Source organism: Kitasatospora sp. NPDC034035, from assembly GCF_055575755.1.
In genome coordinates, this window is the sequence record NZ_JBVISA010000004.1 from 339,002 (window position 1) to 395,683 (window position 56,682).

Annotated in this window: 49 protein-coding genes and 1 pseudogene (2 of these 50 only partly in view); 33 read left to right on the top strand and 17 right to left on the bottom strand. The window is 72.4% G+C overall.

Annotated elements, in window-relative coordinates; translation table 11 throughout:
* Window positions 1-178, top strand: the final stretch of a protein-coding gene (locus ACZ52J_RS08325; protein WP_465616901.1) for a WhiB family transcriptional regulator. 206 nt of this gene lie to the left of the window's left edge; the window shows 178 of its 384 coding nt (coding positions 207-384); its start codon lies off the left edge, out of view; the stop codon is at window positions 176-178.
* A 148-nt stretch (window positions 179-326) separates the two neighbouring features.
* On the opposite strand, the gene glpX is transcribed toward ACZ52J_RS08325, so the two are convergent.
* Window positions 327-1,367 (bottom strand): class II fructose-bisphosphatase, encoded by a 1,041-nt coding sequence (gene glpX, locus ACZ52J_RS08330; protein ID WP_360506553.1) that lies wholly within the window; start codon window positions 1,365-1,367, stop codon window positions 327-329.
* A 214-nt stretch (window positions 1,368-1,581) separates the two neighbouring features.
* On the opposite strand from glpX, the gene ACZ52J_RS08335 reads away from it, so the two are divergent.
* Window positions 1,582-2,118 carry a DUF4245 domain-containing protein gene (locus tag ACZ52J_RS08335; protein ID WP_360506556.1) on the top strand — a complete coding sequence of 179 codons (537 nt, stop codon included), beginning with the start codon at window positions 1,582-1,584 and terminating at the stop codon, window positions 2,116-2,118.
* Between the two features lie 71 nt (window positions 2,119-2,189).
* Here the strand turns inward: ACZ52J_RS08335 and ACZ52J_RS08340 are convergent, their stop codons facing one another.
* From ACZ52J_RS08340 to ACZ52J_RS08355, 4 genes are all read right to left on the bottom strand, one after another.
* Complete coding sequence (locus ACZ52J_RS08340) at window positions 2,190-2,792, bottom strand: malonic semialdehyde reductase (protein WP_360506559.1); 603 nt, start codon at window positions 2,790-2,792, stop codon at window positions 2,190-2,192.
* 129 nt (window positions 2,793-2,921) lie between these two features.
* Window positions 2,922-3,188 carry an exodeoxyribonuclease VII small subunit gene (locus tag ACZ52J_RS08345; RefSeq protein WP_360506561.1) on the bottom strand — a complete coding sequence of 89 codons (267 nt, stop codon included), beginning with the start codon at window positions 3,186-3,188 and terminating at the stop codon, window positions 2,922-2,924.
* A 32-nt stretch (window positions 3,189-3,220) separates the two neighbouring features.
* A complete protein-coding gene (gene xseA / locus ACZ52J_RS08350) occupies window positions 3,221-4,450 on the bottom strand; it encodes an exodeoxyribonuclease VII large subunit (protein ID WP_465616807.1) in 1,230 nt (409 codons plus the stop codon).
* Between the two features lie 10 nt (window positions 4,451-4,460).
* Window positions 4,461-5,816 carry an APC family permease gene (locus ACZ52J_RS08355; RefSeq protein WP_465616809.1) on the bottom strand — a complete coding sequence of 452 codons (1,356 nt, stop codon included), beginning with the start codon at window positions 5,814-5,816 and terminating at the stop codon, window positions 4,461-4,463.
* Window positions 5,817-5,925: 109 nt separating this feature from the next.
* On the opposite strand from ACZ52J_RS08355, the gene ACZ52J_RS08360 reads away from it, so the two are divergent.
* Entirely contained in the window at window positions 5,926-6,900 is a 975-nt protein-coding gene (locus ACZ52J_RS08360) for a 4-hydroxy-3-methylbut-2-enyl diphosphate reductase (RefSeq protein ID WP_360506570.1), read from the top strand.
* Window positions 6,901-7,075: 175 nt separating this feature from the next.
* Window positions 7,076-7,822, top strand: coding sequence for a polyphosphate--glucose phosphotransferase (gene ppgK, locus ACZ52J_RS08365; protein ID WP_465616811.1), 747 nt, complete (start codon window positions 7,076-7,078; stop codon window positions 7,820-7,822).
* A 29-nt stretch (window positions 7,823-7,851) separates the two neighbouring features.
* Here the strand turns inward: ppgK and ACZ52J_RS08370 are convergent, their stop codons facing one another.
* Window positions 7,852-8,466, bottom strand: a complete 615-nt coding sequence (locus ACZ52J_RS08370; protein WP_360499747.1) for a DUF6542 domain-containing protein — start codon at window positions 8,464-8,466, stop codon at window positions 7,852-7,854.
* Between the two features lie 164 nt (window positions 8,467-8,630).
* On the opposite strand from ACZ52J_RS08370, the gene ACZ52J_RS08375 reads away from it, so the two are divergent.
* Window positions 8,631-9,020, top strand: coding sequence for a VOC family protein (locus ACZ52J_RS08375; protein ID WP_465616813.1), 390 nt, complete (start codon window positions 8,631-8,633; stop codon window positions 9,018-9,020).
* Window positions 9,021-9,104: 84 nt separating this feature from the next.
* Window positions 9,105-10,178 carry a redox-regulated ATPase YchF gene (gene ychF / locus ACZ52J_RS08380; protein WP_465616815.1) on the top strand — a complete coding sequence of 358 codons (1,074 nt, stop codon included), beginning with the start codon at window positions 9,105-9,107 and terminating at the stop codon, window positions 10,176-10,178.
* Between the two features lie 86 nt (window positions 10,179-10,264).
* On the opposite strand, the pseudogene ACZ52J_RS08385 reads toward ychF, so the two are convergent.
* Window positions 10,265-11,406: pseudogene (locus tag ACZ52J_RS08385) on the bottom strand (dihydrofolate reductase family protein).
* Window positions 11,407-11,573: 167 nt separating this feature from the next.
* On the opposite strand from ACZ52J_RS08385, the gene ACZ52J_RS08390 reads away from it, so the two are divergent.
* The 19 genes from ACZ52J_RS08390 (at window position 11,574) to ACZ52J_RS08480 (ending at window position 38,129) form a co-directional block, all read left to right on the top strand.
* The gene (locus ACZ52J_RS08390) at window positions 11,574-12,392 is read left to right on the top strand and encodes a methyltransferase domain-containing protein (RefSeq protein WP_465616817.1); all 819 of its coding nucleotides are present in this window, start codon (window positions 11,574-11,576) and stop codon (window positions 12,390-12,392) included.
* A gap of 148 nt (window positions 12,393-12,540) precedes the next feature.
* Complete coding sequence (locus ACZ52J_RS08395; RefSeq protein ID WP_465616819.1) at window positions 12,541-14,067, top strand: DUF4190 domain-containing protein; 1,527 nt, start codon at window positions 12,541-12,543, stop codon at window positions 14,065-14,067.
* 190 nt (window positions 14,068-14,257) lie between these two features.
* Window positions 14,258-14,470, top strand: a complete 213-nt coding sequence (locus ACZ52J_RS08400; RefSeq protein WP_465616821.1) for an SPOR domain-containing protein — start codon at window positions 14,258-14,260, stop codon at window positions 14,468-14,470.
* Window positions 14,471-14,488: 18 nt separating this feature from the next.
* Window positions 14,489-14,962, top strand: coding sequence for an NUDIX domain-containing protein (locus ACZ52J_RS08405; RefSeq protein WP_465616823.1), 474 nt, complete (start codon window positions 14,489-14,491; stop codon window positions 14,960-14,962).
* A gap of 139 nt (window positions 14,963-15,101) precedes the next feature.
* On the top strand, window positions 15,102-17,846 hold the full coding sequence (locus ACZ52J_RS08410; RefSeq protein WP_465616825.1) for a SpoIIE family protein phosphatase: 2,745 nt from the start codon (window positions 15,102-15,104) through the stop codon (window positions 17,844-17,846).
* Window positions 17,847-18,085: 239 nt separating this feature from the next.
* The gene (locus ACZ52J_RS08415) at window positions 18,086-20,695 is read left to right on the top strand and encodes a SpoIIE family protein phosphatase (RefSeq protein ID WP_396287767.1); all 2,610 of its coding nucleotides are present in this window, start codon (window positions 18,086-18,088) and stop codon (window positions 20,693-20,695) included.
* Window positions 20,696-20,845: 150 nt separating this feature from the next.
* Window positions 20,846-22,636 carry an ABC transporter family substrate-binding protein gene (locus ACZ52J_RS08420; RefSeq protein ID WP_465616827.1) on the top strand — a complete coding sequence of 597 codons (1,791 nt, stop codon included), beginning with the start codon at window positions 20,846-20,848 and terminating at the stop codon, window positions 22,634-22,636.
* A gap of 237 nt (window positions 22,637-22,873) precedes the next feature.
* Window positions 22,874-24,742: a translational GTPase TypA gene (gene typA, locus ACZ52J_RS08425; protein ID WP_465616829.1), complete on the top strand. Its 1,869-nt coding sequence runs from the start codon at window positions 22,874-22,876 to the stop codon at window positions 24,740-24,742.
* A 431-nt stretch (window positions 24,743-25,173) separates the two neighbouring features.
* Window positions 25,174-26,814, top strand: a complete 1,641-nt coding sequence (locus ACZ52J_RS08430) for a peptide ABC transporter substrate-binding protein (protein ID WP_465616831.1) — start codon at window positions 25,174-25,176, stop codon at window positions 26,812-26,814.
* 144 nt (window positions 26,815-26,958) lie between these two features.
* Complete coding sequence (locus tag ACZ52J_RS08435; RefSeq protein WP_465616833.1) at window positions 26,959-27,885, top strand: ABC transporter permease; 927 nt, start codon at window positions 26,959-26,961, stop codon at window positions 27,883-27,885.
* Window positions 27,878-28,822 (top strand): ABC transporter permease, encoded by a 945-nt coding sequence (locus ACZ52J_RS08440; RefSeq protein ID WP_465616835.1) that lies wholly within the window; start codon window positions 27,878-27,880, stop codon window positions 28,820-28,822. Before ACZ52J_RS08435 ends, ACZ52J_RS08440 begins: the two co-directional genes overlap by 8 nt.
* A 19-nt stretch (window positions 28,823-28,841) precedes the next feature.
* Window positions 28,842-29,891 (top strand): ABC transporter ATP-binding protein, encoded by a 1,050-nt coding sequence (locus ACZ52J_RS08445; protein ID WP_360499917.1) that lies wholly within the window; start codon window positions 28,842-28,844, stop codon window positions 29,889-29,891.
* A complete protein-coding gene (locus ACZ52J_RS08450) occupies window positions 29,884-30,900 on the top strand; it encodes an ABC transporter ATP-binding protein (protein WP_465616837.1) in 1,017 nt (338 codons plus the stop codon). Before ACZ52J_RS08445 ends, ACZ52J_RS08450 begins: the two co-directional genes overlap by 8 nt.
* 185 nt (window positions 30,901-31,085) lie before the next feature.
* Window positions 31,086-32,708: a peptide ABC transporter substrate-binding protein gene (locus ACZ52J_RS08455; RefSeq protein WP_465616839.1), complete on the top strand. Its 1,623-nt coding sequence runs from the start codon at window positions 31,086-31,088 to the stop codon at window positions 32,706-32,708.
* Window positions 32,709-32,818: 110 nt separating this feature from the next.
* The gene (locus tag ACZ52J_RS08460) at window positions 32,819-33,745 is read left to right on the top strand and encodes an ABC transporter permease (RefSeq protein ID WP_465616841.1); all 927 of its coding nucleotides are present in this window, start codon (window positions 32,819-32,821) and stop codon (window positions 33,743-33,745) included.
* A 76-nt stretch (window positions 33,746-33,821) separates the two neighbouring features.
* Window positions 33,822-34,736 carry an ABC transporter permease gene (locus ACZ52J_RS08465; RefSeq protein ID WP_360500082.1) on the top strand — a complete coding sequence of 305 codons (915 nt, stop codon included), beginning with the start codon at window positions 33,822-33,824 and terminating at the stop codon, window positions 34,734-34,736.
* A gap of 16 nt (window positions 34,737-34,752) precedes the next feature.
* A complete protein-coding gene (locus tag ACZ52J_RS08470) occupies window positions 34,753-35,805 on the top strand; it encodes an ABC transporter ATP-binding protein (protein WP_360499924.1) in 1,053 nt (350 codons plus the stop codon).
* A gap of 25 nt (window positions 35,806-35,830) precedes the next feature.
* On the top strand, window positions 35,831-36,916 hold the full coding sequence (locus ACZ52J_RS08475) for an ABC transporter ATP-binding protein (protein ID WP_465616903.1): 1,086 nt from the start codon (window positions 35,831-35,833) through the stop codon (window positions 36,914-36,916).
* Window positions 36,917-37,079: 163 nt separating this feature from the next.
* Window positions 37,080-38,129 carry an ABC transporter ATP-binding protein gene (locus ACZ52J_RS08480; RefSeq protein WP_465616843.1) on the top strand — a complete coding sequence of 350 codons (1,050 nt, stop codon included), beginning with the start codon at window positions 37,080-37,082 and terminating at the stop codon, window positions 38,127-38,129.
* Window positions 38,130-38,151: 22 nt separating this feature from the next.
* Here ACZ52J_RS08480 and ACZ52J_RS08485 read toward each other — a convergent pair whose 3' ends face one another.
* The 5 genes from ACZ52J_RS08485 to ACZ52J_RS08505 form a co-directional block, all read right to left on the bottom strand.
* Window positions 38,152-39,870, bottom strand: a complete 1,719-nt coding sequence (locus ACZ52J_RS08485; RefSeq protein WP_465616845.1) for an ABC transporter family substrate-binding protein — start codon at window positions 39,868-39,870, stop codon at window positions 38,152-38,154.
* A 121-nt stretch (window positions 39,871-39,991) separates the two neighbouring features.
* Window positions 39,992-42,307 (bottom strand): peptidoglycan binding domain-containing protein, encoded by a 2,316-nt coding sequence (locus ACZ52J_RS08490; RefSeq protein ID WP_465616847.1) that lies wholly within the window; start codon window positions 42,305-42,307, stop codon window positions 39,992-39,994.
* Between the two features lie 243 nt (window positions 42,308-42,550).
* Window positions 42,551-43,009 (bottom strand): DUF6113 family protein, encoded by a 459-nt coding sequence (locus tag ACZ52J_RS08495; RefSeq protein ID WP_465616849.1) that lies wholly within the window; start codon window positions 43,007-43,009, stop codon window positions 42,551-42,553.
* The gene (mshB, locus tag ACZ52J_RS08500) at window positions 43,009-43,914 is read right to left on the bottom strand and encodes an N-acetyl-1-D-myo-inositol-2-amino-2-deoxy-alpha-D-glucopyranoside deacetylase (protein WP_465616851.1); all 906 of its coding nucleotides are present in this window, start codon (window positions 43,912-43,914) and stop codon (window positions 43,009-43,011) included. The genes ACZ52J_RS08495 and mshB overlap by 1 nt, the downstream gene beginning before the upstream one ends.
* 31 nt (window positions 43,915-43,945) lie before the next feature.
* Window positions 43,946-44,140: a DUF2304 family protein gene (locus ACZ52J_RS08505; RefSeq protein ID WP_360499936.1), complete on the bottom strand. Its 195-nt coding sequence runs from the start codon at window positions 44,138-44,140 to the stop codon at window positions 43,946-43,948.
* Window positions 44,141-44,452: 312 nt separating this feature from the next.
* On the opposite strand from ACZ52J_RS08505, the gene ACZ52J_RS08510 reads away from it, so the two are divergent.
* The 4 genes from ACZ52J_RS08510 (at window position 44,453) to ACZ52J_RS08525 (ending at window position 49,773) form a co-directional block, all read left to right on the top strand.
* A complete protein-coding gene (locus tag ACZ52J_RS08510; RefSeq protein WP_465616853.1) occupies window positions 44,453-46,606 on the top strand; it encodes a S9 family peptidase in 2,154 nt (717 codons plus the stop codon).
* Window positions 46,607-46,793: 187 nt separating this feature from the next.
* Window positions 46,794-47,789, top strand: coding sequence for an ABC transporter ATP-binding protein (locus ACZ52J_RS08515; RefSeq protein ID WP_465616855.1), 996 nt, complete (start codon window positions 46,794-46,796; stop codon window positions 47,787-47,789).
* On the top strand, window positions 47,786-48,508 hold the full coding sequence (locus tag ACZ52J_RS08520) for an ABC transporter permease (RefSeq protein ID WP_465616857.1): 723 nt from the start codon (window positions 47,786-47,788) through the stop codon (window positions 48,506-48,508). The genes ACZ52J_RS08515 and ACZ52J_RS08520 overlap by 4 nt, the downstream gene beginning before the upstream one ends.
* A gap of 8 nt (window positions 48,509-48,516) precedes the next feature.
* Window positions 48,517-49,773 (top strand): sensor histidine kinase, encoded by a 1,257-nt coding sequence (locus ACZ52J_RS08525; protein ID WP_465616859.1) that lies wholly within the window; start codon window positions 48,517-48,519, stop codon window positions 49,771-49,773.
* Here ACZ52J_RS08525 and ACZ52J_RS08530 read toward each other — a convergent pair whose 3' ends face one another.
* A complete protein-coding gene (locus ACZ52J_RS08530) occupies window positions 49,774-51,183 on the bottom strand; it encodes a sensor histidine kinase (RefSeq protein ID WP_465616861.1) in 1,410 nt (469 codons plus the stop codon).
* Window positions 51,184-51,185: 2 nt separating this feature from the next.
* Window positions 51,186-51,851 (bottom strand): response regulator transcription factor, encoded by a 666-nt coding sequence (locus tag ACZ52J_RS08535; RefSeq protein ID WP_465616863.1) that lies wholly within the window; start codon window positions 51,849-51,851, stop codon window positions 51,186-51,188.
* Between the two features lie 142 nt (window positions 51,852-51,993).
* Here ACZ52J_RS08535 and murJ point away from each other — a divergent pair, with 142 nt between their 5' ends.
* Genes murJ through ACZ52J_RS08550 form a run of 3 tightly spaced genes read left to right on the top strand, consistent with a single transcriptional unit; the run spans window position 51,994 to window position 54,271 of the window.
* The gene (murJ, locus tag ACZ52J_RS08540; protein ID WP_465616865.1) at window positions 51,994-53,589 is read left to right on the top strand and encodes a murein biosynthesis integral membrane protein MurJ; all 1,596 of its coding nucleotides are present in this window, start codon (window positions 51,994-51,996) and stop codon (window positions 53,587-53,589) included.
* A complete protein-coding gene (locus ACZ52J_RS08545; protein WP_465616867.1) occupies window positions 53,586-53,906 on the top strand; it encodes a hypothetical protein in 321 nt (106 codons plus the stop codon). Before murJ ends, ACZ52J_RS08545 begins: the two co-directional genes overlap by 4 nt.
* Before the next feature lie 14 nt (window positions 53,907-53,920).
* The gene (locus ACZ52J_RS08550; protein ID WP_360499946.1) at window positions 53,921-54,271 is read left to right on the top strand and encodes a hypothetical protein; all 351 of its coding nucleotides are present in this window, start codon (window positions 53,921-53,923) and stop codon (window positions 54,269-54,271) included.
* 97 nt (window positions 54,272-54,368) lie between these two features.
* Here ACZ52J_RS08550 and ACZ52J_RS08555 read toward each other — a convergent pair whose 3' ends face one another.
* Window positions 54,369-54,869, bottom strand: a complete 501-nt coding sequence (locus ACZ52J_RS08555; protein WP_465616869.1) for a GNAT family N-acetyltransferase — start codon at window positions 54,867-54,869, stop codon at window positions 54,369-54,371.
* A 99-nt stretch (window positions 54,870-54,968) separates the two neighbouring features.
* Here ACZ52J_RS08555 and ACZ52J_RS08560 point away from each other — a divergent pair, with 99 nt between their 5' ends.
* The gene (locus ACZ52J_RS08560; protein ID WP_465616871.1) at window positions 54,969-55,598 is read left to right on the top strand and encodes a response regulator; all 630 of its coding nucleotides are present in this window, start codon (window positions 54,969-54,971) and stop codon (window positions 55,596-55,598) included.
* Between the two features lie 12 nt (window positions 55,599-55,610).
* On the opposite strand, the gene ACZ52J_RS08565 is transcribed toward ACZ52J_RS08560, so the two are convergent.
* Together ACZ52J_RS08565 and ACZ52J_RS08570 are read right to left on the bottom strand one after the other, a co-directional pair.
* Window positions 55,611-56,483: a transglutaminase family protein gene (locus ACZ52J_RS08565; protein ID WP_465616873.1), complete on the bottom strand. Its 873-nt coding sequence runs from the start codon at window positions 56,481-56,483 to the stop codon at window positions 55,611-55,613.
* Between the two features lie 112 nt (window positions 56,484-56,595).
* A protein-coding gene (locus ACZ52J_RS08570) for a GNAT family N-acetyltransferase (protein ID WP_465616875.1) crosses the window boundary here: on the bottom strand, window positions 56,596-56,682 show its end. The gene runs 927 nt beyond the window's last position; only the last 87 of its 1,014 coding nucleotides appear in the window; its start codon lies beyond the right edge, outside the window; its stop codon occupies window positions 56,596-56,598.

Below are 56,682 nucleotides of genomic sequence, written 5' to 3' on the forward strand. Positions count from 1 at the left end.
CCCGGTGCTGCTGGAGTGCCGCGAGCACGCGCTGGCCCAGCCGGAGCCGTACGGCGTCTGGGGCGGGCTGACGGCCGCCGAGCGGCGGGTGGTGCTGGCCCGGCGCCGCCGCCGGGACGCGGAGCTGATCGAGACGGGCCGGGTGACGGCGTCCGCGGGGCGCCGGATAGCCGGGTGACGGATGGCGGGGTGACGGCGGGTCGAAGACCCCGGGACCGGGCACCGGGGGCCCGGCGGCCCGGGGCCGGACGTGCCGCGGCCCCGGCGGAAGGGGATTCCGCCGGGGCCGCTGCCTGCTGTCCGCAGGATGCGCCGTTCGCCGGGCGTCAGTTGGCGCGGTCGAAGTCGATCGCGCTGTAGGCCCGCAGCTTCGAGAGCTTGTGGGTGGAGTGGATCTCGCGGATCGTGCCGCTCTTGGAGCGCATCACCAGCGAGCTGGTGGTGGCGGTCTCCGAGCGGTAGTGCACACCGCGCAGCAGCTCGCCGTCGGTGATGCCGGTGGCGACGAAGAACACGTTCTCGCCGCTGACCAGGTCGTCGGTGGTGAGCACGCGGTCCAGGTCGTGGCCGGCGTCCAGGGCCTTCTGCCGCTCGGCGTCGTCCTTGGGCCACAGCCGGCCCTGGATCACGCCGCCCATGCACTTCATCGCGCAGGCCGCGATGATGCCCTCCGGGGTGCCGCCGATGCCCATCAGCAGGTCGACGCCGGTGCCCTCGCGGGCGGCCATGATGGCCCCGGCCACGTCGCCGTCGGAGATGAACTTGATCCGGGCGCCCGCCTCGCGGATCTCCCGGACCAGGCCGTCGTGGCGCGGGCGGTCGAGTACGACGACGGTGACGTCCTCGACGGCGCTGCCCTTGGCCTTGGCGACCCGGCGGATGTTCACCGCCGCCGGGGCGGTGATGTCGACGAACTCGGCGGCCTCCGGGCCGGCCACCAGCTTGTCCATGTAGAACACGGCGCTGGGGTCGAACATGGTGCCGCGGTCGGCCACCGCCAGCACGGCCACGGCGTTGTTCATGCCCTTGGCGGTGAGGGTGGTGCCGTCCACCGGGTCCACGGCGACGTCGCACTCGGCGCCGGTGCCGTCGCCGACCCGCTCGCCGTTGTAGAGCATCGGGGCTTCGTCCTTCTCGCCCTCGCCGATGACGACGACGCCGTTCATCGAGACGGTCGAGACGAGGGTGCGCATGGCCTTGACGGCCGCGCCGTCCGCGCCGTTCTTGTCGCCACGGCCGACCCACCGGCCGGCGGCCATGGCGGCCGCCTCGGTGACCCGGACGAGCTCGAGCGCGAGGTTCCGGTCCGGAGCCTCGGGCGCGACCTCCAGGGCGCTGGGAAGGTGGTGCGGGTACTGCGCGGTCATCGTCGTTACCTCTCTGTACGCGACGGCCAGTAAGCGCCCGACTACTGCCTGGTCGAACGCCGTGGTGAGGGTCCTGCGATCGTATCTGCCCACGAGATGACTGTCTGTGGCGCGGGTCGCGCTGCCGGGGCGAAAGCTCCGGTTCGTCCTGGTTCACCCGTACGTGGGCACCCCGGGTGGCCGCACCGGAATGTGGATGAGTCACCATGTGGGGGTGGCTGCAGACAGCAAGGGCATGAGGGGCCGCCAGACCGTACGGGACATGGTCCTGTCGATGCTGGCGGTCGGTTTCGTCGTCTGGATCGGGTACCTGTTCCTCCCGCACGACGCCAACGGCGACGGGGTGCACGTGGTCGAGTACAAGGTGGCCGCGGCCACCGCCAAGCGCGCCGCTCCCTACCCGCTGCTCTCCCCGGACGGGCTGTCCGACAAGTGGCGGGCCACCTCGGTCAGCTACCGGCCGGCGGACCAGAACAACGGCAAGGGCAACGCCTGGCACCTGGGCTTCGTGACGCCCTCCGGCCAGTACGCGGCGGTCGAGCAGAGCGACGCGCCGCGCGACTCGCTGGTCGCCGACAAGGTCGCCGGCGGCAAGGCGGACGGCACCTCCGACGTGGCCGGCCGCACCTGGGACCGGGTCCAGGGCGAGAAGGCCCGCGCGCTGACCGCGCAGACCGGCTCCGGGACCACCCTGCTCACCGGCACCGCCTCCTACGAGGAACTGGCCGAGCTGGCGCAGGCGCTCAAGTAGCGCCGGCCCGCAGGAACGCCGAAGGGCCCCGCACCGGACGAACCGGTGCGGGGCCCTCGCGCATCGGCGCGTCAGACCGTGGTGACGACCTGGTCGTACTCCAGGCGCGGCGCACGCGGGAACCAGGCCTCGTCGCCCGGCTTGCCGATGTTGACCACGGCCAGCACCGAGTGCTCGCCGTCGGTGAAGAACTCCTTGTTGATGCCCTCGGCGTCGAAGCCGGTCATCGGGCCGGCGGCCAGGCCGGCGGCGCGCACGCCGATGATGAAGTAGGCGGCCTGCAGGGCGCCGTTCAGGCGGGCGGACTGCTCGCGGACCGGGCGCTCGGCGAAGAACACGTCCTTGGCCTGCGGGAAGTGCGGGAGCTGGGTCGGCAGCTCCTCGTGGAACTCGTTGTCCGCGGCCAGGATGGCGACCAGCGGGGCGGTCGAGGTCTTGGCCTTGTTGCCGTCGGCCATGTGCCGGACGAGGCGCTCGCGGCCCTCGGCCGAGCGGACCAGGACGACGCGCAGCGGCTGCCCGTTGAAGGCGGTCGGACCGTACTTGACCAGGTCGTGGATGGCCTGGACCTGCTCCTCGGAGACCGGCTCGTCGGTGAAGGTGTTCGCGGTGCGGGCGTCGCGGAACAGCAGGTCCTGAGCGGCGGCGTCGAGTACCAGGGCGTCGGTGGTCATGCTTCTGCACCTCATGCGGGAGGGGGTTCGTCGGGGTGACCGGCCGCGGCCGATCACTCCATCCAACATAGGTGAATATTCAACGATTCCCCAAGTGGATGTGACCCGCGTCACTCCCGGAGGTCCTCCTCACCGGTCGCCCGGGGCCCCGTCCTCCTCGGCGGCCAGCGCGGCGTCCAGCCGGGCGCGGGCGCCGTCCAGCCACCGCTGGCACACCTTGGCCAGCTGCTCGCCGCGCTCCCACAGGGCCAGCGACTCCTCCAGCGACGTCCCGCCGTTCTCCAGCTGCCGGACGACCTCCAGCAGCGCGTCCCGGGCGTGCTCGTAGCCCAGCGCGTCGTCCGGGTTCGGCGCCGCCGCGTCCTGCTGCTCCTGCTGTCCCTGCTGCTCTGCCATGCGTGCCAGCGTAGGCGGTGGGACGGACAGCGCTACCCTTCCTCGGCCCCGGCGGCCTCGGCCGCAACGACGTTCAAACCGCCGCCCGCCACCCGGGCGTGCAGCCCCTCACCGGGCGCGACCTGCGCCGGGTCGGTCACCACCGCGCCGTCCGCCCGCTGGAGCACCGCGTAGCCGCGCTCCAGGGTGGCCGCCGGGGAGAGCGCGACCACCCGGGCGAGGGTGTGCCCGAGGTCGCTCTGGGCGTGGTCCAGCCGGTGCCGCAGGGTGCGTCGGGCCCGCTCCAGCAGGCCCTCCACCTCCTGGCCGCGCCCGTCCAGCATCCGGTGCGGGGCGGCCAGCGACGGGCGGCTGCGCAGCCCGTCCAGCCCGTGCTGCTCGCGTTCGACCCGGGCCAGCACGTGCCGCCGGGCGCGGTCGCGCAGCTGGCGGACCTTGGCCAGCTCCTCGCCGACGTCCGGAACCACCCGTTTGGCGGCATCGGTCGGGGTGGAGGCGCGCAGGTCGGCGACGAAGTCCAGCAGCGGCTGGTCCGGCTCGTGCCCGATCGCGCTGACCACCGGTGTCCGGGCGGCCGCGACCAGCCGCACCAGCCCCTCGTCCGAGAACGGCAGCAGGTCCTCCACGCTGCCGCCGCCGCGGGCCACGATGATCACGTCGACCTCGGGGTGCTCGTCCAGCTCCCGCACCGCCGCGCTCACCCGCTCCACCGCGCTGACCCCCTGCACCGGGACGTTGCGGACCTCGAAGCGGACGGCCGGCCAGCGCCGCCGGGCGTTCTCCAGCACGTCCCGCTCGGCCGCCGAGCCGCGCCCGGTGACCAGCCCGACGCACTGCGGCAGGAACGGCAGCGGCTTCTTGCGCTCGGCCGCGAACAGCCCCTCCCCGGCGAGCCGCCGCTTCAGCTGCTCCAGCCGGGCCAGCAGCTCGCCCAGCCCGACCGGCCGGATCTCCGAGGCGCGCAGCGACAGCTGCCCGCGCGCCGCGTACCACTCCGGCTTGGCGTGCACGACGACCCGGGCGCCCTCCTGCACGACGTCCGCGACCTGGTCGAACACCGAGCGGAAGCAGGTCACGGTGAGTGACACGTCCGCCTGCGGGTCGCGCAGGGTGAGGAACACCACGCCCGCCCCGGGCCGGCGGCTGAGCTGGGTGATCTGCCCCTCCACCCACACCGCGCCGAGCCGGTCGATCCAGCCGCCGATCAGCGCGGAGACCTTGCCGACCGGGAGCGGGGTTTCGGGGGAGCTGGTGTTGGCCATGCGTACGAGGCTAGCGGCGTCCGCCGACAGGTCCCGGGGAACCCTGGACGCCCAGCACCACCAGGCCGGCCGCCAGCCAGATCAGTCCGACGAGCTGCGCGGTGGTCGAGGCTTCGTAGACCACCGCGCCGATCACCGCGATCCCGAGCAGCGGGACGACCAGGTGGCGCAGCCGGTCCCGCGAGCCGTGCCGCACCGTGTACCAGCCGATCACCGAGGCGTGCAGCAGCGCGAAGGCGGTCAGCGCGCCCATGTTCACCACGGAGGTCAGCTGGTCCAGCCCGTCGTCCCGGTTCGCCGCCCAGACCGCCGCCGCCATGGTGATCACGGCGGCCGCCAGCAGTGCCCGGCGCGGCACCGCGCTGGTCGGGTCGACCGAGCCGAGGACGCGCGGCAGCCGTCCCTCCCGGGCCATCGCGAAGACCAGCCGCCCGGCCGCGGCCTGCCCGGCCAGGGCCGCGAAGGCCGCGCCGATCGCCTTGCTGCTCGCCACCAGCACGTGCAGCCAGTGCCCGATGCCGCTCTCCACGGTGTCGTAGAAGGCCGAGCCCTGCGCCGCCGGGTCGGCGGCCAGCTGCTGGGGGCCCATCGGCTCCAGCACCGCCGCCAGGTAGGTCTGCGCGACGAACAGCACCCCGGCCAGTGCCAGGCACCAGAGCACCGCGCGGGCCACTGCCGCCGAGGCGCCGACCGCCTCCTCGACGAAGGTCGCGATCGCGTCGAAGCCCAGGTAGGAGAGCACCGCGACGGACACCGCCGAGATCACGGCCGTCAGCGAGAAGCCGCCGACGGCTGTGAACGGGGTGTCCCAGCCGCGCCGGGCGCCGTCCTGGACCAGTGCCACCACGGCCGCCGCCATGAACACCAGCAGCACCACGATCTCCATCGCGAGCACCGCGAAGCCGACCACCGCCGCCGTCCGCACCCCGACCAGGTTGAGCGCGGTGGTCACCACGACCGCGATCGCCGTCCACAGCCAGCGCGAGACGCCCGGCACCAGCGAGTGCAGCGCGATCCCGGAGAACAGGTAGGCCACCGCCGGGATCAGCAGGTAGTCGAGCATCGCCATCCACCCGGCGATGAACCCCGGCCCCTCGCCCAGCCCGGCCCGCGCGTAGGCGAACACCGAGCCGGTCTGCGGCACCGCGCGCACCATCTGGGCGTACGAGAAGGCGGTGAAGCCCATCGCCACCGTCGCGGCCAGGTAGACCGTGGCGACGGCCCCGTGGCTCTTGGCGTCCAGCACGCCGAACACGCCGACCGGGGCCATCGGGGCGATGAACAGCAGTCCGTAGACCATCAGATCGCGGACGCCCAGGCTGCGGCGCAGACCGCTTGGCGTCGCCTGATCGCTCACAGAGCTCATAAACACCACATTTGATCACTTATGAGCGGGTCGGTATGGAAAATGCCCGCCGTCGGCGCGGCTCGCGGCCGCGGCAGGCGCCGCCCGCGGCCGCCCGTACGATGGAGCCATGTCCAACACCGCGCAGCGCCGTGTCCTGCTCGCCGCCCCCCGGGGCTACTGCGCGGGTGTCGACCGCGCCGTGATCGCCGTGGAGAAGGCCCTGGAGCAGTACGGGGCGCCCATCTACGTCCGCAAGCAGATCGTCCACAACAAGTACGTGGTGCAGACCCTGGAGAAGAAGGGCGCGATCTTCGTCGACGAGACGGAGGAGGTGCCCGAGGGCTCGATCGTGGTCTTCTCGGCGCACGGCGTCGCCCCGTCCGTCCACGACGAGGCGCGGGCCGGCAAGCTCGCCACCGTCGACGCCACCTGCCCGCTGGTCACCAAGGTGCACAAGGAGGCCGTGCGCTTCGCCGACGAGGGCTTCGACATCCTGCTGGTGGGCCACGAGGGCCACGAGGAGGTCATCGGCACCATGGGCGAGGCCCCGGACCGGATCCACCTGGTGGACGGCGCCGAGGACGTCGCCAACGTGCAGGTCCGGGACGAGTCCCGGGTCGTCTGGCTGTCCCAGACCACCCTGTCGGTGGACGAGACCATGGCCACCGTCGGCGAGCTGAAGAAGCGCTTCCCGGCACTGGTCAGCCCGCCCAGCGACGACATCTGCTACGCGACCCAGAACCGCCAGGTCGCGGTCAAGCAGATGGCCCCCGAGACCGACCTGCTGATCGTGGTCGGCTCCAAGAACTCCTCCAACTCGGTCCGCCTGGTCGAGGTCGGCCTGGAGTACGGCGCCAAGGCCGCCCACCTGGTGGACTTCGCCGAGGAGATCCGGGAGGAGTGGCTGGAGGGCGTCGGCACCGTCGGCCTGACCAGCGGCGCCTCGGTCCCGGAGATCCTGGTCGAGGGCGTGCTCGAGTACCTGGCCGCGCGCGGTTACGACACGGTGGAGACGGTCAAGACCGCCGAGGAGCACCTGATCTTCTCGCTGCCCAAGGAACTGCGCCGTGACCTGCGCGCCGAGGCGGCCGGCAAGCTCTGACCACTCCGGAAGGGCCGGTACCCCCGCGCGGGGGTACCGGCCCTTCCGTCGTGTGGCCTTGCGTCGTGTGGCTTCCTGTCGTGTGGTTCTGCTGTGCGGGCGCGGGTGCCCTCTCGTAGTTTTGTTCACAGGCTGTGGACAAGCGGGTCCGCGGCCACGGCGGAGGGCGGACGTGATGACGGCGGTATTCGGCGTGGACATCGGCGGCTCGGGCATCAAGGGCGCACCGGTCGACCTCGCCCGGGGTGTGCTCGCCGCGGAGCGGCACAAGGTGCTCACCCCGCAGCCGTCCGCCCCCGAGGCCGTGGTCGCCGCCGTGTGCGAGGTGGTCCGCGCCTTCGACCACCGGGGCCCGGTCGGGCTGACCTTCCCCGGCGTGGTGGTCGGCGGCCGGACCAGGACCGCGGCCAATGTGGACAAGGGCTGGATCGGCGTGGACGCCGAGGGCCTGTTCCGCGAGGCGCTGGACCTGCCGACCACCGTCCTCAACGACGCGGACGCGGCCGGGCTCGCCGAGCTGACGCACGGCGCGGGCCGGGAGCAGCCGGGGGTCGTCCTGGTCCTCACCTTCGGCACCGGCATCGGCAGCGCGCTCTTCGTGGACGGCGCGCTGGTGCCCAACACCGAGCTGGGCCACCTGGAACTGCGCGGCAAGGACGCCGAGCGCCGAGCCTCCTCGGCCGCCAAGGAGCGGCACGGGCTGGACTGGGAGCAGTGGGCCGGGCGGGTCGACGAGTACCTGGACCTGGTGGAGATGCTGTTCTCGCCGCAGCTGATCGTGATCGGCGGCGGGGTGAGCCGCAAGCACGAGAAGTTCCTGCCGCTACTGAGGGACCGCGAGGCGCGGGTGGTGCCGGCCGAGCTGCGCAACGACGCGGGCATCGTCGGCGCCGCCATGGCGGCCGCCCGGGCGGCGGGCTGAGGCCCGCTCCCGGTGCTCCCCGCCGTGACTCAGCGGGAGCGGTGGATCCGGCGCTGGGCGACGAAGCGGGCGAGCACGATCAGCGCGGCGAGCCCGGTGCCGGAGAAGAGCCAGCCGGCCCGCAGGGCGAGCCCGGTCGCCAGCGAGACCACCTGGGCGGTGACGCCCGAGGAGCCGACCGGCGCGAGCAGCAGCAGCGCCAGGGCGAAGGCGATCGGCCCGCTGATCGGCGCGGCCAGCAGGTCGACGTAGCGGACCCGGACGGCCAGCTGGAAGCAGACCACCAGGTAGCCGAGGCCGAACAGCCAGTTCAGGTCGTCGAAGAGCAGCCGGTCCAGGCCCGCCACCGCGAGCGTGGCCAGGACGGCGACCACGCCGGCGCCGATGGCCGTCAGTCGGGTCGGCCGACCGGTCCGGCGCCGCCCGTACAGCTGCTCGTCGCCGCGCCCGCGCAGCGGCAGGCGCAGCCGCGGGGCGGCCGGGCGGGCGGGTCCGGCCGAGCCGGCCACCGGGCGCAGGCGGGAGGCGGGGGCGGACCCGGCGGTCTCGGGAGCCCGGCCTGGACCGGGGACGGCGGCTGCGGCCGCGCCGTTCGGCGGACGGCGTCTGGGCCCTGGCGGCTGGGTTCGAATGCTCTGCTCCACCTGCCCAACGTACGGTCCGATCATCGCCACACTGTGTAATGGACCGTTCAGGGCTTGTCCCGTGTCTCCGGGTGGCGTAGTCATGTGATCGTCGCTCAAGTGGGCTGATCTGCCCGGCCGAGTCGACACGGCATGTTCGTCAGGTGATGACACGGGGGCTCCGCATGACCGATTTCACGTTCGAACGACTCGACCACGTCCAGCTCGACATCCCGGCCGGAGCCGAGGACGAGTGCCGCGCGTTCTGGTCCGGCGTGCTCGGCATGGCCGAGCTGGAGAAGCCCCCGGTGCTGGCCGCCCGCGGCGGCTGCTGGTTCCGCGGCGGCGGGGTCGAGGTGCACCTGGGTGTGACCCCGGACTTCCGTCCGTCCCGCAAGGGGCACCCCGGCATCCTGGTGGGTTCGCTGGACGCGCTGGCCGAGCGCCTCACCGCGCACGGCCACGAGGTGCTCTGGGACGACAACCTGCCCGGCCACCGGCGCTTCCACGCCGCCGACAACCTGGGCAACCGGCTGGAGTTCCTGGAGCCCCGGGCGGCGGCGACCGAGGCGTGAGGCAGCGCGGGCGCTGCCCGTAGACTTGGGGGTCGGCCCGTACGGTGCCGACCCAACTCCTCCAAGCCCCCGGGACTGCGCTTCATGTCGCTCACGATCGGAATCGTCGGTCTGCCGAACGTCGGCAAGTCGACCCTGTTCAACGCCCTGACCAAGAACGACGTGCTGGCGGCCAACTACCCGTTCGCCACCATCGAGCCGAACGTCGGCGTGGTCGGCGTCCCGGACGCGCGGCTGGCCAAGCTCGCCGAGATCTTCGGCTCGCAGCGCATCCTTCCGGCCACCGTCGACTTCGTCGACATCGCCGGCATCGTGCGTGGTGCCAGCGAGGGCGAGGGCCTGGGCAACAAGTTCCTCGCCAACATCCGTGAGTCGGACGCGATCTGCCAGGTCGTGCGCGCCTTCACCGACCCGGACGTGGTGCACGTGGACGGCAAGGTGTCGCCCAAGGACGACATCGAGACCATCCACACCGAGCTGATCCTGGCCGACCTCCAGACCGTCGAGAAGGTCCTGCCGCGGCTGCAGAAGGAGGCGCGCCTCAAGAAGGACACCGCCCCGGTGCTGGCCGCCGCCGAGGCCGCGCAGGCGGTCCTGGAGACCGGCAAGACGCTCTTCGAGGCCGGCTTCGACACCACCCCGATCCGCGAGCTGCACCTGCTGACCGCCAAGCCCTTCCTCTACGTCTTCAACGTGGACGAGGACGAGCTGGCCGACGAGGACTTCAAGAACGCCCAGCGCGAGCTGGTCGCCCCGGCCGAGGCGATCTTCCTGAGCGCCAAGATCGAGTCCGAGCTGATCGAGCTCGACGACGCCGAGGCCCTGGAGCTCCTCCAGTCGATGGGCCAGGAGGAGCCCGGTCTGGCCACCCTCGCCCGGGTCGGCTTCGACACCCTCGGCCTGCAGACCTACCTGACGGCCGGCCCCAAGGAGACTCGGGCCTGGACCATCAAGAAGGGCGCCACCGCCCCCGAGGCCGCCGGTGTCATCCACACCGACTTCCAGAAGGGCTTCATCAAGGCCGAGGTGATCTCCTTCGCCGACCTGGTCGAGACCGGCTCCATCGCCGAGGCCCGCTCCAAGGGCAAGGCCCGCATCGAGGGCAAGGACTACGTCATGCAGGACGGCGACGTGGTGGAGTTCCGCTTCAACGTGTGATCATGCCGCTACTGCATGTCACCTGACTTGGCGGGTGGGCAGGCCGGAGAGGGTCGGACTCCGTGGAGTCCGACCCTCTCCTCATTTCAGCCGAGCAGGTGGGCGTTGACCGCGCGGGCGTCCTCGGCCAGCTCCGGCAGCTCGACCACCTCGACCCCGGCCGCCTCCAGCAGGGCGGTGCCCTGGCAGTCGGTGACGAACAGGTCCGGCTCGCGCCAGGCGACCACGACCCGGGGCACGCCCGCCGCGATGAGCAGCCGGGCGCACGGTACCGGCCGCGAGGCGCGCTGCCCGCAGGGCTCCAGCGAGCTGTAGACGGTCGCCCCGCGCAGCCGGGGGTCGCCGGCCGGGAGTTTGGCCAGGGCGGCCTCCTCGGCGTGGTCGTGGGCGTCCGCCTCCCGGCTGTAGCCCTCCGCCAGCACCCGGCCGTCGGCGCCGACGATCACCGCGCCGACCGAGAAGGCCGTCTCGGACGGCGGGCACTGGCGGGAGAGTTCGACGGCCCGGCGCAGGTGGTCGAGGTCGGTGGTCGCGGGGCGGTTCACGGCGCGGGCTCCTTCGGGGCGTACCTGAGCAGGACGACGTCGCCCACGGTACGTGCCTCCAGCAGGCGCATCCGCCGGGCCGGGCCGCCCGGGAAGGCGGCCGGGCGGACGAACCTGGGCGCCTCGGCCTGGCCGACCAGCAGCGGGGCGACGGCCAGTTGCAGCTCGTCCGCGAGGCCCCCGGCCAGGAACTGGGTGTGCACGCCCCCACCGCCCTCGACCATCAGCCGGCGCACTCCGCGCGCGCCCAGGTCGTCCAGCACCGCGCCGAGGTCCACCGCGCCGCCGAGCGCGACCACCTCGGCCAGCCCGTCCAGCCGGGGGCGCAGCGCCGCCGCCCCGGCGTCCGTGGTGTAGGCGAGCTTGGTGCCGCCGGTGTGCCAGAACCGCAGACCGGCGTCGAGGTCGCCGCTCGCGCTGAGGGTCACCTTCAGCGGGTACTCGGGCCGGCCCGCGGCCAGTCGGGCGGCCCGGCGGCCGGGGTCGTTGACCAGCAGGCGCGGGTTGTCGGCGCGCAGGGTGTTGCCGCCGACCAGGATCGCGTCGGCGGCGGCGCGCTCCTCGTCCACCCGGTCGAAGTCCGCGGCGTTGGAGAGCAGCAGCCGGTCGGGGGAGGCGTCGTCGAGGTGGCCGTCGAGCGAGACGGCGGCGCTCAGCAGGACGAAGGGGCGCTGGCCGGGCATGGGCGGGAACCGTTCTGTCGGGGGCGCCTCCACGGTACGGCGGGCGGGTGCGGGCCGGGATGCCGCATGGTCGACATGTGAGACGGATCTTCTCGACATGCGGGACGCGGAGTAGCGTCGAGGACGTCGAGGAGAACGGAAAGCCGACCACACCCCAGGGGGATCCCATGTCCGGACCGCAGCCCTCCGCCGTCTACACCCACGGCCACCAGGAGGCGGTGCTGCGCTCGCACCGCTCCCGTACCGCCGCCGACTCGGCCGCCTACCTGCTGCCCGAACTGCGCCCCGGGCAGGCCCTGTTGGACATCGGCTGCGGGCCCGGCACGATCACCGCCGACCTGGCCGAGCTGGTCGGCCCGGACGGCCGGGTGGTGGCCGTGGACACCTCCGCCGAGGTGCTGGAGCAGGCCGCCGCGTACGTGGCCGGGCGCGGGCTGTCCAATGTCGTCTTCGAACGCGCCGACGTGCACCGACTGCCCTACCGGGACGGCGAGTTCGACGTGGTGCACGCCCACCAGGTGCTGCAGCACGTGGCCGACCCGGTGGCCGCGCTGCGCGAGATGCGGCGGGTGGCGGCCCCCGGCGGCGTGGTCGCGGCCCGGGACGTCGACTACGCCTCGATGACCTGGTTCCCCGAGGTGCCGGCGCTGGACCGGTGGCTGGAGCTGTACCGGCGGACCGCCCGTGCCAACGGCGGCGAGCCGGACGCCGGCCGGCGGCTGCTGTCCTGGGCCCGCGCGGCCGGCTTCGCGGAGGTCACCGCGAGCGCCACCACCTGGACGTACGCGACGCCCGAGCAGCGCGCCTGGTGGGGCGGGATGTGGGCGGACCGGGTGACCGGCACCGCGCTGGGCCGGACGGTGGTCGAGCGGGGCTACGCGGAGCAGGGCGAACCGGAGCGGATCGCGGCCGGCTGGCGGGAGTGGAGCGCCGCCGGGGACGGCTGGTTCTCGATGCTGCACGGCGAGGTCCTGGCCCGCGGCTGAGAGGCCGGACGGGGCCCCGGCCGGGGCGGGCGGGCGTTCGAAAAGATCGGGTAAAGTCGCGCGACCGTTCACATCCGGCCCGTTCGGGTCCGAGCCATGGTGCCGAACGCCGAGCCGATGCCCGCCCCGGCGGGTTGGGGGAGTCCACGTGTCCAAGCCTCAGTCCGAGCTGCCCGCCCCGGAGACGGAGCCGCCCGCGCGGACCGGGGCGGACGCGGGGGCGGACACCGGCGAGGCCGGGGCGGCGCCGGCGACGGGCCAGGATCCCCGGGTGGACTTCCGCAAGGAGGCCGACGAGCCCGCGGCCACCACTCCGGCCGACGCCGAGCCCGAGCCGGTGGCGGCACCCGAGCCGGTCCCGGCCGCACCCGCCGCACCCGCCCCCGTGTCCTCCGCCGACCCCTGGGCCGCGCCCGACTTCTCCGCCGCGCCCGCCGCGCCCGCCGCGCCCGCCGTCACGCCCCCGCAGGCCGGGCCCCTGCCGTCGGCCGCCCCGCCCCAGCCGCCGCACCCGCTGCCCGCCGGAGGCTGGGCCTCCGTCACGCCCTCCGCCCAGTCCGGCTTCCGGCCCGGCCTGCAGCCCGGCCACCCGTCCCCGCAGCTCCCCGGCCCCGGGCACCCGTACCCGCAGTTTCCCGGCCCCGCCGCCACCAACGGCTTCGCGGTCGGCTCCCTGGTGACCGGCCTGGTCCTGGTGGCGCCGCTGGCCCTGGTGTTCGGCATCGTGGCGCTGGTCCAGATCAACCGCCGCAAGGAGCGCGGCTTCGGCATGGCGGTGACCGGGGTGGTGCTCGGCGCGATCGGCACGGTGCTGCTCTCGCTGCTGCTGGGCGCGGGGGACTTCAGCGGGGCGAACGGCGGCCGGTTCGCCCAGGCCCCGAAGGCCCCGGCCGGCTCCGTCCACTGGTCCGCCCTCAAGGCCGGCGACTGCTACAGCTCCCCCGACGGGGGATCGGTGGCCGAGGGCGACGGCGACGAGACGGTGTACTGGGTGCGCCGGGTGGCCTGCTCCGACCCGCACCACGGCGAGGTGGCCGGCACCGCCAAGTTCCCCGCGAGCAACGGCCCCTACCCGGGCGAGAGCGAGGTCCGGGAGTCGGCCGCCACGCTGTGCCGCAAGGTGCTGGACGACTACGCGCTCGACCAGTGGGCCGTCCCGGCCGGCATGGACGACGTCTACCTCTACCCGACCGCGAGCAACTGGGCGTCCGGCGAGCGGTACGCGACCTGCGCGTTCGAGGACCGCCACGACCAGCACCGGGGCACCGTCCGCACCGACCGGCGCAGCCTGACCGCGCCTCAGCTGGCCTATCTGGAGGCGCTCCGGGGCTTCAACGACGCCTACCTGGACCAGCCGAAGAAGGACGTCTCCGACGCCGAGGCCGACTACCGGAGCTGGGCCCGCACGATGGCCGCCGCCTCCCGCGCCGAGGCCGCCGCGCTCGGCGCGCCGACGACGGACTGGCCGGCCGACGTCCGGCCGAAGATCGCCAAGCTGGTCGAGGCCCAGTCGCAGGCGGCCGCGGCCTGGGACACCGCGGCCTCCGGCAACGACCCGGAGGGTGACATCCGCCGGGCCAGGGCGCTGGTGGCCAAGACGGTGCCGGTGTCCGTGGACATCCGCCGCACGCTGGGCCTGTCCACCGGCGAGCAGGTGCCCGACCTGCGGGTCTGAGCCGCTGGGGTGCGGTTACCGGCCGTTAACAACGCCCGTACCTGCCGGTAGCGAACCGCGCGTAGCGTCGCGGGTGTGCCCCCGGCCCGACCCCCACGCGAGCCGGGGGCACGACGGCGTCCGCCGTGACCGCCTCCGGGGTCGGACCCGGGGGCCTGACGCCCGGCGAAGCGCCGGATACCCTCCCGCCATGGGCACCTATCGGGTGATGCGGCAGGACGACAACGGCAACCGCTTCGTGGTCGCCGGGGACCTGGACCGCGCCGAGGCGCAGCGGCTGGCCGCCGAGTTCGAGGCCCGCGGCCACAAGCAGCTGTACTGGGTCGAGGCGCTTGGAGCGACGGAAGCGGCCGAGGCGGCGGAGTCGGCCGAGAGCGGGAACGGCGGACCCCGGAACGCCTGAGGCCGTAGGGTCGGGGCCATGGACGCCACGCACGCCACCCACCCCGCGGGCCCGGCCGACCTCCCTGCCGCGCCCCGGATCGTGGTCGGCGGCGCGCTGGTCCACGACGGCCGGGTGCTCGCGGCCCGGCGCAGCGCGCCCGAGGCGGTGGCCGGGCGGTGGGAGTTCCCCGGCGGGAAGGCCGAGCCCGGCGAGACGGAGGCGCAGGCGCTGGAGCGCGAGCTGCTGGAGGAGCTCGGGGTCCGGGCGCGCGCGCTGTCCCGGCTGCCCGGCGCGTGGGCCGTGCGCCCCGGCCTGGAGTTGCGCTTCTGGGCCGCCGAGCTGCTGGCCGGTGAGCCGCGCGCGCTGCAGGACCACGACGCGCTGCGCTGGTTGGGCCCGGACGAGTTGGACGCGGTCGACTGGATCGACCACGACCGGGACGTGCTGCCGTACGTCGCCCGGCTGCTCACCGGCCCGGGAGTGGCGGGCGACGCGCAGTCCGCCGGGTAGGTCAATCGGACAAGACGACCCAGCGACCGGGATAGCCTGGGTTGTGCTGGGTATGTCACTTTTCGGCACCATTCGTCACCATCGGTGAGCCGCCCCCAGCCGGCGACGCCGATCCCGACCAGAGCCGGAGGCCCCCTCGGTGTCGAGTACCGGGAACGGCGGCGGGGGAGAGCGGCGGGCAGCAACCGCGGGCAGCGCCGCCGCGCGCGCCCGACTGCGCCGCGCCGCCCGTCCGACCGCCCCCCAGCCGTCGGCCGGCCGACGCCGCGGTACCGTCGCCGCCCCGGACACCGAGCGGCCCGCCCAGCCCGCGCCGACCCTGGCCCTCCCCGAACCGGGCGACCGGTCCGGCCTGCGCAGCCGCCCCGGCCGGCCGTTCCCCGGCGGGCCGGCTGACGCCCCGAACGGCCCCGGCGCCCCGGCCGAGGGCAGCCTGCTCGACATGCTCAAGGTCGCCATCGCGATCCTCGACACGGCGGGCCGGGTGGTGCTCTGGAGCCCCGCCGCCGAGGAACTGCTCGGCTGGCCGAACGAGCTGCTGGTCGGCCGGCGGATCGACGAGCTGATCCCCGACCAGGACCAGGTCGTCCGGATCCGGGCCGCGATCCAGGACACCCTGCGGCACGGCCGCTGGGCCGGCTACGCGGAGCTGCGCGACCGCGACGGCGAGCCGGTCGCCGTGGACACCCGGATCTCCCTCCTGGTGGACGGCGACGGCTCCCCCTTCCTGCAGGTCAGCATGGCCGAGTCGGCGGCCGTACGGGCTGTCGAGCGCGATCTCGCGGTCCGTGACGCGCTGTTCGAGCAGTCCCCGCTGGGCATCGCCATCCTGGACACCGACCTGCGCTACACCGCCGTCAACCAGACCCTCGCCGAGATGAACGGCGTCGCCCTGGAGGACCACGTCGGCCGCACCACCGGTGAGACCCTGCCCGAGCGGGCCGCCGACGAGATCACCGCCATCCAGCGCCAGGTGCTGGCCACCGGCGAGCCGGTCATCGACGTCACCCTCGCCTCCCCGGTCACCACCCGGGCCGGCTACCGCTCGATCTCCTACAGCCGGATGACCGACCGCTCCGGCCGGGTGCTCGGCATCTCCGGCACCGTGATGGACGTGACCGAGCGCTACCGGGCCGTCGCCAAGGTCGAGCACGCCCGCCGCCGGCTCTCGCTGCTCAACGAGTTCGGCTCCCGGGTCGGCGACCTGCTGGACGCCTCCCGGATCGCCCAGGAGCTGGCCGGCTCGGTCGTTCCCCGGCTCACCGACCACTCGGCTGTGATCCTGCTCCAGGCCGTCGCGCACGGTGACGACCTGCCCCGGCACGGCCACGACCGGCGCACCTCGCTCCTCCAGCTCGGCACCGCCTCCGTCCAGGACGGCCCCGAGGTCGACGTGATGCTGCGCCGCGGCGCCCGGATCACCTTCGCCGAGGACTCCGCCTGCGGCCGGGTGCTGCGCACCGGCGTGCCCGAACTGCTCTCCGGCGCCGACCAGCTGGACGACGTTACCTACCCCGGCGACCCGAAGATGCAGGCCGGCCGGGACCTCGGCGTGCACTCGATGCTGGTCGTCCCGCTGCGCGCCCGCGGCATCGTGATCGGCCTGCTGCTGGTCAGCCGGGCCGGCTACCGCGAGGGCTTCGACCGGGACGACCTGGCCTTCACCGTCGAACTCGCCGACCGGGCCGGCAGCTCGCTCGACAACGCCCGCCTCTACGCCCGCGAGCGCACCGCCGCGCTCACCCTCCAGCGCACCCTGCTCCCGCAGCAGGTCCCGCAGCCCACCGGCGTCGAGGTCGCCTACCGGTACGTGCCCGGCAGCAGCGGCACCGAGGTCGGCGGTGACTGGTTCGACGTCATCCCGCTGCCCGGCGACCGCACCGCGCTGGTGGTCGGCGACGTGATGGGCCACGGACTGCGGGCCGCCGCCACCATGGGCCGACTGCGCACCGCCGTCCGGGTGCTGGCCGCCCTCGACCTGCCGCCGGACGTCCTGCTGCGGCACGTCCACGAACTGGCCGACGACCTCGCCCAGGGCCCGGACGAGGCGCTGCTCGCCACCTGCGTCTACGCGGTCTTCGACCCGGCGACGGCCCGGCTGACCGTCGCCAAGGCCGGGCACATCCCACCGGTGCTGGTGGTGCCGGGTCAGGAGAGCGATGAGCCGACCCGTACCGGCGGTCCGCTGCCCGGCGGCGCCGGCCGGATCCTCGACCTGCCCTCCGGCGCCCCGCTCGGGGTGGGCGGAGTCCCGTTCGAATCGGTCGAACTGAAGATCCCCGAGGGCAGCCTGCTCGCGCTGTGCACCGACGGCCTGGTCGAGTCCCGGGACAAGGACCTGGACGTCGGCCTCGGCCGACTGGTCACCGTCCTCCAGGAGCCGCACGCCTCCATCCAGGCCGCCTGCGAGGCGGTGCTCGACACCATGGAGCAGGGCCGCGAGCCGGACGACGTCGCGCTGCTGCTGGCCAGGCTGGGGCACGGCCAGGCCGGCACCCCGACGGCCGGCTGGACGCTGCCGGCCGAGCCCACCGCCGTCTCCCGGGCCCGCCGGCTGGTCCGCGCCACGCTCACCGAGTGGGGCGTCGAGGCGCTCACCGACACCGCCGAGCTGCTGGTCAGCGAGCTGGTCACGAACGCCGTCCGGTACGCCAGCGCCCCCATCGGGGTACGGCTGACGCTCGGCGAGACGCTGCTGGTCGAGATCTCCGACCCGCTGCCCGACCCGCCCCGGGAGCGGCACGCGGCCGAGGCCGACGAGGGCGGCCGGGGCCTGGAGCTGGTCCGCCGGCTGGCGCTGCGCTGGGGCGCCCGGGCCGAGGGCATCGGCAAGGTGGTCTGGTTCGAGCAGGCGCTGCCGGGTAATGAGCTCGACGAGTCGTGACTCGACGACCGCCGGACGAAACGCCAGGAGAGCGGTGCCGCATATGCCATCGGGGGGCCTGGGGGAGCGCGCGCCCCGGCAGGGGGCGCGAGCGTGGCATTGTGGTGGCGCGGGCGGTAGGACAAAAACCTTCGCCCGATCTGATGTTGTGATGTTGAGGGCGTGTGAACGTACCCCTCGATGATGAATACTCGGTCTTCTCGACATCCGGACGGTCGCGGGTTGGAGGGGTCGGTCCGTTGAACAGCACTCCGGCGCGGAACGCGCCGAGCAGCAGCGGTCATGCCGCTGTACCCGGGCAGGCCGGCTCGTTGCACCTGCCCGTACCGGCGGCCCCGCCGGAGGGTGAGATCGCGAGCCGCGGCGCCCACCCCGTCGCCGAGGCCCAACCATGGGGCGTCGGCGACCCTGGCTCGATCTACGACTACATCCGGGTCGCGACCTTCGCGATCGGCCCGGACGGGCGGATCAGCCAGTGGAGCGAACGCGCCGCCGAGTTCTTCGGCGTCCCGGCCGCCGATGCCGTCGGCGCCGACCCGATCGCCACCTTCGTCCCCCGCGAGCTCTGGCAGCGCGGCCGCACCCGGCTGGAGCGCACCCTGGCCGGCGAGGAGTGGGTCGGCACCACCCCCTACCGGGACGCCGACGGCGGCGAGGGCCTCGCCGAGCTCTACCTGATGCCCGACAGCGCCCTGCCCACCGCGGGCGCCACCTGCCTGGCCGTCGACCTCGGACGGCTACGCCGGATCGAGACCGACCTCGCCGCCTCCGAGGCCGTCTTCGGACAGACCCCCACCGGCTTCGTGCTGTTCGACGGCCGGCTGCGCCTGCAGCGGGTCAACGACTCCTTCGCCTCCGGCATGGGCCTGGTCCCCACCGACCTCGAGGGACTCACCCCGCACGACCTCTTCCCGCCGTCCGAGGCCGACCGGCTCAGCGCCGCCCTGCGCAAGGTCCTCGCCACCGGCGAGCCCGTCTTCGACCTGCGCTTCCACGGCGCCGTCCCGACCCGCGAGGGCAACCGGCTGTGGGCCGTCTCCCTGTACCGCCTCAACGGCGCCGCCGGGCAGCCGATGGGCGTGGCCGGGCAGGTCTCCGACGTCACCAGCCGGCACGTCGCCGAGCGCGAGGCCGACGGCGTGCGCCGCAACCTCGCCCTGCTCAACGAGGCCAGCGCGCACATCGGCTCCACGCTCGACCTGGAGACCACCGCCAAGGAACTGCTGGACGTCGTCGTCCCGCCGTTCTGCGACCTCGCCACCGTCGACCTCTACACCGCGCTGCTCTCCGGCGAGACCGTCCCCAGCGCCGGCCGGCTCGGCGACACCGTGCTCACCGACGGCAGCGGCGAACTGCGCCGGGTCGCCGTCTCCAGCGTCGTCGGCGGCGCCTCCTCGGTGCTCGGCTCGGTCACCGGGCTGCCCATCGCCGAGGCCGGCGGCACCCTCTGTTACCCGCGCCGCTCCCCGCACGCCCGGGCGCTGCGCACCGGCCGCAGCGTCGTCCCCGAGCCCGGCCCCGACCCGCTGATGCGCTCCACCCTGATCGTCCCGCTGGTCGCCCGCGACCAGGTGCTCGGCCTCGTCCAGCTCTCCCGGGCGATCGGCAGCGAGCCCTTCGACGCCCGCGACGTCGCGATCGCCGAAGAGCTCGTCGCCCGCGCCGCCGTCTGCATCGACAACGCCCGGCTCTACCGCCGCGAGCACGAGCGGGCGCTGATCCTCCAGCGCAGCCTGCTGCCCCCGGGCAACCCGGCCGCCAGCGGCCTGGAGATCGCCTGCCGCTACCTGCCGAGCAACAACAACACCGAGGTCGGCGGCGACTGGTTCGACGTCATCCCGCTGCCCGGCAACCGCACCGCGCTGGTCATCGGCGACGTGATGGGCCGCGGCCTGCGCGCCGCCGTCGCCATGGGCCAGCTGCGCACCGCCGTCCGCACCCTGGCCATGCTCGACCTGGAGCCGGGCGAGGTGCTCACCGCCCTCGACGAGATCGCCCGCGGCCTCGGTGACGACTCCGTGCCGGCCGGACCGCCCACCCCGTACGGGCGGCTCACCTCGACCGCCGACGAGGAGGCCCGCGAGGTCTACCTGGCGACCTGCGTCTACGCGGTCTTCGACGCCGTCAGCCGGCGCTGCTGGATCGCCAACGCCGGCCACCTGCCGCCGGTGCTGCTCAGCCCCGGCGAGGGCGCCCGGATGCTCGACGTGCCGCCCGGACTGCCGCTCGGCGTCGGCGGCGAGCCCTTCGAGGAAGTCGAGTTCGAACTCCCGGACGGCTCCGTCCTCGGCCTGTACACCGACGGCCTGGTGGAGAGCCGCAAGCACCAGCTGGACGAGGGCCTGCGCGCCTTCCGTACGGCGCTCTCCGCCGAGGGCAAGGGCCTGGAGGACCTCTGCGACCACGTGCTCGGCGAGCTCAACCCGCACCACGGCGAGGACGACATCGCCCTGCTGATGGCCAAGGTGCACGCGTTCCCCGAGGACGCCGTCGGCAACTGGTACCTGCCGCCCGAGCCCACCTCCGTCGCCAAGGCCCGCGAGCTGGCCTGCAGCTGGCTGCTGGCCCGGGGACTGGACGAGCTGGTCGACACCACCGAGCTGCTGGTCAGCGAGCTGGTCACCAACGCGCTCAAGCACGGGCGCGGTGAGATCCGGCTGCGGCTGCTGCGCGAGCGCGGCCTGGTCTGCGAGGTCTGGGACGACGGCTACGCCCAGCCCCGGCAGCGGCGCGCCCAGGAGACCGACGAGGGCGGGCGCGGCCTGCAGCTGGTCAGCCTGCTGGCCGAGCGCTGGGGCAGCCGGCGCACGCCGAAGGGCAAGATCGTCTGGTTCGAGCTGGCGCTGTAGCCGCCCCGGGAGTCGACCGGGTCGGCCGGGCCGCGGGGTCGGCCGCGCCGTACCGGTCGGGCCGTAAGGATTGGGCCGTAAGGGTGCAGTCGCCCCCGGCCCGCCGTGTCGGTGCGGGCCGGGCCGGGCGGGCGGCGTTCGATGGCCGCCATGCGCGTCCGCCAGCTCACCGCCGCAGCCGCCGCGCTGCTGCTCGCCGCCGGTCTCGGCGGCTGCTCCGACGACCCCGCCCCCACCCGCACCCCGGCCCCCGCGCCGTCCTCGGCCGACCCCACCGCCACCACCGGGGACGTCCGGCTCGCCGACCGCTCCGCCGTCCGGGACGGCGGCACGCTGCGCTGGGCGGTGGACGGCGTCCCGGCCACGCTGAACGTCTACCAGGGCGCGGCGACCGCCGACTCGGCGCTGGTCGCCCACGCGCTGTACCCCTCGCTGTTCCGCCCCGACGGGCACGGCCGGCTCGAACCCGACCCGGACTACCTGACTAGCGCGGAGTCCACGCCGCCCGGGCAGCAGCCGCAGGTGGTCACCTACCGGCTCAACCCGCACGCCGTCTGGAGCGACGGCACCCCGCTGTCGGCCGCCGACCTCGCCGCCCAGCGGGCCGCCCTCTCCGGCCTCAACCCGGCCTACCGGGGCGGGCACCCGGCCGGGTACGACGCCGTCGACTCGGTCGCCCGGGGCACCGACCCGTACGAGGTGCGGGTCACCTTCCGGCGGCCGTACGCCGAGTGGCGTTCGCTGTTCGGGCCGCTCTACCCGGCGGCCGAGACGGGCACGCCGGACGCCTTCAACCGGGCGCTGACCGGTGGCGGCCACCCGAGCGCCGGGCCGTACACCGTCTCCCGGTACGACGCCGAGGGCGGGCAGGTCACCGTGACGCGCAACCCGCTCTGGTGGGGGGACGCGCCGAAGGCCGACCGGATCGACTTCCTCGCCGCCCCGCCCGAGCAGCGGCTGGACGCGCTCGACCAGGACCGGCTGGACATCGCCCCGCTCACCGCGGCGGTGGACCGGGCGGTGCCGGCGCCCACCGGGTCCACCCCGGCGGCGGCTCCGCCCGCCGCGGCACCCGAGGCGGCGGCGACGGCGCTGCGGCGCGCCGAGTCGCTGCCCGGCGTCACCGTGCACCGGGCGGCCGCCGCCTCGCTCACCCAGCTCACCGTCAACGCCGCCCGCGGTCCGCTCACCGACCCGGCCGTGCGCCGCGCCCTCGGCCGCGCCGTCGACCGGCGGCGGATCGCCGACGCCGCGCTCACCCCGCTCGGCCTGCCCGCCGCGCCGCTCGGCAGCCACCTGCTCGCCGCAGACCAGGAGGGCTACCGCGACAACAGTGCGGCGGCCGGCCCGGCGGACGCGGCCCGGCTGCTGGACGGGGCGGGCTGGAAACGGCCCGCCGGCCGGGGCACCCGGACCAAGGACGGCAAGGAGCTCGCCCTCACGCTGCTCGTCCCGGCCGGCTCGGCCACCGCCAGGCGCACCGCCGACGCGCTCACCGCCGACCTCGCGGAGTCCGGGATCGCCCTGAAGCCGGTGACGGTGCCCGCCGAGACCTTCGTCCGGGACCGTCTGGCCGCCGGGGACTACGACCTCGCGCTCTTCTCCTGGCCGACCGGCCCCAGTCCGGCGAGCGAGCAGCGCCCCGCCTACGCCAAACCCCGGCCCGATCCCGACGGCGCGCTCGACCCAGGCACCAACTACGGCCGCAGCGGCACCGAGGAGATCGACCGGCTGTTCGACCGGGCCTCGGCCGAACTGGACCCGACGGCCCGGCTGGACCTGCTGCAGGAGGCGGACGTACGGATCTGGCAGCTCGGGCACTCGGTGCCGCTGTACCAGCGCCCCGAGCTGGTCGGCGTCCGGGAGGGCGTGGCGGGCGCGGGAGCCTTCGGCTTCGGCTGGCCGCGCTTCCAGGACGTGGGGTGGATCCGGGTCCCGTAGGGCTGCCGGAGGGTGAACAGTGTGTGACCCAGCTGTGATCTTGGTCCCGCCCGACCTGCTCGTTTCCGCCCATCTGGGCGCTTCCCCGTACGATAGGAGGAAGCCGAGGCATGTCCATTGCCCGGCGGGTGGACCGGTAGTAGCAGGCGGAACGGGCGGCGGCGATCGATAGGGATCGCAAGTGCGCGTCACGCAGCCGGGCGCCGCAACCCACGATTCCGGGAGAATCAGCAAGGCATGCCCACGCGCAACGACATCCGTAACGTCGCCATCGTCGCCCACGTCGACCACGGCAAGACCACCCTGGTCGACGCCATGCTGAAGCAGGCCGGCGCCTTCGCCGCCCACCAGCAGCTCGACGACCGCATGATGGACTCGAACGACCTGGAGCGCGAGAAGGGCATCACCATTCTCGCGAAGAACACCGCCGTCAAGTACCACCCCAAGGAGGGTGGCGCGCCGGTCACGATCAACATCATCGACACCCCGGGCCACGCCGACTTCGGTGGCGAGGTCGAGCGCGGCCTGTCGATGGTCGACGCGGTCGTGCTGCTGGTCGACGCCTCCGAGGGTCCGCTGCCGCAGACCCGCTTCGTGCTGCGCAAGGCGCTGACGGCCAAGCTGCCGGTCATCCTGTGCATCAACAAGACCGACCGTGCGGACTCCCGGATCGACGAGGTCATCAACGAGACCTACGACCTCTTCCTGGACCTCGACGCCACCGAGGAGCAGATCGAGTTCCCGATCGTCTACGCCTGTGCGCGTGACGGCGTCGCCTCGATGACCAAGCCGGAGGACGGCACCGTGCCGGCCGACAGCGACTCGCTGGAGCCGTTCTTCTCCACCATCCTGGCGCACGTCCCGGCCCCGACCTACGACGAGGGCGCACCGCTCCAGGCGCACGTCACCAACCTGGACGCCGACAACTTCCTCGGCCGTATCGCGCTCTGCCGTGTCGAGCAGGGAGAGCTGCGCAAGGGCCAGCAGGTCGCGTGGATGAAGCGGGACGGCTCGGTCCAGCAGGTCAAGATCACCGAGCTGCTGATGACCGAGGCGCTCACCCGCAAGCCGGCCGAGGTGGCCGGCCCCGGCGACATCTGCGCCGTCGCGGGCATCCCGGACATCATGATCGGTGAGACCCTGGCCGACCTGGAGAACCCGGTCGCGCTGCCGCTCATCACGGTGGACGAGCCGGCCATCTCGATGGTCATCGGCACCAACACCTCGCCGCTGGTGGGCAAGGGCGGCAAGGGCCACAAGGTCACCGCCCGCATGGTGAAGGACCGCCTGGACCGCGAGCTGATCGGTAACGTCTCGCTGCGCGTGCTGCCGACCGAGCGTCCGGACGCCTGGGAGGTCCAGGGCCGTGGCGAGCTGGCGCTGGCCATCCTGGTCGAGACCATGCGCCGGGAGCTGTTCGAGCTGACCGTCGGCAAGCCGCAGGTCGTCACCAAGGTCATCAACGGCAAGGTGCACGAGCCGGTCGAGCGGATGACCATCGACAGCCCCGAGGAGTACCTCGGCGCCATCACCCAGCTGATGGCGACCCGCAAGGGCCGCATGGAGACCATGACGAACCACGGCTCCGGCTGGGTCCGCATGGAGTTCATCGTCCCGTCGCGTGGCCTGATCGGCTTCCGGACCCAGTTCCTGACCGACACCCGTGGCACCGGTATCGCGCACAGCATCTTCGAGGGCCACGAGCCGTGGTTCGGCGAGCTGCGGATGCGCAACAACGGTTCGCTGGTGGCGGACCGCGCGGGCGTCGTGACGCCGTTCGCGATGATGGGCATCCAGGAGCGCGGCACGCTGTTCGTCGAGCCCACCACCGAGGTGTACGAGGGCATGATCGTCGGCGAGAACTCGCGCCAGGACGACATGGACATCAACATCACCAAGGAGAAGAAGCTCACCAACATGCGTGCGGCCTCCTCCGACACCACGGAGAACCTGGTCCCGCCGCGCAAGCTCTCGCTGGAGCAGTCGCTGGAGTTCTGCCGCGAGGACGAGTGCATCGAGGTGACCCCGGAGACGGTTCGCATCCGTAAGGTCGTCCTGGACCAGAAGGACCGCGGACGCACTGCCTCGCGTGCCAAGAAGGCGTGATCCGGACGCACTGAACGGCCATTGGCCGGAATGATTCGCCCCCCTTTCCATTGGAGAGGGGGGCGAACTTTTTCAACTACTCCAAGTTGCCGGGGCCGCTATTAACCGAATAACGCTCATCACATCGAGGTGTCCGCTGAGCGGACGCGACGGTTCGTCATGCATGACGACTGTCCGTTTGGTACCTGTCTGGCTATGTCTCAAATGTCCGGTTTTCGAAACTTACCGACTGTTCATGTGACCTAATTGAGATCGTCACTGGTCACTTTCGTGTCCGTGCGTGACGGATAGTGGGTGCAGTCAGGCTCGGGTCAAGGGTGAACGCGCAGGGGTGCGCGCCGAAACCACGAGCGCGGACGGCACAGCGGGTCGGTGAGAACCGTTTCCGCAGTGCTCTCCTCGTTGCAACGTCGAATTCAGGAGGCACACCGATGCGTGGTGGGAGCCAGGCCAAGTGGGTTGTCGCAGCTGTTGCGGTCGCCCTTGCCGCGACTGCTTGTAGCAGCAGCAGCGACTCCTCCAGCGGGGGCAGCTCCGATGGTGCGGTCAACGCCCAGGGCGTCTTCAGCTACCAGAGCGCCGAGCCGCAGCGTCCGCTGCAGCCGGCGAACGCCATGGAGAACCAGGGCGGACGTATCGTCAAGCAGCTCTTCACGGGCCTCGTCGACTACGACCCCGCGACCGGTGCCCTGCGCAACCAGGTGGCCGACAAGATCGAGACCACCGATGCCAAGACCTACACCGTCACGCTGAAGTCCGGTTGGACCTTCCACGACGGCACCCCGGTCACCGCCAAGTCCTTCGTGAACTCGTGGAACTGGTCGGCCAACCCGGCGAACAACCAGATCAACTCGGACTGGTTCTCGGACATCGTCGGCTACGACGCGGTCCACCCGGACAAGGACAAGGGCGACCCGACGGCGAAGGAGATGTCGGGCCTCAAGGTCATCGACGACACTCACTTCACCATCGAACTGACCAGCACCGTCTCGTACTTCACGTACAAGCTCGGCTACTCGGCCTTCTTCCCGCTGCCCGAGGGCTTCTTCGCGGACCCGAAGGGCTACGGCGAGAAGCCGATCGGCAACGGCCCCTACAAGTTCGTCTCGTGGGAGCACAACAAGGCCATCACGCTGGCCGCCTACGACAAGTACACGGGCAGCAACAAGCCGAAGAACGGCGGAATCGTCTTCCGCAACTACACCTCGCCCGAGGCCGCGTACAAGGACCTGATGTCCGACACGCTGGACGTGCTGGACCAGGTCGACTCGACCGACCTGCCGAAGTACAAGGACGACCTGGGCAAGCGCGCCGTCGACCAGGCGCAGGGTGCCATCCAGAACATCTCCTTCGCGCTGTACAACGCGGAGTGGAGCGACCCGGCCAAGGCCAAGGTCCGCCAGGGTCTCTCGATGGCGATCGACCGCGACACCATCACCAAGACCGTGCTGAACAACAGCCGTCAGCCCGCCGACTCGTTCGTGGCGCCGGGCGTCATGGGCTACAAGGCCGGCACCTGCGGCGACGCCTGCAAGTACGACCCGGTCAAGGCGAAGCAGCTGATCGCCGAGGGCAACGGCGTCCCGGGCAACAAGATCGGCATCATCTACAACTCCGATGGCGGTCACAAGGAGTGGGTGGACGCGGTCTGCAACTCGATCCGTCAGGCGACCGGCGTCGAGTGCGTCGGTGACCCGAAGCCCGACTTCAAGACCTCTCGTGACATCATCACCAAGAAGACCGTCCCGAGCATGATGCGTACCGGCTGGGTGCAGGACTACCCGCTGAACGCCAACTTCCTGCGCGACGTCTACGGCACCGGTGCCTCGGCCAACGACGCCGGCTACTCGAGCGCCGAGTTCGACAAGCTGTCGCACGAGGCCGACGCCGCCACCTCGGTCGAGAAGACCGCCGACCTGTACCAGCAGGCCGAGGCCGTTCTGGCCAAGGACATGCCGGCGATCCCGCTCTGGTACTACAAGACCAACTCGGGTTACTCCAACAAGGTCCAGAACGTCAAGTTCAACTCCTTCGGCGACCCGGTCTACACCGACGTCGAGGTCAAGAAGTAGTAATCGGTCGGCACCGCCTGACCCGGTGACAACGGCCGGTGCCCGTCCCATCCCCACAAGGGCGAGGACTGGCACCGGCCGTTGGCACGCCGACTTATCTCTGGCCGGGTTGACGGGCCCGGCAGAGTCATACATGGAGGCACGATGGGGCGCTTTGTCGCGAGGCGACTGCTCCAGATGATTCCGGTGTTCCTCGGAACGACCGCACTCATCTTTTTCATGGTGCACTTGCTGCCCGGTGATCCGGTGGCAGCGTTGTGGGGCGACAAGGCGCCGGACCCGGTGCAGCTCGCCGCCCTGAAGCACCAGCAGGGACTCGACCAGCCGCTGCTGCAGCAGTACTTCTCCTACATGGGGAAGCTGTTCACCGGCGACTTCGGTACCTCTCTGGACGGCCGACCGGTGCTCGACAAGATCACCGAGGCGCTGCCTGTCACGATCCGGCTGGCGCTGTTCGCGTTCGGCATCGAGATCGTGCTCGGCATCGGCATCGGACTGTTCGCCGGTCTGCGTCGCGGCAAGGCGTTCGACAAGGGCGCGTTGGTCATGACGCTGCTGCTGATCTCGATCCCGGTCCCCGTGCTGGGCTTCATCTTCCAGACGGTCTTCGCGAACAACCTCAAGTGGGTCACCCCGACGGTCCAGGACTCGAACGACATCACCCAGCTGGTGCTGCCGGCCTTCGTCCTCGGCTCGCTGTCGCTGGCCTACGTCGCGCGTCTCACCCGTACCTCCATAGCCGAGAACACCAAGGCCGACTACGTCCGCACCGCGGTGGCCAAGGGCCTGCCGCGCCGGAAGGTCATCGGCACCCACCTGCTGCGCAACTCGATGATCCCGGTGGTCACCTTCCTCGGTACCGACCTCGGCTCCCTGATGGGCGGTGCGATCGTCACCGAAGGCATCTTCAACGTGAAGGGTGTCGGCAACGCGCTCTACCACGCCATCAACATGAAGGAGGGCGCGACCGTCTCCGGTTTCGTCGCCTTCCTGGTGCTCGTGTACCTGGCCGCCGGCCTGATCGTCGACCTGCTTTACGCGGTCCTGGACCCGAGGATCCGTTATGCCTGACCTGACCGAGAAGACCGCCGGGGACAACATCCCGGCCCAGCGCACCGCGGACACCCCCGCGCCGAAGCCGGAGAAGCCCCGCAGCCTCGGCTCGGACGCCTGGCACGACCTGCGCCGCAAGCCGATCTTCGTGATCTCCGCGCTGTTGATCCTGCTGCTGATCGTCATCGCGATCGCGCCGGGTCTGTTCACCTCGGTGGACCCGCGCGCCGGCGACCTGCGCAACCACTACCTGACGAAGCCGAACTACAGCCACTTCTTCCAGGCCGACTGGTTCGGTTACGACCTCCAGGGACGCAGCCTCTACGCCCGCGTCATCTACGGCGCCCGCGCCTCGGTCGTGGTCGGCATCACCGTCACCGCGGGTGTGACCATCTTCGGTGGCATCACCGGCATGCTCGCCGGCTACTTCGGCGGCTGGATCGACACGATCATCTCCCGGATCACCGACATCTTCTTCGGTATCCCGCTGCTGCTCGGTGCCCTGGTGATCCTGAACGCCTTCACCTCGCGCACCATCTGGAGCGTCGTCTTCGCCCTGGTCGCCCTGGGGTGGACCCAGATGACCCGCGTGATGCGCGGCTCGGTCATCACGGTCAAGCAGGCCGACTTCGTGACCGCGGCCAAGGCGCTCGGCGCCGGCACCAGCCGGATCCTGCTCAAGCACATCCTGCCGAACGCGATCGCCCCGGTGATCGTCGTCGCCACCATCGCGCTCGGCGGCTACATCGCCACCGAGGCGACGCTGAGCTTCCTCGGTATCGGTCTGCAGGACCCGACCATCTCCTGGGGTATCGACATCAACTCGGCCCAGAAGGTGATCCGGACGGCGCCGTTCGCGCTGTTCTTCCCCGCCGGAATGCTCAGCATCACGGTGCTGGCCTTCATCATGCTCGGCGACGCGGTGCGCGACGCCCTCGACCCGAAGCTCCGCTGAGAGAAGAGGTGACGACCCGATGACCACCGTGATCGAGAACAACCAGAAGAACGATCGTCTCGAAGTCGGAACCCCGCTCCTGGAGGTCAAGGACCTCCACGTGGAGTTCCACACCCGGGACGGGATCGCCAAGGCCGTGAACGGGGTCAACTACTCCGTCGCGGCGGGCGAGACGCTCGCCGTGCTCGGTGAGTCCGGCTCCGGCAAGTCCGTGACGGCGCAGACCATCATGGGCATCCTGGACATGCCCCCGGGCAAGGTGACCCAGGGCGAGATCCTGTTCCGCGGCCAGGACATGCTCAAGATGAGCAACGAGGGACGCCGGAAGATCCGCGGCCAGAAGATCGCGATGATCTTCCAGGACGCGCTCTCCGCCCTCAACCCCGTGCTCAGCGTCGGCTACCAGCTCGGCGAGATGTACCGGGTGCACCAGGGCGCCTCCAAGAAGGAGGCGAAGGAGAAGGCCATCGAGCTGATGGACCGGGTGCGCATCCCCGCCGCCCGGCAGCGGGTGAACGACTACCCGCACCAGTTCTCCGGTGGTATGCGCCAGCGCATCATGATCGCGATGGCGCTCTCCCTGCAGCCCGACCTGATCATCGCCGACGAGCCCACCACCGCCCTGGACGTGACCGTCCAGGCCCAGGTGATGGACCTGCTCGCCGAGCTGCAGGCCGAGTACAACATGGGTCTGATCCTGATCACCCACGACCTCGGCGTGGTCGCCGACGTCGCGGACAAGATCGCCGTGATGTACGCGGGCCGGATCGTGGAGACCGCCCCGGTGCACGAGCTGTACGCGAACCCCGCGCACCCGTACACCAAGGGCCTGCTCCGCTCCATCCCGCGCCTGGACCAGAAGGGCCAGGAGCTGTACGCGATCAAGGGCCTGCCCCCGAACCTGCTGAAGGTCCCGGCCGGCTGCGCGTTCAACCCCCGCTGCGATGTCGCCACCGACCTGTGCCGCACCGAGATCCCGGCGCTGCACCACGTGACGGACAAGGACGGCAAGGAGCTCACCGGCCGCCGCAGCGCGTGCCACCTCTGGAAGGAGACCCTCCATGGCTGAGAAGATCCTGGAGGTCAAGGACCTGGTCAAGCACTACCCGCTGACCCAGGGCATCCTGCTCAAGAAGCAGGTCGGCGCCGTCAAGGCGGTCGACGGCATCTCCTTCGACCTGGAGAAGGGTGAGACGCTCGGCATCGTCGGCGAGTCCGGCTGTGGCAAGTCCACGCTGGCCAAGGTGCTGATGAACCTGGAGCGGGCCACCTCCGGCCAGGTGCTGTTCAAGGGTGAGGACATCTCCACGCTGTCCGGCTCGGCGCTGAAGGCCGTCCGCCGGAACATCCAGATGGTGTTCCAGGACCCGTACACCTCGCTCAACCCGCGCATGACGGTCGGCGACATCATCGGTGAGCCGTTCGAGATCCACCCCGAGGTGGCGCCCAAGGGCGACCGCCGCAAGGCCGTCCAGGACCTGCTGGACGTCGTGGGTCTGAACCCGGAGTACATCAACCGGTACCCGCACCAGTTCTCCGGCGGCCAGCGCCAGCGCATCGGCATCGCCCGCGGTCTCGCGCTCAAGCCCGAGATCATCATCTGCGACGAGCCGGTCTCCGCCCTGGACGTGTCCGTCCAGGCGCAGGTGATCAACCTGCTGGAGCAGCTGCAGGGCGAGTTCGGGCTCTCCTACATGTTCATCGCGCACGACCTCTCCATCGTCCGGCACATCTCCGACCGCGTCGGCGTGATGTACCTGGGCAAGATGGTCGAGATCGGCACCGACGAGCAGATCTACGAGAACGCCACCCACCCGTACACCCAGGCGCTGCTCTCCGCGGTTCCGGTGCCGGACCCGACGGCGCGCGAGGCCCGCGACCGGATCATCCTGACCGGTGACATCCCCTCGCCGGCCAACCCGCCGTCCGGCTGCCGCTTCCGCACCCGCTGCTGGAAGGCGGAGGACCGCTGCGCCGAGGAGATCCCGCTGCTCGCGGTGCCCTCGGTGCTGAAGGGCGCGGCCGCGCACGACACGGCCTGCCACTTCCCCGAGGTCCGGGAGCAGGCCGCGGCCTGACCCCCGCTCTCCCCGGAAGGGCCCGTGGCTTCCCGCCACGGGCCCTTCCGTCATGCTGTGGATCCGGCGCCGCGTCAACTCCGCAGGGGGTCACGGCACCCGTCCGGGTGTACCCGACTCGCGCCGTCGCCGGGGCGCGCTTCTCATGGGGTGTGATGCGACACACACCATGAGGAGGGACCTCCATGCCCGTAGCCGCCCGCGCTCGTTGGGTCCTCGCCGTTGCGACGTCCGTGGCCCTGGTGGCCACCGGGTGCAGCAGCGGCGGCGGAGGCAGCGGCAGCTCGTCGGACACCAGCAAGACGTTCAGTTACCAGAGCAACGAGCCGCAGAACCCGCTGCAGCCCGCCAACGCGAACGAGGTCGGCGGCGGTCGCATCATCCAGAACCTCTTCAAGGGGCTGGTCGACTACAACCCCAGCAACGCCCAGCTCCGCATGCAGGTCGCGAGCGCGATCGACACCAGCGACTCCCAGACCTTCACCGTCACGCTGAACGACGGCTGGACGTTCCACGACGGCACCCCCGTGCAGGCCAAGAACTTCGTCGACGCCTGGAACTGGGCCGCCAGCCCGGCGAACAACCAGATCAACAGCTCCTGGTTCTCGGACATCGAGGGCTACCAGGACGTCCACCCGGCCACCGGCAGTCCGACCGCGGCCAAGATGTCCGGGCTGACCGTCACGGACAACCTGCACTTCACCATCAAGCTGAACCACAAGGTCTCGTACTTCGAGTACAAGCTCGGCTACATCGCCTTCTCGCCGCTGCCGGACGCCTTCTTCAACGACCCGGCCGGGTACGGGCAGAAGCCGGTGGGCAACGGCCCGTACCAGTTCGTCAGCTGGGCGCACAACACCCAGGTGGTCACCAAGTCCTACCCGGGCTACAAGGGCGTGGACAAGCCGAAGAACGGCGGCATCGTCTTCAAGATGTACACCACGTCCGAGGCCGCCTACGCCGACCTGCAGTCCAACAACCTCGACGTGATGGACCAGGTCCCGCCGTCCGCGCTGGCGACGTACAAGAGCGACCTCGGCGACCGGGCGGTGGACTCCCCGCAGGGTGCCATCCAGAACATCGGCTTCACGCTCTACCAGGCCGACTGGGCCGCGCCCGAGAAGGCCCAGGTGCGTCAGGGCCTGTCGATGGCCATCGACCGCGCGACCATCACCAAGACCGTGTTGCAGGGCTCCCGGGTGCCGGCCAGCGCCTGGGTCGCCGAGGGCGTCCAGGGCTACAAGGCCGGAACCTGCGGGGACTTCTGCAACTTCGACGTCGCCAAGGCCAAGCAGCTGATCCAGCAGGGCGGCGGCGTCCCCGGCAACAAGGTGCTGATCACCTACAACGCGGACGGCGGCCACAAGGAGTGGGTCGACGCGGTCTGCAACTCGATCCGGCAGAACACCGGCGTCGACTGCCTCGGCGACCCGAAGCCGGACTTCAAGACCGCCCGCCAGGCCATCACCTCGCACCAGCTCGACGGCGCGTTCCGCACCGGCTGGGTCCAGGACTACCCCCTGAACGCCAACTTCCTGGCCGACGTGTACCGCACCGGTGCCGCCTCCAACGACACCGGCTACAGCAACCCCCAGTTCGACCAGCTGTCCACCCAGGCCGACGAGGCCCCGAGCGTCAGCGACTCGACGACCGGTTACCAGCAGGCCGAGGCCGTGCTCGCGGCCGGCATGCCGACCATCCCCCTCTGGTACTACCGCACCAACTCGGGCTACTCGACCAAGGTGCAGAACGTGAAGTTCGACTCCTTCGGCAACCCGGCCTGGACGCAGGTCGAGGTCAAGGGCTGACGCCCCGGCCCTGATCCCCTCGCGCCGGCCCCGCCCTCCCCGCACGGAGGGCGGGGCCCGGTCTCCCGGCCGACCGGCCCCCCGGTCGGGCACCTAGGAAGGAGGCCCGGATGGGCAGTTACGTGCTGCGGCGGGTGCTGCAGATGATTCCGGTGTTCTTCGGCACCACGTTCCTGATCTTCGTGATGGTCTACACGCTGCCGGGCGACCCGGTGGTGGCGCTGTTCGGCGAGAAGGCCGCCGACCCGTCCGTGGTCGCGAGCATCAAGCACACGTACTACCTGGACCAGCCGGTCTGGAAGCAGTACCTGCACTACATGGGGAACCTCTTCCAGGGGGACTTCGGCACCAGCTTCACCGGCCGCCCGGTCGCCGACATCATGGCGGACGCCTTCCCGGTCACCATCCGGCTGGCACTGCTGGCCTTCGTCTTCGAGATCGTCGTGGGCCTCGCCTTCGGCGTGGTCTCCGGGCTGAAGCGCGGCAGCATCGCGGACACCCTGGTGCTGGTCCTGACCCTGGTGGTGATCTCGATCCCGGTCTTCGTGCTCGCCTACATCGCCCAGACGGTGTTCGCCACCAACCTGGGCTGGGTCACGCCGACGGTGCAGGACAGCTACGACCTCACCCAGCTGGTCCTGCCGGCGGTCGTCCTGGCCTCGCTCTCGCTCGCGTTCGTCGCCCGGCTCACCCGGACCTCCATCGGCGAGAACCTGCGGGCCGACTACATCCGCACCGCGACCGCCAAGGGCCTGCCCCGGCGGACCATCATCACCCGCCACCTGCTGCGCAACTCGCTGATCCCCGTGGTCACCTTCCTGGGCACCGACCTCGGCGCGCTGATGGGCGGTGCGATCGTCACCGAGGGCATCTTCAACGTGCAGGGCATCGGCAACGTCCTGTACCGGGCGATCAACCAGAAGGAAGGTCCGACCGTGGTCGGCATCGTGACCGTGCTGGTGATCATCTACCTGATCGCCAGCCTGCTCGTCGACCTGCTCTACGCGGTCCTGGACCCGAGGATCCGCTATGCCTGACGTCCACGACGAGGACTCGTACGAACCGCATCCGAAGCCGGGCGTCTCGCACCTCGACTACGCGGGGGAGCAGGGCATGGCGGTCGAACAGGAAACCCTGATCGAACCCGACGCGGAGAAGCGGGAGGAGGCCCGCAGCCTCTGGGGCGACGCCTGGCGGGACCTGCGGCGGCGGCCGATCTTCCTGATCTCGGTGCTGCTGATCGTCCTGCTGGTGCTCATGGCGATCTTCCCGTGGGCCTTCACCGACGCCAACCCGCGCAAGGCCGACCTGGTGCACGACTACCTCAAGCGGCCCGACTGGACGGACTTCTTCGGCGCCGGCTGGTTCGGCTACGACGCCCAGGGGCGGTCCATCTACGCCCGGGTGATCTACGGCGCCCGCGCCTCGATCACCGTCGGCATCGTCGTGACCGCCGGGGTCACCCTGCTCGGCGGGCTGACCGGCATGGTCGCCGGGTACTTCGGCGGAGCCGTCGACGCGGTGATCTCCCGGATCATCGACATCTTCTTCGGCATCCCGCTGCTGCTCGGCGCCCTGGTCCTGTTGAACGGGTTCGCCAGCCGTACGGTCTGGGCCGTGGTGTTCGCGCTGGTCGTCCTCGGCTGGACCCAGATCGCCCGCGTCATGCGCGGCGCGGTGCTGACCGTCAAGCAGTCCGACTACGTGGTGGCGGGCCGGGCGCTCGGGGCCGGGACCGGGCGGCTGATGCTCCGGCACATCCTGCCGAACGCGGTCGCGCCGGTGATCGTGGTGGCGACCATCGCGCTCGGCGGCTACATCGCGACCGAGGCGACGCTGAGCTTCCTCGGCATCGGCCTGCAGGAACCGACCATCTCCTGGGGCATCGACATCTCCTCCGCCCAGAAGGTGATCCGGACCGCGCCGTACGTGATGTTCTTCCCGGCCGCGGCACTGTCCATCACCGTGCTGGCCTTCATCATGATGGGCGACGCGGTGCGCGACGCCCTCGATCCGAAGCTTCGCTGAGCGAGGGGAGCACACCGTGGGTACAGCGGCGCAGACCACCGAGCGCGAGCGCGGGACCCCGTACGAGGGGCCGCTGCTCGACGTGCGGGACCTGCACGTCGAGTTCGTCACCAGGGACGGCGTCGCCAGGGCCGTGAACGGGGTCAACTACTCCGTCTCGGCCGGCGAGACGCTGGCCGTGCTGGGCGAGTCGGGCTCCGGCAAGTCGGTGACCGCGCAGGCGATCATGGGCATCCTGGACATGCCGCCCGCCCGGATCCCGCGCGGCGAGATCCGCTTCCGGGGCCAGGACATGCTGAAGATGAGCAAGGAGGAGCGGCGCAGGATCCGCGGTGGGCGGATCGCGATGATCTTCCAGGACGCGCTGTCCTCCCTGAACCCGGTGCTGTCGGTGGGCTTCCAGCTCGGCGAGATGTTCCGGGCCCACCGGGGCGTCTCCCGCAAGGAGGCGAAGGACAAGGCCGTCGAGCTGATGGACCGGGTGCGCATCCCGGCAGCCAAGGACCGGGTGAACGATTACCCGCACCAGTTCTCGGGCGGTATGCGCCAGCGCATCATGATCGCGATGGCGCTGGCGCTGGAGCCGGACCTGATCATCGCCGACGAGCCCACCACCGCCCTGGACGTCACCGTGCAGGCCCAGGTGATGGACCTGCTGGCCGAGCTCCAGGCCGAGTTCCACATGGGCCTGATCCTGATCACCCACGACCTCGGCGTGGTCGCCGACGTCGCGGACAAGATCGCCGTGATGTACGCCGGCCGGATCGTCGAGACGGCCCCGGTCCACGACCTGTACGCGCGCCCCGCGCACCCGTACACCCGGGGCCTGCTGGACTCCATCCCACGGCTGGACCAGAAGGGCCAGGAGCTCTACGCCATCAAGGGCCTGCCGCCCAACCTGCTGCGGATCCCCACGGGCTGCGCCTTCAATCCGCGCTGCCCGCGCGCGCAGGACATCTGCCGGGCCCAGGTGCCGGAGCTGTTCCCCGTCACCGAGGACGACGGGACACCGCTGGAGGGGCGCGGCAGCGCCTGCTTCTTCTGGAAGGAGACCCTCCATGACCGCTAACGGGGCCAGCGCACTGGGCGCGGCGATGCCGGAGGAGGTCGCCTTCACCCAGGAGGTGCCGCGCGGCGAGCCGATCCTCGAAATCCGGGACCTGGTCAAGTACTTCCCGCTGACCCAGGGTGTCCTGTTCAGGAAACAGGTCGGCGCCGTCAAGGCGGTCGACGGGGTCAGCTTCGACCTGATGCAGGGTGAGACGCTCGGTATCGTCGGCGAGTCCGGCTGCGGGAAGTCCACGCTGGCCAAGGTGCTGATGAACCTGGAGCCGGCCACTGCGGGCTCGGTCCGGTACAAGGGGGAGGAGATCTCCCGGCTGTCCGGCGCGGCGCTGAAGGCCGTCCGCCGGAACATCCAGATGGTCTTCCAGGACCCGTACACCTCGCTGAACCCGCGCATGACGGTCGGCGACATCATCGGTGAGCCGTTCGAGATCCACCCCGAGGTGGCGCCCAGGGGCGACCGCCGCAAGGCCGTCCAGGACCTGCTGGATGTGGTCGGGCTCAACCCGGAGTACATCAACCGGTACCCGCACCAGTTCTCCGGCGGCCAGCGCCAGCGCATCGGCATCGCCCGCGGCCTCGCGCTCAAGCCGGAGATCATCATCTGCGACGAGCCGGTCTCCGCCCTGGACGTGTCCGTGCAGGCGCAGGTGATCAACCTGCTGGAGCAGCTGCAGGGCGAGTTCAACCTGTCGTACATGTTCATCGCGCACGACCTCTCCATCGTCCGGCACATCTCCGACCGGGTCGGCGTGATGTACCTCGGGCGGATGGTCGAGATCGGCAGCGACGCGGAGATCTACGACCACGCCACCCACCCGTACACCCAGGCGCTGCTCTCCGCGGTGCCCGTACCGGACCCGACGGCGCGCGAGTCCCGGGACCGGATCGTCCTCACCGGGGACGTGCCCTCGCCGGCCAACCCGCCGTCGGGCTGCCGCTTCCGCACCCGCTGCTGGAAGGCGCAGCAGCGGTGCGAGGTCGAGGTGCCGCTGCTCGTCGCGCCGTCCTGGCTGGCCGGGGCGGCGTCCCACGACTCGGCGTGTCACTTCGCTGCGGAGCGCGAAAGTGAGCAGAGCGCCGCGGAGCGCGAGAACGGGCAGGGCGCCGACTGAAGGTTTCGTCCCAAGGGCGCGTCCTCGTGTCGGGGGCGCGCCCTTGGCCGTCCGTCCCGTGATGGAAAAGAGATCTGCCGCAGGCTCGCCAAGTGCGGCCCGGTCCTTGATAGTTGCTCTGCGCCTATCGATGCTCGCTGCTGCGCGGAGGAGGGCTGCCCACATGGACGCGGTGGAGGTGATCGGCGGCGGACGGGAGGGCCTGGAGCCAGGGACCCCGTTGCTGGAGGTCGAGGATCTGCACGTGGAGTTCCACACCCGGGACGGCGTCGCCAAGGCCGTCAACGGGGTGAGCTACGCGGTGTCGGCCGGCGAGACGCTGGCGGTGCTGGGGGAGTCCGGCTCCGGCAAGTCGGTGACGGCGCAGGCCGTCATGGGCATCCTGGACATGCCGCCGGGGCGGATCACCTCGGGGCGGGTCCTGTTCCGCGGCGAGGACCTGCTGACCATGAGTGCCAACGCCCGGCGGGCCGTGCGGGGCCGGCGGATCGCGATGATCTTCCAGGACGCGCTGTCCGCGCTCAACCCCGTGCTCAGCGTGGGGTACCAGCTGGGCGAGATGTTCCGGACGCACCACGGCGTCACTCGCAAGGAGGCCCGGGAGAAGGCCGTCGAGCTGATGGAGCGGGTGCGCATCCCGGCCGCCCGGCAGCGCGTCGGCGACTTCCCGCACCAGTTCTCCGGCGGTATGCGCCAGCGCATCATGATCGCGATGGCGCTGGCCCTGGAGCCGGACCTGATCATCGCCGACGAGCCCACCACCGCCCTGGACGTGACCGTCCAGGCCCAGGTGATGGACCTGCTGGCCGAGCTGCAGACCGAGTTCCACATGGGCCTGATCCTGATCACCCACGACCTGGGCGTGGTCGCCGACGTCGCGGACAAGATCGCGGTGATGTACGCGGGCCGGATCGTGGAGACCGCCCCGGTGCACGAGCTGTACGCGCGCCCGGCCCACCCGTACACCCGGGGCCTGCTGGACTCCATCCCGCGCCTGGACCAGAAGGGCCAGGACCTGCACGCCATCAAGGGCCTGCCGCCCAACCTGCTGCGGATCCCGGAGGGCTGCGCCTTCAACCCCCGCTGCGACCGGGCGCAGGACCGATGTCGGAGCGAACTCCCGCTGCTGGTGCCGGTGGCGGGCGAGCACGGGGAGGAGCTGGCGGGCCGCCGCAGCGCCTGCCACTACTGGCGCGAGACGCTGCACGGCTGAGCCCGCCCGGCGGCCACCGCGGCTACTTCACGAAGCCGACGTTCTCCCAGACGATGTCGGACAGGCCCTGCGCGCCGATGTTTGCGAGGTCGGCGCGGGCGCCGTACAGCTGCGGGCGCTGGTAGAGCGGCAGGACCCCGGCCACCTTCCAGAGTTCGCCGTCGGCCTGGTTGATGGCTTCGGAGGTGGTGGCCGCGTCGGCCGCCGCGGCGGCCCGGTCGAGCGCGGCGTCGACCGCCGGGCTGCCTGCGCCGACGTGGTTGGTGCCGCCGTTCTGGACGAAGTTGGCACGGTTGCCGCTGGCCGGGAAGGGGGTGCCGAGCAGCGAGTAGGCGGTGAGGTCGAAGTCGCTGCGGTTGATGTACTTGTCGAAGAACTCGTTGACGGGGGCGGTCACCGTGCTGACCTTGATCCCGACGTCCTTGAGCATCTTGGTGGTGGTGGCCGCCTCGTTCTGGGCCTGGGTGACGCCGACCGGGATGACCATCCGCAGGTTCAGCTCGCGGCCGTCCTTCTTGCGCACGTCGCCGTCGAGCTTCCAGCCGGCCGAGTCCAGCTTGCGGGCGGCCTCGGCGGGGTCGTAGCGGGCCAGGCCCAGCGAGTTGTCGCGGTAGCCGTTCTGGTTGGCGACCAGCAGGTGGTTGTTGAGCGGGACGGCGGGCCAGTCCAGGCCGTTGAGGTCGGAGCGGATGACGGCGTCCCGGTTGATCGCCTGGAACACGGCCTGGCGTACGGTCGCGTCGCTCAGCGCGGTGCTGCGGGCGTTCAGGGTGATCTGGCGGAAGTCCGGGCCGCCGGCCCGGCGTACGACGGCGCCCTTGGTGTTCCTGATGGTCTGGTAACCGGCCACGTCCGGGCCGTTGTTGACGAGGTCGAGTCGGCCCTTGGCGAAGGCGGCGGCCATCTCGTCGGGGAGCATCGCGTGGAAGACGATCCGGTCCAGCATCGGCTTGTCGCCCCACCACGCCGGGTCGGCGACCAGGGTGACGGTCTGCGCGGCGCGGTCGAGCTGCTCGACCTTGAACGGGCCGGCGGTGACCGGGATCGCGTCCAGGTAGGCGGTGTTGAACAGCTCCGGGGTGGAGATCCGACCGGCCGGCAGCAGCGGGGCGTTGCCGGCGCCGTTGAACATCGACTGCCACTCCGAGAACGGCCGGTCGAAGGTCATCACGGCCTGGAAGTCGTCCTTGCCGCGCTCGACCGAGGAGACCAGCTCGAAGCCGGTGCTGCTGGACGGCTTGTAGGCCGGGTCCTTGCCGTTCAGGGCCCGCCAGTTGGCCTCGATGTCGCGCCAGGTGATCGGGGCGCCGTCGGACCAGTGGGCCTTCGGGTTGAGCGTCCAGGTGACCACCTGCCGGCCGTCCCTGAGCTCGGCGTGGGCCTCCTGCAGGTAGGCCGGGTTGACGGTCTGGGTGCCGGCGGCGTCCGAGCGGAAGAAGGTCGGCAGCAGCGGCTTGGTGACGGCGATGGTCGAGGACTCGCTGCCGTCGTTGTGGATCGGCGACCACTGGTGGGAGAACTGGGCGATCGCCAGGTTCAGGGTGCCGCCCTGGCGCAGCTGGCCGCGGTCGTGGGGGTTGATGTCGACCGAGGTGAGCTTGGGTGTGGCGGGGGCGGACGGCAGTGCGTCGGCGCCGTCGCCGCCCTGGCCGGAGGCGCAGGAGCAGAGCGTGAGCGAGAGGGTGAGGGCGGCGAGGCCGGCGAGCAGAGCCGTCCCGTGGTGCTGGAGGCGGCGGGCCATCGGCGTGCTCCCCGAGGTGGATGTGGCGGAAGGTGTGGCGTCACATCTTGCTGACCGGAAGGGGGAGTTGTCGAGGGGCGGGACCGGATGCGGGCCCGCCCCCCGACGGGAGGCCAGGACGTCAGACGGGGAACTTGAAGGTGCGGTCCTTGTCGCCGGTCTTGTCGAAGACCGAGGCGATGCCGTCCGCGACGTCCTGCGGGGTGATCGCGACGAGCTGGCCGTTCTTCTTGAACTTCATCTTGTCGAACACACCGCCCAGCTGGGCGGTGAGCGCGTCGAGGTCCCACTTGGGCACGATCTTGCCGGAGGCGTCCGGGACGAGCGTGAGCGCCTTGGAGGCGGTCTTCGCACCGAAGTCCCAGGGCTTGGTGCCGGCCAGGACGTGCACCTTGCCGCTGGCCACCTGCTTGCCGAGGCTGTCGGCGGCGGCCTGCAGGGCCTGGGTGGAGACCTTGGGCTGGGCGGCCGTGACGGCGAGGGCGATCGGCTGGTCGGGCTTGCCGGCCGCGCGGTCGCGGTAGGCCTGCTCGACCACGTCCAGGGCACTCGCCGAGTCGACCGCCTGGCCGGCCCGGCCGGGGACGACGACCGGCTCGCCGTTGTCGCCGAACTTGACGTAGCCCTCCTGCAGGCCCTGGCCCGAGCCGGCCGCCAGTGAGTCGAGGGCGGCCTTGAGCTTGGCCCGGTCGACCTTGACTTCCGGCGCGACGGCCTTGCTGCCGCCCTGGAGCGACTTGATGACGTCGACCGGGCTGTAGCTGTGCTGCGCCAGGTCGTCGACGGTGGCGGTGGTGTCGAAGCTCAGCCCGGCGACCGTCGGGTCGAGGTCCACGGCCTGGTCGCCGACCTTCAGCTTGAGCGGCTGCTGGCCGGCCTTGCCGACCGACTCGTCCAGCGAGTGGATCGCCTGGTCACGGCTGTTGCCGCCGATGTCGGTGCCGAGCACCACGGTGCCCTTGGGGACGTCGGACTGGTTGAGCATCAGGCCGGTGCCGTACGCGGCGGCGCCGAGGAACAGCACGCCGGCGATGCCGTAGACGCCCAGCTTGACCAGCTTCTTGCCGGCGCCGCGCTTGGCCTTGGCGGGTGCGGCGGCGGACTGGGCCTTGCCGGGAGCCGGGGACGGTGCCGGGGTGGGCGAGGGAGCGCCCTGGGCGGCCTCGGGCCGAGGGCCGGTGCCCGGGGCCGGCAGCGGGGTGACCTCGGTGACCTCGGGGTCGCGGCCGGGCTGCGGGCCCGCGCCGGGCGCGCCCGGGAAGAGCCCACCGGGGCCCATCGGGGCGGCGGGGCCGTCCTGGCCGGGGGCGGCCGGGCGCTGGGTGGCGAACGGGTCGGTGCCGGTCGGCGCCGAGGCGAACAGGCCCGGCTGCGAACGGCCGTCGGCACCGCGCGGGGCGCCGTTGCGGGGCGGGCCGGATATGCCGGCGGGCGGCGGGGTGTTCTCGCGGATCGGCTGGAAGCCGTCGACCGAGGTGTCCTCCGGGCTCGGCTCGGCGACCGGCGCACCCTGCGGGAGCGGACCGGTCGGGCGGCCGTTCGGCTGGAAGCCGTTCTGCGGGCCGCCCTGGCGGGGGCCGTTCTGCCGGGCGCCGTTCTGTCGCGCCCCGTTCTGCGGGGGACGGTTCTGCTGGGGGTGGCCGCCGCGCGGGCCGCGCGTGCCGGCGTCGGGACCGGGGGCCGGGGCGAACGGATCGGCGACGGGCGCGAAGGGATCCGCGACGTCGTAGATGCCGGGCTCCTCCGCCGGGGCCTCGGGACGGTACGGCGCGGCGGAGGCGGGGTTCGACGCCTTGCCCTGGGCGGGCACCGGACGGCCCTTCGGGGCGCCGTTGGCGCGGGCGGCGGCGCCCCCGGCCGGGCGGGCGCCCTGCGGCCGGGGCTCGGCGGCCGCGGCCTCCGGCGCGCTCGGGGCACCGGCCGGCACGGCGGCCGGGGCGGGCTCGGCGGCCGACGCCTTCTTCTGGCGCGGCCGGAACCACGCGCCGGTGGACTCGGACTCCGAGGTCGCCGGCGGGATCGGCGGGATCTGCCACTCCGGCGGCAGGTTCGGCGGGGTGGCCGTACCGGCGCCGCCCTCCATCACGCCGAGGACGGGCGAGGCCGGCGCGGAGCGGTGGCGCGGGCCGCCCTGCTCGGGGGCGGCGGCCGGGGCCTCCTCGGCGGGGGCGTCCTCGTTCTTGACGGTGCTGCGGACGACGACCGGCGGGATCGGACGCGAGCCGGGGATGTTGATCCGGACCCGGGTGGTCAGGGTGGTCTCGGTCTTCGGGCCGTCGTCCTCGCCGCCGTCCGCGGTGCCCTGGCCGGCACCGGCCGCGGCCCGGTCGCCGCCGGGAAGCCCCGGCGTGCCGTAGGGCGGGGTGCCCGACGGGTAGGCGTCCGGGCCCGTGCGCCGAGGCGTCGGGTGGGCGTTGTCAGATTCGCGGCTGCTCAATGCTGCTCTGCTCCGGGTTCGCGGGCGGGCCGTGTGGCGCGACCGCGGTTCGTGGTCGCCGGGCCCGGCTGGGGCGGGCGGCGGTCGGGTACGGCGTTCTGCGGGACCACCATACTGGGAAGAACTGAGCGGTGAACGGCTTCGGACAGATCCTGATACGTCCGGTTCCTCCGGTATGAGAGTAAGGCCGGGTACTCCTGACTGCGCGTCGTACGCGGTCCGGTACGCCGCGCTCGTCCGGGGTCAGCGCGGCGGGCCGGGCACCCCGGGGAACCAGCTGGTGCGGGTGGGCAGGGTGGCGCAGATCACGCCCAGCACCGAGCCGGCGAACAGCCAGGCCAGCGAGGTGGCGTTGGACCAAAGGACGTTGTCGCCCTCCGGCCGGGGCACGATCAGCAGCAGCATCGCCAGGAACCAGCCGGCCGCGGGCGCGCCCGCGCCGAGCCGGGTACCGGTGATCCGCAGGCCGCCGTAGAAGGTGGCGGCGGTCGCGGCGAGGGCGAGGAGGACTCCCACGGGCGGCCACAGGGCCTGCACAAAGGATCCGCAGATCGACACCGCGATGCCCAGCAGGAAGAACAGGACATAGGCCGCGATCCGGGCGGCGCGCGGGGGTTGAGGCTCGGCCAGCCGCTCGTCGCGGGTACCGAAGACGGTCGCCGGGATCGAGCGGCGCGGCGGCCGGGCGGCGGGCTTGCTCATCACATGTCCTCCCCGGCGCTCGCGGTGTCGTCGTCGAGGCCCGCGAACAGGTCGTCCTCCGGATCGCCGGGCCCGGCCTGGCCGTGCACCAACTGGTAGTACTCGGTGGCGAGCAGGGGCTGGCCGAGGTTGTTGGAGAGCGCGAAGAAGGCGCCGTCCACGGTGATCTGGGTGGCGTGCGCGGCCATCGCCGCCGCCTTGAGCCCGGCGTACGCGGCGCCGTCCAGCGCCGTGGTGACCGCCTCGTCGGCGACCACGCCGGGGACGTCGGACGGCTGGGACACGCCCGGGAAGGACGCCTTCGCGGCGGTCTCCGCGAGCCCGGCCTCGATCACCGAACGGGGCATCCGGTTCCAGTACACCTTGGCGATCCGCCAGGCCGGGCCCAGTTCGGGGCGGTACGCCGGGTCGGCGGCCAGCTCGTACGCGCGCATCGCGACCCGGTGTGCCTGGATGTGGTCCGGGTGCCCGTAGCCGCCGTTCTCGTCGTACGTGACCAGCACCTGCGGCCGCACCTCGCGGATCACCGCGACCAGGTGGCCGGCCGCCTCGTCCACGTCCGCGCGCCAGAAGCAGCCGGGCGCGTCGTTGTCGGGCACGCCCATCATCCCGGAGTCGCGGTAGCGGCCCGGGCCGCCGAGGAAGCGGGCGTCGGTGACGCCCAAGGCGCGCATCGCCTCGGTCAGCTCGCCGATCCGGTACGCGCCGAGAGTGTCGTCCCGATCGGCCGTCAGGTGGGCCAGCTCCGGGGGGATCACCTCGCCGCCCTCGCCGAGGGTGCAGGTCACCAGCGTGACCCGGGCGCCCTCGGCGGCGTACCGGGCCATGGTGGCGCCGTTGCCGATCGACTCGTCGTCGGGGTGCGCGTGCACCAGGAGGAGTCGGCGGCCGGTAGTCGCGGTCATGGGAGGAAGCCTAACCACCGGCTCGCGGGGGTCAGAGCTTCAGGCCGTTGATCATCCCGGCGAGGTTGCTGGTGACCTGGCTGATCGACGGGGCGATCGAGCTGGAGGCCAGGTAGAAGCCGAGGAGCCCGCAGACGATCGCGTGCCCCAGCTTCAGGCCGGAGCGGCGGATCAGGACCACCACGATGACCAGCATCAGCACGGCTGCGGAGATGTTCATGGCCATGTCGGCTCACACCCCTTCTCGGGCGCGCCACCCAGGGGGAGGGCGCGATGGGACGGTGCGGGACTGGGGCTGCGGGTGGCCGGGGCCCGGGACGGGGCCGACGATCACTCGCCTGACAAGTCATACCCGATGAGTAAGGGGAGCATTACATTCAGTGAGGCCTCGCGCGCCGGGGCACCGTGGCACTCACGGGGCGCATGGGCCGGTCGGAGGGGGTATCCGCCTCTTTGGGGTGTACTTCGCGACGATGCTCCGAACGAGTGATCACCAGCCTCCCGGCAGCGGCAGTTCGGCGTCGTAGGGTCTGGTGCCATGACCTCCCACACCCCTGCGGACACCTTCCCCCGGCAGTACGCGCGGACCCTGCGCTACACCGTCGGCGCGCCCCGCTCCTTCTCCGTCGCACCGGACGGCTCGCGGGTCGTCTTCCTCCGCTCGCGCTCCGGCAGCGACCGGGCCAACCTGCTCTGGACCCTCGACACCGCCACCGGCGAGGAGCGGATCGCCGCCGACCCGGCGGTCCTGCTCGGCGGCGGCGAGGAGGACCTGTCGCCGGCCGAGAGGGCCCGCCGCGAGCGCAGCCGCGAGAGCTCGGCCGGTGTCGTCGGCTACGCCCTGGACACGGCCGGCGGGCTGGCCGCCTTCGCCCTCTCCGGCCGCCTCTTCACCGCCGACCTGGCCGCCGGCACCACCGCCGAACTGCCCGCCCGCGGCCCGCTGCTGGACCCGCGGCCGTCCCCGGACGGCGCCTACGTCGCGTACGCCAACACCGTCGGCGAGCTGCGGCTGACCCGGACCGACGGCAGCGGCGACCGGGTGCTCGCCGAGCCGGACGGCCCGAACGTCACCTGGGGGCAGGCCGAGTTCATCGCCCAGGAGGAGATGGACCGCGACCGCGGCTTCTGGTGGTCCCCGGAGGGCGACCGGCTGCTGGTCGAGCGCGCCGACGACAGCCCGGTGCGCCGCTGGTGGATCGCCGACCCGGCCAACCCGGACCGCGAGCCCGCCGAGGTCGCCTACCCGGCGGCCGGCACCGCCAACGCCGAGGTCGGCCTCTGGGTGTTCGACCTGCACGGCGGACGCACCGAGGTGGTCTGGGACCGTACGGCCTTCCCGTACCTCGGCCGCGTGCACTGGTCGAAGGGCGGCGTGCCGCTGCTGCAGGTGCAGTCCCGCGACCAGCGCAGCCAGCGGATCCTCGGCCTGGACGTGGCCACCGGCACCACCGAGGTGCTGCACGAGGAGGAGGACGAGGCCTGGCTGGAGCTGTTCCGGGGCGTCCCGGCGTGGACCCCGGACGGCAAGCTGGTGCGGATCTCCGACGAGGGAGGGGTCCGGGCGCTGGTGGTCGGCGACCAGGCCGTCACCGGGGCCGACCTGCACCTGCGGTCGGTCGTCGCGGTCACCGAGGACGAGGTGATCTTCACCGCCTCCGGTGGCGCCACCGAGGCCGACCCCGAGCCCGGCTGGATCGCCGTCGGGCGGATCAGCCACGACGGCAAGCGGCTCGGCTGGGAGTCCTCCAACGGGCGGCCGTTCACCTCCGTCACCAGCGCCGTGCACGGTGGCGGGATCACCGTGCGGGCCACCGCCGAGCCGGACCTGCCCGGCACCCTGGTCCAGGTCGCCCGCGACCTGCCCGAGGGCGTGGTGGTCGACGACGTCGCCACCATCGCCTCCTACGCCGAGACCCCGGTCATCACCGCCCGCCCGGTCTTCCGCTTCGCCGGCGAGCGCCGCATCCCGGCCGCCGTCTTCCTGCCCACCGGCTACGACCGCGAGCGCGACGGCCTGCTGCCCGTCCTGATGGACCCGTACGGCGGACCGCACGGCCAGCGCGTTGTCCAGGCGCACAACCCGCACCTCAACTCGCAGTGGTTCGCCGACCAGGGCTTCGCGGTGGTCGTCGCCGACGGGCGCGGCACCCCCGGGCGCGGGCCGGCCTGGGAGAAGGCGATCGCCTCCGACTTCGCCGGGGCCACCCTGGACGACCAGGTGGAGGCGCTGCAGGCGCTCGCCGAGGAGTTCCCGCTGGACCTCGGCCGGGTCGCCATCCGCGGCTGGTCGTACGGCGGTTACCTCTCCGCGCTCGCCGTACTGCGCCGCCCGGACGTCTTCCACGCGGCGGTGTCCGGCGCCCCGGTGACCGACTGGGAGCTGTACGACACCCACTACACCGAGCGCTACCTGGGCGACCCGGCCGAGCGGCCCGAGGTGTACGCCGCCAACTCGCTGAGCGGGTACGCGGCCGGGCTGGAGCGCCCGCTGATGATCATCCACGGGCTGGCCGACGACAACGTGGTGGCCGCGCACACCCTGCGGCTCTCCTCGGCGCTGCTCGCCGCCGGGCGCCCGCACACCGTGCTGCCGCTGTCCGGTGTCACGCACATGACCCCGCAGGAGGAGGTCGCGGAGAACCTGCTGCTGCTCCAGGTCGACTTCGTGAAGCGCGCGCTGGGGGCGTGAGCCGAGAAAGCCCCTGACCTGCCCTTTCCGCGGCCGGTGCCCCTGACGGGGGTACCGGCCGCCGGCATGACATCCGTCATGCCGAAGGCACGACGGCGGACACTGCCGCCGGCACCCGCCCGCGCGGGACTCTGAGGTGGTGCGAACAGCACCGGACGCGACACCATCAGGGAAGAGGAGCCGGGCGATGGACACCGAGGTGGCCGCCTTCCGCGGCGTGCGCAAGAGCTACGGGCGAGTACGCGCCGTGGACGGACTGGACCTCGTGCTGCGGCCGGGCGAGACCGTCGCCCTGCTCGGCCCGAACGGCGCCGGGAAGTCCACCAGCCTGGACCTGCTGCTGGGACTGCGCGAGCCCGACCAGGGCAGCGTGACGCTCTTCGGCGGCACCCCACGGGCGGCGATCGAGACCGGCCGGGTCGGCGCGATGCTGCAGAGCGGCGGGCTGATGTCCGACGTCAAGGTGCGCGAGCTGGTCCAGCTCGCCTGCGACGTACACCCCCGCGGTCGGTCGGTCGCGGGGGTGCTGGCCGACGCGGGGGTCACGGAACTGGCGGAGCGCCGGGTCGACAAGCTGTCCGGAGGCCAGGAGCAGCGGGTCCGCTTCGCCCTGGCGATCGCGGGCGACAACGACCTGATCGTGCTGGACGAGCCCACCACCGGCATGGACGTCAGCGTCCGGCAGTCGTTCTGGGCGAGCATGCGGGCGCAGGCCGACGCCGGACGCACGGTGCTGTTCGCTACCCACTACCTGGAGGAGGCCGACTCGATCGCCGACCGCGTCCTGGTGCTGCACCGGGGCCGGCTGATCGCCGACGGCAGCTCCGCGGAGATCAAGGCGCGGGCCGGCGCCCGCCGGATCGCCTTCGAACTCCACGACGGCGACGGGCAGTTCGACGAAGGCCTGCTGCGCGCCCTGCCGGGGGTGCGGGCGCTGGACGTCACCGCCCGGATCCCCGGGGTGCGGACGGTGCGGATCCGCACCGCGGACGCCGACGCGAGCGTCGCCGGGCTCTACCGGGCGGGCCTGTACCCGCGCGGGCTGGAGGTCACCGGCGTGGGCCTGGAGCAGGCCTTCCTGACCATCACCGGCGAGCTGGACCGCGAGGACGCGGCCAACGACACCGCCGGCGACGCCGCTCACGACGCCGCTCACGACGCCGAGAAGGAGACCGTGCGATGACCACCCTGATCAAGCTGGAGATCCTGCGGACCCTCCGCAACCGGCGGTACCTGTTCTTCACCGTCGTCTACCCGGCGCTGATGTACATCTTCTTCATCCACGCCTACGGCGCCGCCAACCAGGCCGGCGGGCTGCCGGTGAAGACCTACTTCATGGTCTCGATGGCCACCTTCGGCGCGGTCGGCGCGGTGCTGACCGGCAGCGCGCAGCGGATCTCGCTGGAGCGCAAGAGCGGCTGGACCCGCCAGCTGCGGCTGACCGCCCTGCCCGGCCGGGCGTACACCGTCGGAAAGATCGCCGCGAGCTCGGTGACCACGCTGCCGGCGATCCTGGTGGTCTTCGCGGTCGGCGTCGCCCAGGGCGTCTCGCTCACCGTGCCGCAGTGGATCGGGCTGGGCGCCGCGCTGTGGCTGGGCAGCTTCGTCTTCGCGGCGCTCGGTGTTGCGCTCGGGTACGCGGCGGCGCCGGACGCGGTGCAGCCGGTCGTGATGATCACCTACATGGCGATGGCGCTGCTCGGCGGCACCTGGTTCCCGGTGAGCGGCTCGCTGGAGAAGTTCGCCCGGTTCAACCCGGTGTACCTGTACAACCACCTGGCCACCTTCACCCGGCCGGGGCAGTCCCTGGACACCGTCGCGGTCGCCGGGCTGGCCGGCTTCCTCGTGGTGTTCGTCGTCGCCGCGGCGGCCCTGTACCGCCGCGACACCCGCCAGGCATGATGATCGACATGAGCGACCCGCGTCAGACCCACCGCCCCGACGAGCGGCCGGAGGCGGGTGTGGCGCGTGCGTCGTTCATGAACGTCCCCGGCTCCCCGGTGGAGAGCCGGCGGCAGCTGCTGGTCAAGGTCGCCTGGATGCTGCTGTGGATGGTCTACCTGGCCTACCCGGTGAGCCGGCTGGTGAACGGCGAGCACGACACGGCCGCGCGGGTGCTCGGCTGGAGCTGCCTGGCGTTCTTTGTGGCCGGCTACGTCCTGCTGGTGATCTTCCGCTCGACCGGGGGAATGTGGCCGCGCGCCTGCCGGGTGGTCGTCGCGGTGATGGTGGTGCTCGCGATCGCGTGCGCCGTCGTGCTCGGCGAAGCCTTCCTGACCCTGTTCATCTACACCTCGGTGTGCGTCGCGGTCATCACACCGGCGCGGTACGCGCTGCGCGCCCTGGCCGCCATGGCCGCGCTGATCGCCGCCGTCGGCCTGCTCATCCACGCGAGTACGGACAACATCGCCACCTTCGCGCTCAGCGGGTTCCTCTCCGGCGTCGCGATGACCGGCCTGCAGCGGCTGGTCGCCACCATGAAGGAGCTGCGCGAGGCCCGGGCCGCCGTCGCGCACCTGGCCGCCTCCGAGGAGCGGCTGCGGCTCGCCCGCGACCTGCACGACCTGCTCGGGCACTCGCTCTCGCTGATCACCCTGAAGAGCGAGCTGGCCGGGCGGTTCATGGACGCCGGCAAGGACGAGGCGGCGCGGGCACAGGTCGCCGACATCGAGCAGGTCGCCCGGCAGTCGCTGATCGACGTCCGGGAGGCGGTGACCGGCTTCCGCCGTCCGACCCTGCCGGTCGAACTCGCCGCCGCCCGTACCGCGCTGGCCGCCGCCCAGGTCCGGCTGGAGGCCGCGCCGGAGCTGGTGGACAGCTGGCCGGGGCTGGCCAACGAGGAGGCGGGCGCGCTGGCCTGGGCGCTGCGCGAGGCCGTCACCAACATCATCCGGCACGGCGAGGGCGCCACCGTCTGCACCGTGACGGGGGACGAGAGCTGGGAGGCGAGCGGCGAGCGCTACGCCGTCCTGGAGATCGCCGACGACGGTCACGGGCCGGGCAAGTCCCAGCCGGGGAACGGGCTGTCCGGGCTGGAGGAGCGGCTGGCACTGGTCGGCGGGCGGCTGGAGGCCGGGGCGGGGGAGCGCGGGAAGGGCTTCCGGCTGCGCGCCTCGGTGCCGCTGCGGACGGTGTCCGCCGCGGCCGGGTCGTCGACGGCCGGCTAACTAGGCAGGCGGCAGCTCCAGTACGAAGCGGGCGCCGCGCGGGGCGTGGGCGACGCGCAGGGTGCCGCCGTGCCGGGTGGCGACGTCCGCGGCGATGGCCAGGCCCAGGCCGCTGCCGCCGGCGTCCCGGCTGCGGGCCTCGTCGAGCCGGGTGAACGGCTCGAAGATCCGTTCGCGGTCCTCCGGCGGCACGCCCGGGCCGTCGTCCCGGACCTCCAGGACGCAGCGGTGCGGGGTCTGCCGCGCGGACATCGCCACCTCGCCGGCCGCGTGCCGCTGGGCGTTGTCCAGCAGGTTGCGCACCAGCCGGTGCAGCCGGATCCGGCTGCCGCGCACCAGCACCGGGTCGGGCGCGTCCACCCGCAGGGCGAGCCGGGCGCCGAGGACCGGGCGGTACTGGTCGGCGAGTTCGCGCAGCACGGCGGACAGGTCGACGGTGGTGAGCCGGCCGGCCGTCGCCGGGTGGGTGCCCCGGGCCAGGAACAGCAGGTCCTCGGTGAGCTGTTGGAGGCGCTCGACCGAGGTGAGTGCCTCCCGGGTGGCGGCCGGCCAGTCGGTGTGCTCGGGGTGGGCCAGCGAGACCTCGAGGTTGGTGCGCAGGGCCGCGATCGGGCTGCGCAGCTCGTGCGAGGCGTCCGCGACGAAACGCTGCTGCTGGGCGGCCGAGCGCTCCAGCCGGTCCAGTGTGGCGTTGGTGGTCCGGGCCATCCGGCTGATCTCGTCCCCGGAGCGCGGCACCGGGACGCGGCGGTCCAGCCGGTGCTCGCCGATCTCGGCCAGCTCGGCGCGGATCGCGTCCACCGGGCGCAGCGCCCGGCTGGTCGCCGTCCAGACCATCAGCGCGACCAGCAGTGCGGCGGCGGGCACGCCGACCCGGAGCACCGGGTCGATGCTGCGCAGCGAGGCCTCGGCGCCGAACGGGGTGGCCAGCACGTACACCGTGAACGGGCCGACCATCGGTTTCGTCTGGTCGCCGTCCTTGCGCAGCAGCGGGCTCCAGCTGCCCATCGCGGTGAAGGTGCGCCCCGAGTAGCGGTTGGCGGCGGCCGAGCCCGCGGGGCCGATGGTGATCCGCTGGACGGTCTGCCACGCGTCCGGTGCCAGGCGCGGTACGACGGTCGGCGGCGGCCCGGTCAGGTGCTGGGTGGTCAGCGGGCCGCCCTTGATCAGCACCTGGCCGTCGCGGTCCAGCACCACGTACGGCAACTGCCCGCTGTCCGCGAGCTGTTGGCCGAACTTGTAGCCGCTGCTGATCTCCCGGGCCTGCGCCTTCGCCTCCGCCTGGGCGGCCTCCAGCTGGGCGTCGTACATGTGGCCGCGCAGCCACCAGGCGCCGCCGCCGAGCAGCAGCAGCGCCGCCAGGCCGGCCGCCAGTGAGGTGCGCAGGCGGGTCGAGAGACGGCCGAGCACGGTCAGGCCTCCAGCCGGTAGCCGGCGCCACGCACGGTGGTGATCGAGCGGACGCCGAACGGGGAGTCCACCTTGCGGCGCAGCATGCTGACGTACACCTCGACGATGGACTCCTCGCCGTCGAAGGCGATGTCCCACACCTCGTCGACGATCCGGCGCTTGGACAGCACCTCGCCGGGGTGCTCGGCCAGGCAGCGCAGCACGGCGAACTCGCGCTCGGTGAGGGTGATCTCGGCGCTGCCCCGGCCGCAGCGGCGGCCCGCCGGGTCCAGCCACAGGTCGCCGACCCGCAGCAGCGGGCCGGGGGTCTGGCTGCGGCGGATCAGGGCGCGCAGGCGGGCCAGGAAGACCAGGTAGGAGAACGGCTTGGTGAGGTAGTCGTCGGCGCCGGTGTCCAGGCCCTCGGCCTCGTCGTACTCGCCGTCCTTGGCGGTCAGCATCAGGATCGGGGTGGTCACGTCGTCGGCGCGCAGCGCCTCGCACACCTTGTAGCCGTTCAGGCCGGGCAGCATGATGTCGAGCACGATCGCCCGGTAGGGGTGCCGCTGGGCCAGTCGCAGGCCGGTGAGGCCGTCCGGGGCGAGGTCGACGGTGTAGCCCTCGGCCTCCAGGCCGCGGCGCACGGCCGCGGCGACCTGGGCGTCGTCCTCCACCACCAGAATCTCCATGCGGATCAGGATGCCACCGGCGCCGGATCCGTTCCTTAAGCGCTCTTCAGCTTTCTCAGCCTCGCTTCAGGGGACTTGGCGCATGCTCTCGCCGTTTCGCCGATCCGTTCGGGTCGGTGCCCGGAGCGAGAGGGGCTGGCGGATGACCGTTCTCCAGGAGGCCGTGCGGGCCCGTGGGCTTCCTGCGGTCCGGTCCGCCCGGCACCGCAAGCCGCGGCGCACCGTCCCGCCGAGCGTGGTGATGGCGGCGGGGACGGTGGTGTCCCGGGCCACCGGCTTCGTCCGCTCGGCGGTCCTGGTGGCCGTCCTCGGCTCGGGGGTCCTCGCGGACGGCTACAACGTGGCGAACACCGTGCCCAACATCCTGTTCGTGCTGCTGATCGGCGGCGCGCTGAACACCGCGCTGGTGCCCCATCTGGTGCGTGCCGCCGAGGAGTCGGCGGACGGCGGCGCGGCGCACGTCAACCGGCTGGTGACGGTGCTGGTGGCCGCGCTGGTGGTGCTGACGGCGGTGGTGGTGCCGGCCGCGCCGTACGTGGTGCGGGCGTACACCTCGTACGGCGGCGCGCAGTTGGACCGCACGGTGCTGCTGGCGTACCTGTGTCTGCCGCAGGTGTTCTTCTACGGCCTGTTCACGGTGCTGGGCCAACTCCTCAACGCCCGGCAGCGGTTCGCGCCGATGGCGTGGGCGCCGGTGCTCAACAACCTGGTCGTGATCGGGGTCTTCGGCGCCTATGTCGGACAACGGTCCTTCTCCGGCGCCGACTTGGCCGTGCTGGGCGCCGGTACGACGGCGGGCGTGGTCGCGCAGAGCCTGCTGCTGCTGCCCTGTCTGCGGGCCGCCGGGGTGCGGCTGCGGCCGCGCTGGGACTGGCGCGAGGCCGGGCTCGGCGAGCCGCTGCGGGCTGCCGGATGGACGCTGCTGCTGGTGCTCGGCGACCAGGTCGGCTACTGGGTGGTGACCCGGCTCTCCACGCTCGTCGGCTCGCAGGCCGCCGCGGCCGGGCTGCCCGGCGTCGGGTACACGGCGTACAGCAGCGCGTACCTGTTGTGGATCGTGCCGCACGGCGTGGTCACGGTGTCCGTGGTGACCGCCGTCGTCCCCTCGCTCAGCGCCGCGGCCGACTCCCCGCGCGTCGTCCGCGGGCTGCTCGCCCGTACGGTCCGCACGATCGGGGCGGTCACCGTTCCGGCGGCCTGCGCGCTCGCCGTCCTCGCGCCGCAGCTGTGCGCCCTCGCCTTCGGCCACGGCCGTACCGGCTCCGCCGACGTCCAGGCCATCGCGGGCATGCTGACCGCCTTCGCGCCCGGCCTGGTCCTCTACTCGGCCTCGTACGCGCTGACCCGCACCTTCTACGCGCTCGGCGACAGCCGCACGCCCTTCCTGCTCAATCTGCTGCCCGTCGCCGCGACCGCGCTCGGTGCCCTGCTCTGCCACCGGCTGCTGCCGCTGCGCTGGGCCGTCACCGGGATGGCCGGCTGCTACGGCGGCTCCTTCCTGCTCACCGTCCTGGCCGCCTACCCGCTGCTGCGCAGGCGTCTCGGCCCGCTGCGCGTGCTGGGCGCGCACGCCAAGCTGCTCGCCGCCGCCCTCCCGGCCGCGGCCGCCGCCTGGTGGGCCACCCGCTACGGCCTGCCGGCCGCCGGCGCCGTCCTCGCCGTCGTCTACCTCCTCCTCGCCCGTCTCCTCCGCATCGAAGAACTGTCCGCTCTCACCGAACGGTTGCGCCGCTCATGACCCAGCTTCCCGATGACATCGTCCGTACCCTCGACGTCCTCCTCCCCGAGGGCCACCCCCTGCGCGCCCAAGTCGCCCACCTGCGCGTCGAGTCCCGCTGCCGATGCGGTTGCAGCACCGCCCTCTTCGCCGGTGTCGAGGACGGCGCCCGCTCGGAGGTGGTGGCCGAGGCGGCCATCGGCTCCGACGGCGAGGTGCTCCTCTTCGCCGAGGACGGCCGGCTCTCCTGGCTGGAGGTCTGCTCCTGGAGCGACCCCAAGCTCACCCTCGCCGACGCCGCCCGCTACCTCCTCGGGGAACCTTCCGACCCGAGCTGATCGTCCTGTCGGGCATGTCCTCTGTCCTCATCCTCGGCTTCGACCCGCACACCGTCCCCGGCATGGACGGCGACGCCCTGCGGGCCGTCCTCGACGCCGAACTCGCCCGCTTCGCCGACCACGGCATCGACGCCGCGATGACCCTGGTCGCCCCCGACGCGACCGCCGAGCCCGCGATCGTCGCCGCGCTCGACGGGCACGGATGGGACGTCGTCGTCATCGGCGGCGGCATCCGCAAGCCCGAACCGGCCCTCCCCTTCTTCGAACTCGTCGTCAACCTCGTCCGCCGCCATGCCCCGCACGCCGCCATCGCCTTCAACACCAGCGGCGCCGACAGCGTTGAGGCCGCCCAGCGCTGGCTCTGACCCGCACCGCACCTGCACCCGCAGCCGTCGCTGCAGCCGTTGCAGGAGCAGGAGCCGGAAGGAGCGGGAGGTCGGCCGGGCCGACTTCCCGCTCCGGCTACTCCGGCGGGCTCAGGTCGGCCAGGCTGCGGCGGTAGGAGAGTCCGGGGCGGTCGCCGAGCAGGACCTCGTCCACGAACCGGAAGCCGTTGCGGGCGAGGACGGCCTGTGAGGCCGGGTTGTCGACCGTGGTGGCGGCGGTCAGGCCGGTCAGGCCGTACGAGGTGGCGGCGAGGCGGCAGACCTCGGCGACGACGGCGGAGGCGAGGCCGCGGCCGGCGGCGGATTCGGCGATGCGGTAGCCGAGTTCGGCCGAGCCGTCGACGAGGTCCAGCAGGTTGACGCGGCCGACGAGGTCCCCGTCCGCGTCCCGGACGACGTGGAACCGGCAGGTGCCCTCGGCCTGTTCGGCGAGGAGCGCGGCGAGGCGGGCGGGGAACTCGGCGAAGTAGGCGTCACCGCGGTCCGGGACGGTGCGGGCGAAGTAGGCGCGGTTGGTGCGTTCGAAGGCCAGCAGGGCCTCGGCGTGGTCGGGGCGGAGGAGTTCCAGGGTCGGCATCCGGACAGTGTGGTCCCACGGGGACGCGGTGAACCACCGGAATACCTCCCGCAGCTCTGCCCCCACGGGCGGCTCGACTCGCCCTCTAAGGTCATGGCCATGAACGACACTGACAACGGGGCCTCGATCCGCGTGCTGCTCGCCGAGGATCAGGGGATGGTCCGGGAGGCGCTGGCCGCGCTGCTCGGACTGGAGGGGGACATCGACGTCGTCGCGCAGGTCGGGCGCGGGGACGAGGTGGTGGCGGCGGTGCTGGCGAACGACGTGCAGGTCGCCGTGCTGGACATCGAGATGCCTGGCATGACGGGCATCGAGGCGGCCGCCGAGCTGAGCAGGCGGGCACCGCGCACCAAGGTGGTCATCGCGACGACCTTCGGCCGCCCCGGCTACCTGCGCCGGGCGATGGAGTCGGGCGCCGACGCGTTCCTGGTGAAGGACGCGCCCGCCTCCGAACTGGCCGAGGCGATCCGCCGGGTGCTGCGCGGCGAGCGGGTGATCGACCCGGCGCTGGCGGCGGCCGCGCTGGCCGAGGGCGCCAACCCGCTGACCGCGCGCGAGCGGGACGTCCTGGGTGCGGCCGCCGACGGCGCGGTGAACGCGGACATCGCCAAGCGGCTGCACCTGTCGGAGGGAACGGTCCGCAACTACCTGTCGATGGCGATCCAGAAGACCGAGGCCCGCAACCGCACCGAGGCGGTCCGGATCGCCCGCGAGAAGGGCTGGCTGTAACCGGCGGAGGGCTCAGTTGAGCCGGTGCCGCGCCGCCCGCGCCTCCTGCCGGACCTTGGCGGCCCCGTCCGGGTCGAAGGCGTCCAGGATCTGCGCGTACGCGTCCATCTCCGCCGAGCCGCCGAGGAAGTCCCCGGTGCGGACGAGGAGTTCGGCCCGCTCCAGCCGGAGCTGGGCGGGGTGGCGGGGCAGCAGCAGGGCGAGCTCGGTGGCCCAGAGCTGGGTCCGGGCGTGCTCGGGGCGGTCGGCGGCCCAGGCCCGGATGTTGCCGAGCACGCGCAGCACGATGTCCAGCGGCTGGGCCGGGGTGAGCAGGGCTGGCGTGAACTCGTGCCCGGCGGCGGCGACCAGGTCCTCGACGTCCGCGGGGTCGAGCAGCCGCCCGCCGTGGAACGGGTCGGCCAGGATGTACTCCTCGCCGCCGGCCGGCCCGCCGACGGCGACGATGAAGTGGCCCGGCAGCGCGATGCCGTGGACGGTGAGCCCGGCCCGCCGCCCGACCGCCATCCACACCAGCGAGAGCATGATCGGCAGTCCCCGCCGCCGCCGCAACACCTCGGGCAGCAGCGAGGACTCCAGCCGCCGGTAGTCCGCCTGCTGCCCGTGGAAGCGCTCCCGCCCGGCGAGGACGGCCGCGAGCAGGGCGGCGGTCTCCTCCGGCCCGGCAGGCGCGCGCTCGGCGACGGCCAGCCGGACGGCGCCCGCGTGCCGTTCCAGCGCGGCTTCGCAGGCGGCGAGCAGGGCGTCCACGCCCGGCGGCTCGCCGGGATCGCCCGGGTCGAGCGCCGGGCCGTGTTCGGCGGCGGCGAGCAGGCAGAGCAGCACGGGGTCGGGCTGCTCGGAGCGGGCGGCGGTCCGGAAGCGGTCTCTGCTCTGCTCGGTCACGGTGACGGCGACGGCTTTCGTACGGCGGACGGACAAGGCGACTGGCGGGCAAAACGGGTGGCGGGCAAAACGACCGGCGGGCAGGCCGCGAACGGGACGAACGGCGGTTCGGCTACCCCTGGGGAAGAAGGGCGTAGTGGTAAGTGTGACTGGTCGTGAAGCCGAGTCCGTCATAGAGCGCGATCGCCCCCGCGTTCTC

Excerpts from the sequence above, each read along its gene's own strand:
- glpX (WP_360506553.1), bottom strand. The coding sequence starts at position 1,367 with ATGACCGCGCAGTACCCGCACCACCTTCCCAGCGCCCTGGAGGTCGCG.
- ACZ52J_RS08340 (WP_360506559.1), bottom strand. The coding sequence starts at position 2,792 with ATGACCACCGACGCCCTGGTACTCGACGCCGCCGCTCAGGACCTGCTG.
- ACZ52J_RS08345 (WP_360506561.1), bottom strand. The coding sequence starts at position 3,188 with ATGGCAGAGCAGCAGGGACAGCAGGAGCAGCAGGACGCGGCGGCGCCG.
- xseA (WP_465616807.1), bottom strand. The coding sequence starts at position 4,450 with ATGGCCAACACCAGCTCCCCCGAAACCCCGCTCCCGGTCGGCAAGGTC.
- ACZ52J_RS08355 (WP_465616809.1), bottom strand. The coding sequence starts at position 5,816 with ATGAGCTCTGTGAGCGATCAGGCGACGCCAAGCGGTCTGCGCCGCAGC.
- ACZ52J_RS08360 (WP_360506570.1), top strand. The coding sequence starts at position 5,926 with ATGTCCAACACCGCGCAGCGCCGTGTCCTGCTCGCCGCCCCCCGGGGC.
- ppgK (WP_465616811.1), top strand. The coding sequence starts at position 7,076 with ATGACGGCGGTATTCGGCGTGGACATCGGCGGCTCGGGCATCAAGGGC.
- ACZ52J_RS08375 (WP_465616813.1), top strand. The coding sequence starts at position 8,631 with ATGACCGATTTCACGTTCGAACGACTCGACCACGTCCAGCTCGACATC.
- ychF (WP_465616815.1), top strand. The coding sequence starts at position 9,105 with ATGTCGCTCACGATCGGAATCGTCGGTCTGCCGAACGTCGGCAAGTCG.
- ACZ52J_RS08390 (WP_465616817.1), top strand. The coding sequence starts at position 11,574 with ATGTCCGGACCGCAGCCCTCCGCCGTCTACACCCACGGCCACCAGGAG.
- ACZ52J_RS08400 (WP_465616821.1), top strand. The coding sequence starts at position 14,258 with ATGGGCACCTATCGGGTGATGCGGCAGGACGACAACGGCAACCGCTTC.
- ACZ52J_RS08405 (WP_465616823.1), top strand. The coding sequence starts at position 14,489 with ATGGACGCCACGCACGCCACCCACCCCGCGGGCCCGGCCGACCTCCCT.
- ACZ52J_RS08420 (WP_465616827.1), top strand. The coding sequence starts at position 20,846 with ATGCGCGTCCGCCAGCTCACCGCCGCAGCCGCCGCGCTGCTGCTCGCC.
- typA (WP_465616829.1), top strand. The coding sequence starts at position 22,874 with ATGCCCACGCGCAACGACATCCGTAACGTCGCCATCGTCGCCCACGTC.
- ACZ52J_RS08430 (WP_465616831.1), top strand. The coding sequence starts at position 25,174 with ATGCGTGGTGGGAGCCAGGCCAAGTGGGTTGTCGCAGCTGTTGCGGTC.
- ACZ52J_RS08435 (WP_465616833.1), top strand. The coding sequence starts at position 26,959 with ATGGGGCGCTTTGTCGCGAGGCGACTGCTCCAGATGATTCCGGTGTTC.
- ACZ52J_RS08440 (WP_465616835.1), top strand. The coding sequence starts at position 27,878 with ATGCCTGACCTGACCGAGAAGACCGCCGGGGACAACATCCCGGCCCAG.
- ACZ52J_RS08445 (WP_360499917.1), top strand. The coding sequence starts at position 28,842 with ATGACCACCGTGATCGAGAACAACCAGAAGAACGATCGTCTCGAAGTC.
- ACZ52J_RS08450 (WP_465616837.1), top strand. The coding sequence starts at position 29,884 with ATGGCTGAGAAGATCCTGGAGGTCAAGGACCTGGTCAAGCACTACCCG.
- ACZ52J_RS08455 (WP_465616839.1), top strand. The coding sequence starts at position 31,086 with ATGCCCGTAGCCGCCCGCGCTCGTTGGGTCCTCGCCGTTGCGACGTCC.
- ACZ52J_RS08460 (WP_465616841.1), top strand. The coding sequence starts at position 32,819 with ATGGGCAGTTACGTGCTGCGGCGGGTGCTGCAGATGATTCCGGTGTTC.
- ACZ52J_RS08465 (WP_360500082.1), top strand. The coding sequence starts at position 33,822 with ATGGCGGTCGAACAGGAAACCCTGATCGAACCCGACGCGGAGAAGCGG.
- ACZ52J_RS08475 (WP_465616903.1), top strand. The coding sequence starts at position 35,831 with ATGCCGGAGGAGGTCGCCTTCACCCAGGAGGTGCCGCGCGGCGAGCCG.
- ACZ52J_RS08480 (WP_465616843.1), top strand. The coding sequence starts at position 37,080 with ATGGACGCGGTGGAGGTGATCGGCGGCGGACGGGAGGGCCTGGAGCCA.
- ACZ52J_RS08485 (WP_465616845.1), bottom strand. The coding sequence starts at position 39,870 with ATGGCCCGCCGCCTCCAGCACCACGGGACGGCTCTGCTCGCCGGCCTC.
- ACZ52J_RS08495 (WP_465616849.1), bottom strand. The coding sequence starts at position 43,009 with ATGAGCAAGCCCGCCGCCCGGCCGCCGCGCCGCTCGATCCCGGCGACC.
- mshB (WP_465616851.1), bottom strand. The coding sequence starts at position 43,914 with ATGACCGCGACTACCGGCCGCCGACTCCTCCTGGTGCACGCGCACCCC.
- ACZ52J_RS08505 (WP_360499936.1), bottom strand. The coding sequence starts at position 44,140 with ATGGCCATGAACATCTCCGCAGCCGTGCTGATGCTGGTCATCGTGGTG.
- ACZ52J_RS08510 (WP_465616853.1), top strand. The coding sequence starts at position 44,453 with ATGACCTCCCACACCCCTGCGGACACCTTCCCCCGGCAGTACGCGCGG.
- ACZ52J_RS08515 (WP_465616855.1), top strand. The coding sequence starts at position 46,794 with ATGGACACCGAGGTGGCCGCCTTCCGCGGCGTGCGCAAGAGCTACGGG.
- ACZ52J_RS08520 (WP_465616857.1), top strand. The coding sequence starts at position 47,786 with ATGACCACCCTGATCAAGCTGGAGATCCTGCGGACCCTCCGCAACCGG.
- ACZ52J_RS08525 (WP_465616859.1), top strand. The coding sequence starts at position 48,517 with ATGAGCGACCCGCGTCAGACCCACCGCCCCGACGAGCGGCCGGAGGCG.
- ACZ52J_RS08535 (WP_465616863.1), bottom strand. The coding sequence starts at position 51,851 with ATGGAGATTCTGGTGGTGGAGGACGACGCCCAGGTCGCCGCGGCCGTG.
- murJ (WP_465616865.1), top strand. The coding sequence starts at position 51,994 with ATGACCGTTCTCCAGGAGGCCGTGCGGGCCCGTGGGCTTCCTGCGGTC.
- ACZ52J_RS08545 (WP_465616867.1), top strand. The coding sequence starts at position 53,586 with ATGACCCAGCTTCCCGATGACATCGTCCGTACCCTCGACGTCCTCCTC.
- ACZ52J_RS08550 (WP_360499946.1), top strand. The coding sequence starts at position 53,921 with ATGTCCTCTGTCCTCATCCTCGGCTTCGACCCGCACACCGTCCCCGGC.
- ACZ52J_RS08555 (WP_465616869.1), bottom strand. The coding sequence starts at position 54,869 with ATGCCGACCCTGGAACTCCTCCGCCCCGACCACGCCGAGGCCCTGCTG.
- ACZ52J_RS08560 (WP_465616871.1), top strand. The coding sequence starts at position 54,969 with ATGAACGACACTGACAACGGGGCCTCGATCCGCGTGCTGCTCGCCGAG.